Genomic DNA, 46,815 nt, shown 5'->3' with positions numbered 1-46,815 from the left:
CCAATGTTCATCATACGCCATTACCATAAGGTAATCTGTAATACTTCCCAATGATTTTCGATCCAAAAAAGCAGACCACATCTCACTTTGAGATTTGGGCGTCACATCAACGGACAATATCAAATCATGTTCCCGAGCCATTGGCTTAAGCTCCCGCAAAAATTGGGTAACATTAGGGCCGTCCTTCGTATGAACATTTTCAAAATCAATATTAATTCCGTCCAGATCATATTCTTGGGCAAATGAAATCATCTGATCTACAATCGACTTACGCCGTTCGAAGGTAGACAATGCTTCTGTTGTTAATTCGGGATTAAAGCTGTTGCTCAGCAGGCCCCATACCTCCATCCCCTTGCGATGCGCCCAACTGACATAAGCCGGATCAGCCTTGCTTTCTACAGTACCCTCCTGATCAATGATACTGAACCATGTGGGACTCACTACATTGACCCCGGGCATAGGATCAAATGTAGAAGGATTAGGCTTACGATTATAGACAGCCTCCCAAGCCAGATTAACGGGTCTACCTTCCCAATGCTTCTCCGAGGTGGACACAACGTCCTTAACTGAAGGCACCACAAGCTCTCCCCCTTCAGAAACATTGTCCATCTTAACGTATCCTGCATAGCCATTATCCAATTGGACAAAATACCAATCACCCTGTTTGGACCAAATACGTACCTTCGATTGCTGAGATATATCTGTCAAAATAAAAGATAGGCTGGAGGCTTCTTTACGCAAAGCGATTTTAGCATCCTGCCCCCCATCTTTCTTTTCTACACTTCCCAGTTTGACTTTATCCCCGGCTTTCATCAGGATGACTGCACCTGTCACCGAATCTTCGTGAACGGACACACCGTATACTTCACGAACAGCTTGTATAGGGATGTACAACTCACCGCTAATCACTTGAGGGGCAGCAGTCAGCGTATATACTTTACCATTCAGTTCTCCTTGTGACTTCGCAACGTTCATATGAAGCAAGCTTTGTCTTGTCGCCAAAATGATAGTTTGGTTCTCATCCTCATATCGAATTGCAGGATCAATTTGTTTTTGCACTAGCTTGAGTGGAATCAGCATATTCTTGCCAGAGCTCTGAGCCTCATACCCGGTCAACTTGCCCTGGATAAAAATAGGACGCACGCTGCCTTGCCAATCAGGTTTCTCATGCAAGGGATTACCATACTTTACGACAGTAATAGTGCAGATGATCGCTGCGAACAGTAGCAAACCTGCCACTGCTTTGAATCGTGAACGCTTACGGCGGCGTCTGGAATGATTTCTGGCCAATATTGAACCTCCATTATAGAAACTTTGGATTTCTGGATATCGTAATTCCAACAGAACACTTTTAAAAAGTGATTTAAACAAAAAAACGCGGTAAATCCCCGCTTATGGGGAATTCCTCACGTTTCCAACCTATTACAATATATGCATACCTCACAAAAAACTTCTATTCCTTGTTTCGCTATGTTTGTTTGTTATTGCAATCTTTGCATACTCCGTATAACTCCATACGATGTCCACGCACCTCAAAGCCTGTCTCCAACGCGGCATGGCCTTCCACATCAGCCAAATACGGATAACTGAAATCTTCAATCTTCCCGCATTTTTCACAAATGATATGATAGTGCTCCGAAACATTAGCATCGTAACGACTGGCGTTATCTCCATAGGTCAACTCATGTACCATACCCGCTTCTATAAACATCTTTAAGTTATTATAAACCGTAGCCACACTCATGCTTGGAAACTTGGATTCGAGTGCTCGATATATTTCATCTGCAGTCGGATGCCCCATAGATTCCATCAAATAGTTTAATATGGCATGGCGCTGGGGTGTTATGCGTACACCTGTCTTCTTCAGAAGTTCCAAAGCATGCTGGACGTGTGCTGCCATATATGTCCACCGCCTTATCCCTTACTTACGATTCTATCCATGTATAACCCATCTATTGACAACCCATTTTAGACATACTCACATTGTACGGTCTACCGAAGTTTCTTGTCAACGCGCCGTCGTATTGCCAGATGTCTCTGTGGAGGTATCTGTAATAGAAGCTTCCGAACCATCTGAAGAGCCTTCAGCTATGCCAGGCACAGTCGGTTTTCCGGACTCATTCAAACCAGGCAACATCGGCATCAGTATCCTTTTAATCATTAAATTACTGTTGCCCTCTACGTTGATCACATATTTGCCTGTCCCATTTTGACCTGAAATACTTTTACTGTCTATCTTAAATGGAAACTCGGATTGAAGATTGCCATAACTGCTGGAGCCCTCTAGCTGAAAATCTCCGTTCGATGGAAGATCTAAAACAATATCGCCAACGGCACTGTATATTTTCCAATCCCCGCCTACCTGCTTGCTATTCACCTTGATTGCACCATTAAGCGAATTTGCATTCAGCTTGGCTGTAGAGTCCAGCACATTGATGTCACCATTCTGCGTATCCGTCGTGATATCCCCTTTTGAGCGTGCAAGCTGAATATCGCCTACCACCGTGTACAGCGACACAGCCCCTTCAATACCCCCTGCCTGCATGTCGCCACGGTTGGTTCGCATATCCACGTCTCCGGTAATCCGGTGCAATTTGACCTGACCATTCAGGGTAGACCCTTTGACATTACCGATCGCATCATTGACTATGAGATTCCCATTGCCGCTCTCAAGCCGGATACTGTCGATGGCATCTACTCCGTTCAGGGTAATATTCCCGTTGGAGGTTCTGATCTGCATATTGAAGCGCCGATCCTCCGGTACTGTAATCAGCAAATTCATACGGGGTTGACGCTTGCTGGATGCCCCATATGGCTGAACCTCCGGACGGATCTGGATGGTTTTGCCGTCAGTGGAAGTCAGTGAGGAAGCTTGGGCAATCTTGTCCGCTTGGGCAGCAGGTGCTTGGTCCACCCACAGGGTCCCATGTACCTCTATATTGGACACAGGCCGTCTGATCAGCGTTATATCACCATTAACTGATTCAACCACCAAATCGGACGTCTGCATGGTTACAGGCACCAGCACACCGCCCATATCATACCGGTTCTCTTTAGCCTGGCTAAAATCCATGGAGGCTGATGTCAGATTGAGACTGACCCGGTTCCACAGGTACATATAATGATTTTGCTGAGTCACGATAAAAACCGAAGCGGCTACTACCAAAGCAGAGATAATCCCTTTCAGATCTGGCCTGAAACGCCGACCATTGTCAGACTTGCCTTCTATGCGGTAGTACACACCAAAAAAAATAAGGTACTCCAGTCCCCAAAGCACAAAAATGACAGGCCACCATACAAGAAGCTGCAGCATATATTCAGTATTTTGAAGCACATCTAAGATAAGCAGAACACCTACAGCCATCAACAGAAGCGATGAGGTGTAGCGCCCGACTCTTGTTTTGCGGTGCACGCCAGCCTCACCCTCTTTCCTTCAATTTTTTCCGCTTAAAGGACAGGACAATTTCCCGCAGAAAAATGAATAATCCAATCAGTATCAATAAAATAGCCAGCGTCAGGAAGCCGTAATCCTCAAAAAAAATACTCAGCCAGCGAGGCTTCATGCGGAACAAAATCATAAGTCCACCGCCTGCGACCAGCAGTACAGCAAAAGCCAAGCCTCTCTCCCATGCATAAAAAGGACTGCTTTGGTGACCTCTGGCATCCATTCGTGAATAACGATCCGGCTTGCGACGATAACGAACCATATAATCCGCTGATTGTAAGACGTCATACACATTGTAAAAATATAAGACAGGGATAAATAATCCAAGCAAGATAAGCAACGGGATGTTGATTCTTAGGCCGTCAGAGGAAACATACAGCATCGCAAAAATATCTAACAGGAGCAATACAATAAATGTAAGCCCCCTAATAAACAATCCCAAAAATAGATGCCCCAGTCCAGGTATTAATGTCGCCATGATAATGGCAATCACTTTGCGAAATTTAGCGTATTTTAGACGCTTCCCCTGTAAGGGATGTTCCCGCTGTTCAGGCTCTGGTAGACGCCGGGATTCTCCAGAAGGTAACGGTTGTTCCGAGTTCATGCCATCCTCCCCTTTGAATCATACGTGTTCCGTTGAGATGCATTGATGGTTAAATAGTACCCCAATCGGATTCAAGAGTAACTGGGAAAAAATGTAGCAACCCATCATTCCACGGAAACTGCCGCTACATCTTCCCACTGTCGAAGCTCAGCTGCAGTACGCACTGGATCAAAATCACGGCTGGTCAATACTTCCAAATAGACTTCCATACTTTGCCGATTAGGGTGCACTTCATGAAAAGGGACATGCTCATGTTCTTTAATCGTTATTTTGCGTATTTCTACTTTTTCTTGTTTTAAATAATTCGAAATTTGCTCCAGTAATCCATGAGAGGACAATCCGTACAAAGTAATCAGGTGACTTGTGCGTCCACGCATATATCGCAGTTCGACTTTGTTAAATACCCTTAAATTTAAAAACACAAGCACCGTCGCTACAATAGACGGAAAATAAAAACCCGCTCCAACACCTAGGCCAATAGCGGCCACGACCCAAATGGAAGCGGCTGTTGTTAAGCCGGTGATGGCTTTGCCAGTAAACAAGATTGTCCCTGCGCCCAAAAAGCCTACGCCAGTAATCACCGCTGCAGCCAAACGGGCTGGATCTACGCGCACATTGGTTTCTTTAATAAAATCGTCAAAACCATAAATGGAGAGCAGCATAATCAGTGTCGAACCCAGGCTGACCATAATATGGGTTCTCAAACCGGCAGCGTGATTGGAGCGTTCACGTTCAAAGCCAATGAATCCACCGAGAAGCATGGATAGTACAAGCCGTAAAATGATATGTGAATCATCGATAATCCACGGATTATTCACTCGAATCTCTCCTCCCGGTGATGTCGCGCTCCCCTCATCAGGTGCGCGGTTTGTAAGCTTGTGTGTATGTTCACTGCTGATTCAAAGGTGTCTCAACGTCACTTCACATTATGCAAATGGTAAGTGGTTAATTCCACGCCTGGGGCAACCTCAGCCGCTGACACGGGACGAAAGCCATGTTTTTGATAGAGTGCCACTGCGGGTGTATTTAAAGTTCCTGTGGAGACGATAAACAGCGGTATATGACGATGTTCATTCAAAACATGCTTCATTAAGGAGTCCGCAATCCCTTTACGAAAATGATCCGGATGAACCATCATACGCGTAAGAGTAAGCGAATCGGGCGACTCAGACTGCACAGCCAGCGCGCCCAGCAGCTCGTCGTCCTCTACCCAGCCATAAAAGGACTCACCACAGCTTTTCAGCGTATCCAATGTATCCATGAGGGGCGGAATCTCCTCAAACCCAATTCGCTCCGCTTCCAGCCTATAAGCAACGTGCTGAAGACGCCATATCTGGTTTACGATATCATCGTCTTTCAATGAACATAGGGTAACCATCTGTTTTCCCTCCTAAAGGAAACTCATAATATGCCATCACGCTTCTGAAGCTTGTTTTCCGTTTTCATTCAACAGTTTCACTCGTCTATGCAAAAAGGAGCCTGTCCCTAAAAGACAAGCCCCTGTCAAATCTATGCCATTAGCGGTTCAGCACTTCTGTCAGCAACTTATTGGCGAGACCAGGGTTTGCTTTGCCCTTGCTCTCCTTCATCACTTGACCGACCAGGAAGCCGATAGCCTTTTGCTTGCCGGCTTTGTAATCCTCAACCGATTGCGGGTTAGCCGCTACAACCTGTTCGACGATCGTCAGGACCGCGCCCTCATCGCTGATTTGCACTAGCCCTTTTTCTTCAACAATTTGCTGTGGAAGTTTGTCACTCTCCAGCATTTCCTTGAAGACCGTTTTAGCGATTTTGCTGTTGATCGTTCCCTTCTCCAGCAGTCCGATCATTTCACCCAAGCCCCGGCCCGTCAGCTTAACCTGCGACAGCTCTACACTGGCACTATTCAAATAGCCGAGCAAATCCCCCATAATCCAGTTGGATACCGCTTTGGCATCCTTGGTGTATTGAAGGCTATCCTCGAATAAATCAGCCAATGGCTTGGAGGACGTAATCACCTGCGCATCATACTCAGGTAACCCATATTCTGAAGTGTAGCGTGCTTTACGCTGGTCAGGCAGTTCAGGAATCGAAGCACGGATGCGCTCTTTCCATTCCTCATCAATATGCAGTGTAACGAGATCCGGGTCCGGGAAATAACGATAATCATGCGCCTGTTCCTTACCACGCATGGACAGGGTTTTACCTTGGGCTTCATCCCAACGACGTGTCTCCTGTACAATCGTTCCGCCTTCCTCCAGCGTCTGCTCCTGCCGGAACTGCTCATATTCCAGTCCGCGCTGTACGCCACGGAAGGAGTTCATGTTTTTCAGTTCCGCTTTGGTTCCCAGCTCTTTTTGTCCACGCGGACGAAGACTGATATTCGCGTCACAGCGAAGTGAGCCTTCCTCCATCTTCACGTCGGATACATCGCAATACTGCATGATGGCGCGTATTTTTTCCAGATAAGCCTTGGCTTCTTCCGGTGAAGATATGTCCGGCTCCGAAACGATTTCGACCAGTGGCGTGCCGACCCGGTTAAAATCAACCAGCGACGCATAGCCGCCATCCACATGGGTTAATTTACCCGCGTCTTCTTCCAGATGCAGCCTGGTGATGCCGATACGTTTGGTCTCACCGTTCACCTCAATATCAATCCAGCCATTTTCGCCGATGGGTTGATCATATTGCGAGATTTGGTAAGCCTTCGGTGAATCGGGGTAAAAATAGTTTTTGCGATCAAACTTGCTCACATCAGCAATGGTACAATTGAGCGCCATCGCTGCTTTCATCGCATAATCGACGGCCTGACGGTTCAATACCGGCAATACCCCTGGGTGTCCAAGACATACTGGACATGTATGGGAGTTGGGCGGCGCTCCGAAGGATGTCGAGCATCCGCAAAATATTTTAGACTTCGTATGCAATTCCACATGGACTTCAAGTCCGATGACCGTCTCATATTTGGATGTTGTTGTAGACATGAATGGGTTCCCTCCTTTTCGCTAAATTACATCTGTGGACGCTGCTTGTGAAATTCGGTATTTTGTTCAAATGCATGCGCTACACGCAGCACGGAAGACTCATCAAAGGCTTTCCCGATAATTTGCAGTCCGACTGGCAGTCCATCTGCAAGACCACAAGGAATGCTGATGGCCGGCACCCCGGCCAAGCTCACCGGAATCGTCAAAATATCGTTCAAATACATGGTCAATGGATCATCCACCTGCGAACCGATTTTGAAAGCAGTTGTCGGTGCGGTAGGTCCGATAATAACATCATATTGCTCAAATACACGGTCAAAATCCTGTTTAATCAGCGTGCGTACTTTTTGAGCTTTCAGGTAGTAAGCATCATAGTACCCGGAACTGAGCGCATAGGTCCCAAGCATAATCCGGCGTTTCACCTCAGGGCCAAAGCCCTGCGTACGGGACTGATGATACAGATCGAGCAGGTTGTCGGGATTATCAGAACGTACACCGTAGCGCACGCCGTCAAAACGGGCCAGATTGGAGGACGCTTCGGATGAAGCCAGCAGGTAATATGTAGCTACCGCATATTCGGTGTGAGGGAGAGACACTTCTTCCCATACCGCGCCCAGTCCTTCCAGCGTTTTCAGTGCATCCAGCACCTTTTCCTTAACCTGTGGATCGACGCCCTCACCAAGGTATTCCTTAGGCACAGCAATGCGAAGTCCTTTTACATCTCCGGTCAAAGCGTTCAAATAATCAGGAACATCAACCTTCGCAGAAGTGGAGTCCTTCTGATCATAGCCTGCAATCGCCTGCAGGACATACGCCGAATCCTGAACATTTTTGGTGATGGGTCCAATTTGGTCCAAAGAGGAGGCAAAGGCCACCAATCCAAAACGTGATACCAGACCGTAGGTTGGCTTCAGACCCACTACACCGCAATAAGAAGCGGGCTGGCGAATGGAACCGCCTGTATCAGAGCCAAGGGTGAAATAAGCCTCACCCGCTGCTACGGCCGCCGCTGAACCCCCACTGGAACCACCAGGTACACGTTCCAGATCCCATGGATTACGCGCCGGGAAAAAGCTGGAGTTCTCGTTAGAGCCACCCATAGCGAATTCATCCATGTTCATTTTACCAAGTGTTACGGTTTGGGCTGCTCGTAATTTGTGGACAACCGTGGCATCATACACAGGATTAAAATTTTTCAAAAACTGACTGCCACATGTTGTACGCAGCCCTTCCGTCACGATATTATCCTTAATACCGACAGGCAGGCCAAACAACAACCCACGTTCCTCTCCCGAAACCAGCTGATCATCCAGCTGCCGTGCGGATGCACGGGCCTGTTCCTCGTCAACGGTGATGTAAGCCCTGATCTTGTCTTCGTGCGCACCAATCGTCTCCAGAGCGTGTCCTACCAGATCACCCACAGAAATTTCCTTTTGATGCAGCTTGTTATGTATTTCCGGCAATGTGTTATTGAACAAGCTCAATTTGCATCCTCCTTTCAAATGTAAAATCTATTCCAAAACAGCAGGAACTTTAAACTGTCCGTCTTCTTCTTCAGGTGCATTGCGCATGACTTGCTCCTGTGTCAAACTGTCGCGAACTTCGTCGTCACGCATGACATTGCTGACGTGCAGCACATGAGTGGTCGGTTTTACCTGCTCCGTATCCAGCTCATTCAGTTTCTCCGCATAATGGAGAATGGCGTTCAATTGCCCTGTCATCGTTTCTTCTTCGGCCGCGGTCAGATTCAACCGGGACAGCCTGGCTACGTGACGGACATCTTCCGTGGAAATGTTCATATAATACCCTCCTCGTGTATATCAAAAAATGCTGCACCGAACTTTGAAATAACGTTTTTAATTATAGGATAGAACCTTTTACAATTCAATCTTTGACGCGGCACAGAAGCAAACTGTACGTCAATGAGATAAATATTGCTAAACGGATATAAAAAAAGCACCTCTCGGTGCCTTTCACGAAAACTATAGAAACGAGATCGTGCCGTTATATATTCCTTAAAAGAGTCAGCACTGGCCGACTCCTATATCCAAGCACGTAAATTGACTTGTTTGATAAAATCAGCCTGTGACAACAACTCTGCCGCGGTTTCTTCTTCCTCAGCCTCTACCGAATCAAGACCACCGTTCATCACATGCTTGAACAGTTTCTCATTATGAGTAGCAAGGGCGTAATCTATCAGCGCTTCACGCTCAATTCGCTCGGCTTCCAGCTTCAGAATACTTTCTTCCAGCTCGATGTCCCCGGAAGGTACAAAAAAGTTGCGATTCACCTTCGGGACGCGAATGACATAGTCAAAAGCATTGTCCGCATTACGATCGTAAGCAATGATAAAACCGTGTTCGCCCACAGGAAGATTCTGCTCAAAAGCATCCGCGACGATCATAATTCTAGCTCCTAAATGATGCATCGTTAGCCCCCCCGTTTGTCTGAACTTATCTGCTAAGTCTACTAAAAAATAAGTAGCTTGTCTATATCATCTACAGTTCTTAAAATTGTACTTAAAATTGACCGCCTCCACGCCCCAGCCTGTGCTCATTTAGTCTTACATGCCATTTTTGTGTATAGGTGCAGGCTCGTCTGGTTACCTTCTTCCATGTTACGACCTTCGGCTCAGAGCCTACCACGGATGCTTCATCCCCTGCTATATTAGAAAAACGGAGGCTTTCTCCACTCTCATGCTGCACCCCATATATATGTTTTCTTTTCATTCTTGCTCCCCCTTGTGATCTGACGGCCTCATGCCTCTTTATCCTCTTAATGGGCAAAAAAAAGAACGCAAACCGGGATTCATCCACAGCTTGCGTGCTTCGCGAGTTTAGTATGTAACTTCAATAAATTTATGTTAACAAAAATAAAAACCTTTGTCTATACATAATTTATAATTTGTTGTCGAAAAGGAGCAAAACCTGTCACAACTTTGGCTCTGCCCCAATTGAAACGTGCAGGCATTTTACCGAATATACGGATTATTGGCTTTTTCATAGCCGATGGATGTTTTCGGGCCGTGACCGGAATACACGGTAACGTCATCTCCAAGCAGGAACAATTTATTCTGGATCGAGTCATACAAGTCACGTTCCCGACCGCCAGGCAGGTCCGTACGACCGACGCCTTGACGAAATAGCACATCCCCGGAAAAAAGATCCTTGCCGCACAAAAAGCTCACGCTGCCAGGTGAATGCCCCGGCGTATGGAGCACCTTGAATGTATGCCCGATCAGGTTCAATTGCTGGCCTTCCGCCAAATCATATTCGGCAGGCTCCGTCGAGATCGGTGGCGACGCCTCCGGCCACATCAGGGAGCCATTCAGCTTGGGAGATGTCAGCCAGTCTTGCTCCAGGGCGTGCAGGTAAACCGGGCATCCTTTGGCATTGCGGATCGCCTCTACCCCACCGATATGGTCAAAATGGGCGTGAGTCAGCAAGATCGCCTCAATGGTCAGGTGTTCAATAGCTCTCAGCAAAGCGCCTGGATTCATCCCTGGATCAATAATAACGGCACGCTGCGGATCATCCCCTTGAAGCAAATAAGCATTCGTTTGGAGTGGGCCGAGATTAAAGCTGCGAATGGATAACGTCATGAGTTAAAATCCCGAGATCAGCTCGCGCAATTCCTGAATAATTACAGGATGAGACTCGGTTCCCTCCCCATATTTTTCGGCCATTTCTTTGCGAGCCACCGCAATTTTTTCTTGATAATCATCGGCTTCCCGATCCGGATTCTCACGTTTGAACTCGATCATGATTTGTTGGACATGCGCAGGACGCGGTCCCCAGTGACCAAGTACGTGGCCCCCTGTATCGGCAAAAATCACAATCGGCACTGCACGTCCGCCCATGGTCAGGAAGTCGTCCATCAGTTCCTGGTGATTTTCCAAAATCAATACTTCGGTTGGAATGCCGCTATTCTCCAGCGCACGGAATACAACCGGCACGTTGCGTACTACATCGCCACACCAGTCGGCAGCCAAAATAAGCACACGCAGATCATCCCGATGGTTCAAGCTTTCAAAATACTCCCGGTCCTCTTCGCTGTTCCACACAAACTGATCGTACCCGGAGCGGAAAGCTTCCTTGTTCTTTTCCATTCCCTCCATAAACTGCTCAGGGCTTAAGCCCTTTCCGAAATATTGCGATACGTTAGTACGGCTCATGTTATGCACTTCCTTTTTTGTTTTTGGATATAACCCATTTGATGACAAAATAAATGATCAGGAGCGCAAGCGCAACCAGCAAAATCGGTTTGATATAAGGTGCAGCCACTTCATCAATTTGCTCCCATTTGTCTCCCAGCAGCATACCTAAATAAATAAACAGAACAGACCAAGGTATAATCGCCAGCGTCGTCAAAATAATAAAGCGCCATACGTTCATTCGAGCTAGCCCGGCAGGGATTGAGATTGCGTGACGCACAACGGGGATAAAACGAGCTGTGAAAATGACCCCTGTGCCGTATTTGTTGAACCAAGCCTCGGCGTGGTCCACATGACTTTTTTTGATAAGTATGTATTTGCCGTACTTATCCAATACCGGTCTGCCGCCATAACGTCCAATCCAATAAATAAACAGCTGAGCCAGCACCCCGCCAATGGTACCAAACAAGACCGCACCAAAGAAATTAATATGGCCCGAGGACACCAAAAAACCACCATATGCGAGAACAATTTCACTTGGTATGACCTCAACCATCAATCCAAGCATAATACCAAAATATCCAAGACTGCGAATAATCTCAAACAAATAATTAATGATGCCAGATATATAGTCCATCTCTCTGCCCACTCCCTGCCTTTTTGCTCTATTTTCATTAGTTTATCACAGCGGCTAAACAAGTCGCCACTTTGCTCAAACAGGGAGTTAGTGACCCCTGGTCTTCTGTCCGCATAAGCTGTGGGAGAGAGGAGGGGGTACGATATGCCTCCCGGCAAATTACCCAAACATGACAATCCACAATCCCGTTTACCCACAGCCCGTGGTATCAGGCGCGCATGCAGCAAAGAGCTATACCGAGCACGCAAGCGCCTGCCCGTTCACATTGCTCCTGATCTGGTCAAGCAGGGCGAGGAGCTGTACTATCGCAAAGTCGTCGGACACCTCATCTGGATTGCTGAAAACCGTAGCAACCGCAAACTACTGTGCGACTGGTGGGACGAAGACGTCAGTGAGGAGCTCGCAGCATTATGGAAGGTGGATCGCGATGCTTTGTGCACTGCTTTTAGAAGTGCCTATGGCGGATAGAAGCAAAAAAAAGTGGAGCCACTCCATAGTGGCCCCACTTTTACGATATTCCTTAACGATGTGTCTGCGTCTTCCCTGCTCCTTCAGGAAGCAAATCTGCACACGCGCGTTCCAAATAAGGATCAGCATGAATAAAATCCCGAAATGCCGTGTATTCACGCCATAGAACAGACTTCTCTCCCGCTTGGCCTTTGACGGCACGAATCAGGATATTTTTAGGTGTATGCTCCATGTCGATAAATTCAAGCAGTTGTGTCCGATATCCCATCATATCCAGGAGCTTGGCCCGGATTCCATCCGTTGCCAGTGCAGAAAAACGCTCCTTCAGGATACCGTGAGAAAGCAATGGCTCCAGCACCGGATTTTCCAGCTGGCTAAACAGCTCATGTTGGCAGCATGGAACCGACAAAATGACGGACGCTCCCCAGCGCACAGCCTTTTCCAGCGCAGCGTCCGTGGCTGTATCACAGGCATGCAAGGTAACGACCATATCCACCTGCTCCAGCTCGTTATAGTCCGCAATATCACCGACCAGAAACTCCAATTGGCGATATTGCAGCTTTTGCGCCAGAAGGTTACAGGTTTCAATGACATCTGCCTTCAAGTCCAATCCGACGATCTGCAAAGGTCGTTTTTGCTGTACAGCCAAATAGTGATACAAGGCAAAGGTCAAATACGATTTGCCGCAGCCAAAATCCACAATCGTCAATGGGCGGCCTACGGGGAGGCTGGGCAATACATCCTGCACCATTTCGAGAAAACGATTGATTTGACGAAACTTATCGTACTTGCGAGCCAGTACCTTGCCATCCTCATTCATAATCCCCAGCTCAATCAGGAACGGGATTCGTTCCCCTTCCTCCAGCACGTATTGCTTTTTGCGATTATGAGACAGGTCGGCTTTACTTTTACTCGGTGATTTTGTCAAAATGGAAACTTTATATTTTTTACTAATCAGCACCTGATAGTCCGCATCCTTGGCGCATAAAAGCCCTTGACGGAACGTATCCTCAAACAAGGCGGTCATGCGCGCATTGGCTTCGTCAGGGGTTAGGTTTTCATGAATGACTTTGTTGCTGTAATGAAAAGCAAACTGGTAATGCAGCTTGTTTTTCAATTCCACAGGCTTGATGTGTACTTTAGTAAAGGAAGCATCCTCCCGTTTGCGAAGCTGACTTAGCGTCGCGGTTATAAGAGAGCCTCCTGTGGTCAATTGGTATATAAGTTCACGCAGTGAATCCAAAAGGTACATCTCACTTTCTTTCATGTAATTGGGTGATCTCGGCCAAACCCTCGGTGACTTCCTGGCGTGAAATTCCACCCCGCTCCAGCTCCGCATTGGTCTTATCCAGTAATTCGCTATAAAATGACTTTGCTTCCGACAGCAGCTCTGGCTGCTCCCATGCCAGTCCGAACCAAACATCGGCAGCTTCATCCAGCCTGTCCTCACGCTCATAATAAGCAGCCAACAGCCTGCTGGTTTCAGGGGGTAGCTCATATTCGCGCACCAGATTTACGATACACGCAATCCGTTCAGGCAGAGTCTGTAGTTCACGAGCTGCGCCGTTCGAATCGCTGTACAAATATAGATGAAGTGATTTCATCAAGATCCGTATTCCCTCGTCTGTTCTGTCGGTTTCCAGGTAAATCACGGCTTCTTCTTCCAAAATACGAGCCACCTGCTGCAGCTTATCCGCTTCAATTCCAGGGCCCAATCGGAAAAGCTCAATTATCTGCTCCGGTGGCAATCGTCTGAGCAAATCTGAACGAAGACGAAACTGCTTGTTGAGCAGGTCATCTAGTTGCTTCAGCGCTTCGATGTGTTTATTTTCACGCCTTAAACCGAGCACCGTTGCTACTGCGGATGTCAATTCTTCCATCATACTGAGCAAATAATCTTTTCTAAGCAAGCCGTTCCCTTCCTTTCATCCGGATGCCTAGACAACCAGAAACCCTGTTCCTTCTGATTGTAAGACATCCTTCTCCAAAAGCCAAATGCCGCCGCCATGCAGCAACCAATGATCCGGTAGTCAGCATGCTCACGTCTGGCATGTGACATTCCGACGCTACAGTGGGTACATTGCTTTATGGCCTATTATAGGACTGGCCAATCACGAATGTTTTAAAAATTTAATATTGCTTCTCTGTCAATATCATGTTAATTTTGTTTCGAAAGAAACAAAATTATAGCATCACATTCAATAATCTATTTAATCTATTATTGAATTTTATTTTCTTGAGAAACAATTACTTGATTATTATTTTATGAGAAAGGATGATTGAGCATGGCTAATCGATTCAGCTCGATATTACCGGAATATCAAGAATTTATACAGCGGCAGCACGTTTTCTTTGTAGGATCAGCACCGCTATCCAAGGAGGGGCATGTTAATCTTTCCCCCAAAGGTTATGATTCCTTGCGTATTCTGTCGGATCAAAGGGTAGCCTATCTCGACTTGGCGGGAAGCACCAACGAAACAAGCGCCCACATTGTAGAGAATGGACGGGTAACCATCATGTTTTGTGCATTTGAGGGCGCGCCCAGTGTATTAAAGCTCTACGGAACTGGTGCCGTCGTGCTGCCCGATACCCAGCAATGGAATGAGCTATACCCTCTCTTCGCCCCGCTTCCCGGAGCAAGACAAATCATTGTTGTGGACATTCACATGGTGCAGAATTCATGTGGTTTTGCGGTTCCCTTCATGACATACACGAGCGAACGGGAAAAGCTGAAGGAAGTCGCGATTCAGATGGGTGAAGAAGCCCTTAAAAAGTATAACTATGAGAAAAGTTTGGAGAGTATTGACGGATTGCCGACGGCGTTTGCCTTGAACAAAAGCAATATGAATTAGACACCTTACACACTATCCAACTGGTTACAACAAGCCTGACAGAAACTCAATAAACCGAGTATATAGTTGTCATTGTCATAACTAAAAGCCAATTTACAGCACAAAATAACCGGAAAGCATCTGATTGTCATATCAGGTGTTCCCGGTTTTTGAGTTCTTTCTTCTTCAGGCTTACTTCTACAAATTTTGTTCCAAAAATGACGAGATGGCATCCGCTAATAATTCCGGTGCTTCGAACAGGCTCATGTGACCCACTTTTGGTATAGTAACCTGAGTTACCCCGGTGCGATCCGTTGTAAATGTGCGGGCTGGAGGAACTGCATGATCCTGCTCACCTGCCACTAAAAGGACCGGCAAGGAAGATGCTGACAGTACATCCCGACGGTCGGAACGCTCACGCATAGCTAGTGAAGCTCCTACAGCCCCTTGCGGCGGCGTTTTATAGCCAATTTCTTTGGCTTTAAGTAACAGTCCGGGCATAGACTCTACATGATCTGGAGCAAACAGCCCAGGTACGAGCCCGTCTACAAAGCTCGTAATCCCCTCTGTTTGAATGGTGGATACAGCCTTGTTCCGCTTTTCTTTGCCTTCCTCCGTATCTGCATAAGCAGTCGAATGAATCAGCCCAAAGACTGTAAGACGCTCCGCATGTCTCTGTACTGCGGAAAGCGTCAAATATCCCCCTAGGGAATGACCGAACCAGGCAGCCTGCGGGATGTCCAACTGCTCTTGAAGTTTAAGCACATCATCTGCCATTTGATCAATGGTATAGGCTCCGAGTGGAGCATCGCTGCGCCCGTGTCCACGCAGGTCTGGAACAATACACCGATAGCTTTGGGATAGCAAGGGAACAACCTCATCCCAATAGGAAGAGCTTCCGCAAAATCCGTGCAGCAGAATGATCGGCTCTCCTTTCCCCTGTTCGGCATAGCAGATCGTCGTTCCTTCGCACAATACCTTTTTCATGTGAAACCCTTCCTTCTCTGTATATAGTCTATTGGAGCTGAATATATTAGTAAGTAGAACATGCTGATGTATATTATTAAGCAGAACATCAATATCTGAAACGGTAGCCATCTGGGAAATCTTGTGTGGCTGCTCTTAGCCCAAACTCACAAGCCGCAGCGTTAGCAATATGTGCTGCCATCGTCATGACGAGGTGGAGCGACGTCATTTGCAAGGTCCAATAGGGCTTGGGGCTACGCTCGTTCACAATAGCTGCGACGCTGTAATGTCCAACAGACGGCAGAGCCAATCCAACGGAGCGGGCCGGAGTCAACGGCTCGCGTGCAATAAGAAACATCCCTGTCGATCCCTGCTGTCCAAGACAAGCGTCTATGGCGATGACATGATGATCCTGGGGAATACGCTCCAGATACGAAACCAGATGATCCGCGTCACACGGCTCCGTCAATGTGCCAATGACGTGTGGAACCCCCTGCTCCTTAAGCATGGTGCCGACCAGCGGCCCCAGCGAGTCACCTGACGAGCGATCCGTACCGATACAAACAAAGGTCAGCTTATCTATAGTATGCTGATCATGAATTTCCCGAAAGAACGGTGCGAGTCCTTCACGATCTGTTTTTTCTACATTACGATCTAAGGGGGAGCGACCGGATGCGGAAGCTCGATTATACAAAGACACCTTTGTCCATCCTCCTTGATTCCGTTGTTTATCGGCATTCTGGCTTTCAGTACATTCTACAACAAAAACATGATACAATACAGGCAACTTCCCCTGTTATGAAAGGATGGAACATTAACAATGGATTTGTCTGTACCGTCTCATGCCAACATTGAGTATATGATTGAAGGTATTAAAACCAAGCTTCGTATGGCGAGTGGAGCTGCTATGCAAGCTTCCGCTTTCTCGCTGGAGCAATATGAGGACATCCATGATGTCTATGATATGGTGATAAGCAAACCCAACCTGAGTATCTCAGAGGTTGAGGCCATCGTCTCTGAGCTGGGCAGATTGCGCAAGCCCTCCTGACCACCAGCCCGTACGACAGGTCGCTTAACCAGCTTATGACCTATCATTCGGGACAACACTGCTCATGATCGTGCGCTGTGCTCGTAAATAAGGCTTGTATCTCCGGTCGCATCAACAGATGCGCAGGCGGAATACGAGCCTTATTTTTTTATAGGCTGCATATACATTGACTCAAGGCAAATCAGCCTGCGACTTAGTCAAGTTTTTGCTTTCAAACTTATATTCGTTAAATTTATAGTACAACATGATCGGTATATGGCAGGGTTCATTTGGCTGATATTTACCGTTCCCGTGCTCTACTGGCGAGCGTGTCTGCAATCTTCTCCCCCTTCTTCCACTCCCCGCCTGTAAGTGAACCCGGATCGCTTTTTGTTTCACTCAAGATCACAGCGTTTATATACGAAGTAAGCAAGACAAAGCAGCACACGAAGCTTTCGCATCATCCAAAGCAGCAGCATGGTTTTTTATATATTTTTTTATTATATAAGAGGAGTGATATGACATGAATAACATCGACAATCAAAATACGGCAGGCAATACTTCAAGCTTTGCAAAGGGTTTATTGATCGGAGGTTTAATTGGTGCTGCGGCAGCCCTGCTGTTCGCACCGAAGCCGGGACGTGAGTTGCGCAGCGAACTGTCTGATAAAATGACGATTGTATCCGATAAAACAAAAGACGTCGCCTCTGTAGTCAGCAGCAAAGCAACGGACTTGGCCAAAACGGTTTCTACCAAAACAGCAGATGTGGCTAAAACGGTATCCGGCAGCAAAGACATCATCTTATCCAGCGTAGCCAGAGCTTCTGCCGACGTTGCTGATGAAGCAGCCAAGGCAGATCAAGAGATTATGGATGCAACAGCCCAGGCAGTCAAGGAGTCGGAGAAGGAATTGAATGCAACATCCTAGCGTCAATGAGCATCCTTTTGAGCTGAGGCATGAGATTAAGCGGCTTAACAAACGGCTAGATCAAATCGCAGATACGCTGGAAAGAGCAGAATTTCGTGATATTCTAGAGAACTATTCCAGTACTAAACGAAGAATTATGAGTAACCTGACGGCAGGAATTGCACGGGGACTTGGCCTCACGTTGGGGACAGTGGTCATACTCGCCTTGCTCGCGTGGTTGCTTAGCTTCCTGGTACAGCTAAACCTTCCGGTCATCGGAGATTTTATTGCCGAATTGCTGGAATATATTAAAATGAGCCAAGGCTAAAACGATTCAATCGTAACCCGTAGCAAGTTAGTCTAACGCCAGAAACCAAAACAGCGGTAGCCCAAGGACGAGAAAATAAAATCCTAGACTACCGCTGTTCTATTGAACTAACGTATCCGTTATTTGACCAAGATATCTACGACACAAAACGACCCGTCTCAAATATCCTGTTCAATACTCCCCTAAGCTGCCACTTGAATACCGCAATCAGCTCTTGAACCACCTGGAATTTCAAAGCTCTATGCTTGTCTCCAAAAATTCAAGATACTTTGGGTCATCTTCCATAAAAATCTCAATACCCGCACCCATATAAGCACGGGTTAGCTCGTCTGTCGCCTTTTCGAGGTTTTCCTGTTCATAATATAGCTGCCCTAGCCGAAGATGAATATAGGGGTTGCCCAACCCTTTCGGACACTGAACAGCATTAAAAAAGCACTTGAATGCCCTATCGTAATTATTCATTCGAAAATGAACATCCCCGATAGCCACGTATAACCATGTAGCGGCCTCCCATTCTCGATGGTTTTCCGGCAATAAGCGGAGGGCAGCAACATATTTATGCTTGCCCGCCTCAAGATCGCCTGCCTTCACTAAATCTTCGCCTTGTTTAGATAGAGTGATGATTTCAGAATAGGTGGAATCTGAAAGTTGCACCGTGATCTCTCCTGTCCGTCATAAAATCTCATTCGTGAATTTAACACAACCCACTTTTCTAGACGCTAATTATGCAAACTAAGTATATTGTAACTGCTAAGCAGCCGCTACAATTTGTTACGCTTGTTCATTTTAAAAAAAGGACACGCTTCCCTATTTGGAATAACGTGCCCTTACGATGTGACGTCAAATATTTGAAACCGTAAACTCTGCTGTGTTCTCATAAAATAGAGGAATTAGACATAATCTGCTTCAGCTTTTCTGTTGCCCGCTTCTGGATACGGGAAACACTCATCTGCGATACGCCCAGCGTCTGCGCAATCGCACGTTGAGATTGTCCATCCTGAAATGCGAGGAGGAGCACCTTCTGTTCCTGCTCTTTCAGTTGGCTTAAAGCCTGCTGCAAATCCATCCGTTTTTCAACCGTATCATAATCGTTGGCCTCCGAGCTAATAAGCTCACCTAACGTTGCTGCACTTTCTTCCTGGGATAAAGGCGAATCTAGCGAAACATAATGGTAGCATTCACGACCAGCAAGCACTTCGATCGTTTCTTCCACAGTCAGATCCAAATATTCCGCAATCTCGCTCACATTCGGCGAACGTTCCAGTTTAACAGTCAGCTCGTCAATGGCATGCTGAACAAGCGCTCCCTTTTCCTTAATGCGGCGGGGAACCTGAATGTACCATGATTTGTCGCGCAAATAATTTTTCATATGTCCGAGCATACTTTTCATTGCATACGGTTCAAAGGGAATACCCAGACTGATATCGTATTGCTGAAGCAGACGGATCAAGGCCATCTGACCGGTCTGATATAAATCCTCGTATAAGTCCGGGCGGTTACGGGAGATCTTCCCGGCAGCCATCTTAACCATCGGTTCATACTTGCGGATCAACACGGTAGCAATCTCGTTATCTTTCGTTTGCTGGTACTCCCAGATTAGACCAACGGCTTCATCCATCGACTCCGGGGGAGTTACCTTTTCATTCATACTTTCTCCTCACTTCTGGTCAGATGCTTGATCAGCACCACTTCGGTGCCTTTTCCTGCCTCATTCAAGATATGGACATCATCCATAAGCGCCTGCATGAGATAAAAGCCTAAGCCGCCCACCTGTGCATCATTCAACTCCTTGTCATGCAGGGATGAGATACGGGACGGGTCCTCCACCCGTTCAAAGCTCTCCCCTTCATCTTTGACACGGATAGACAACGAAGCTTCGTCAAATTCGAATGTCACTTCCACGACTCCCCCCTTGTGACCATATGCATAAAGGACAGAGTTATTACAGGCTTCCGATACAGCCACTTTCATGTCTTCAATCTCCTCATAAGAGAATCCCATTTTCGCGGCAATACCGTATAAATTTAATCTTACAATATCAACAAAGTCAGCAGTGGCAGGCAAATTAAGAACTACTTTTTGAATTTGAGCATTCATTTCTTTTTCTTTCCTTTCCTATTGGGAATTCTCCTGGGGGACAAAGAATTTGGCAATACCGGTCAGATCGAACAGCTTTTGAATTTGAGGCGGAACCTCCTGAACGGTAAACCGGGACTCCATCCCGTGTCTTGCTTTTAAAATGGATAACAAAATACCAATGCCCGTGCTGTCAATGTATTTAAGGTCTCTCAAATTAATAATCAAATCCTGGCCGGATTCCTCTACCAGAGGCTCCATCACCAGGCGAAAGTCAGGTGCCACCGAAAGATCCAATTCTCCACTCAGATAAACGATATTTACACCATCTCTCGTTTCTGTAATTGCATTGAACTTCTCATTTTTATTTGTATTCATAGGCCTACACTCCCAAAAAAAGATTTCCCTACATACTAACCCATTATACGGGCCCTTGAATCAAGCTATAACCTTCGGCACCTTCCAAATGCCACCTGCTAAGCTTCATTGTAAAATGAAACGTTACACCCTGCTCCCCACTCGTATCCACACGAATATCCCCGCCCATCATATGAACCAGCGTTTTGCATATAGCGAGTCCCAATCCAGTCCCTCCATATTTACGCGTCATGGAAGAATCAAGCTGGGAAAAGGGCTGAAACAGCCTTCCAACTTTAGCCGATTCAATACCAATACCGGTATCCTTCACAAAAAACTCAACGGTAAGCCCCTTGTCGCTACGCTCTTTGACAGAAGCGAAGACATATACCCCGCCTTGGTCTGTAAATTTAACGGCATTGGATACCAGATTAATCAGCACCTGACGCAATCTTCCCATATCGCCATATAGCACGGAAGGCATCTGTTCATCGAGAAAATAAACCAGCTCCAAATTTTTCCGGTTCACTTCTACCGTAAACAAGCTGAATACTTCCTTGATACAGGAAACCAGCTCGAATGGATGTTCCTCTACTTCCATTTTGCCTGACTCCAGCTTGGTAAAATCCAGAATATCATTGATGACCGCTACAAGCGCGTCTGCACTGCGGCGAATGATATAAGCATATTCCTGTTGATTGCTTTGCAGCTCCGTCTCCATCAGCAAATCAATCATGCCAATGACGCCATTCATAGGTGTGCGGATCTCATGGCTCATCATCGCCAAAAACTCCATTTTGGCATTGGCCGCAATCTCCGCTGCCTCCTTGGCAGCAATCAGTTCGCTATTCATCTTCTCCAGCTCCTGAGTCTTCTGGTGAAGCAGCATCGACTGCATCTTCAAGCGCTTGTTCATCAGATACATTTGCACAAAGCCTTCAATTTTGGACTTGAGGATTTGGGGGATGAATGGTTTCACCATATAATCAATACCACCCGCTGAATAGCCTGCAAACAAATGCTCAGCTTCCTTGCTGTTAGCTGAAATGAAGATCATCGGAATATCCTTTGTCTTCTCTCTGGCCTTAATCAGCTTTGCAGTCTCAATTCCATCCATACCCGGCATTTGCACATCAAGGACTACGAGTGCGAATTCATCTTTTAACAGACATCGCAGTGCTTCTTCTCCGGAAGTAGCTTTTACCAGGTTATAATGTTCACTCTCCAGCACCGCCTCAAGAGCGAGCAGGTTCTCAGGTCTGTCATCTACCAGCAATATATGAATCGGTTCATGAAGCCCCATGGAAGCTCTCTCCCTCTTTCAACGAAATCCAGATCAGGCACTTGTCATCATCGCGGTCCTGAGGCGCCTCTTTACGAAAAAAGGCATCCAGCATTGCTTCTTCATTCCATTGCTCATGCTTGCGCAGACAAGCAGTCAAATACTCGATTTGCTCCTCATATTCGCCCTCTACAGCCTCCAGCAAGCCATCCGTATATAAAGCGATATGTCCCGTCCCTTCATACTGAACCGTGTGCATTTCCGCATCAATTTTGTCGAACAGCCCTACCGGACTACAGGCCCGGTCAAACTTGGTGATGCTGCCGTCCTGACTGAACAGCAAGCCGGGTGGGTGTCCTGCGTTCACATAGTCAATCCGCCGAGAGCGAGTATCAATCACCATATAAATCGCCGTAAAATAGTACTGTACCAGCTGTTTGCCGAGATCCAGCTGATTAAAACGGCGATTCAGCTCCTGTATGACCTTCTCAGGCTCCACATACGTGGTCACGGTATCCTTAAGCACTGATGCAATGAACATGCAGAACAGCGAAGATGAAATGCCATGCCCCATCATATCCAGCAAGATGACAGCATACCTTCCTTCTCCTAGCGGATACCATGAATATAAATCTCCCGCCAATTCAAAGGAAGGCTGATATAGCGCATTTACTTCCAGCATCGGGTCTTGAATAGCAGGAGTCAGCACCGCCTGCTGTACCATCGCAGCCAGCTTCAGCTCATCCTGAATCCGTTGATCCCGATCCTTATGCCAGTCCTTCTCCTGCTTAAGACGCAAGGCAGATCGAATTCTCGCTATTAGCTCCACCTTGTTAATCGGCTTCGTAACATAATCGACGGCCCCTACATCCAGTGCTTCGGCCAGCTTTTTGGAATCCCCTACAGCAGTTACCATGATGATCGGAATATCTTTTAAATGCTCATACTCCTGCACAATACTGCAAGCTTCAATGCCGTCCATTTCAGGCATCATCATATCCAGCAGCACCAGATCAATATCAGAAGGACGGGGTCGAATACTAGTGCTGCGATCACCAATCCCTAGACGCTCCAACATTTCTGCGGCTGAACTAGCTGAAATTACATCTCTATAATTTTCCTTTTTTAATATTTCACGAACAATAATGATATTGGTTGGATTATCGTCAACAATTAGAATTCTCATTGGCCTCTCCTTATCTATAACCCATGTATTATACTATACCTCCTAAGCGGTAATACCCTTGGTGATGGGAATAGCATTCCCCAAGGAGGAGTACCCGCAAGAAGGCATTCCAAAAATATAGATAAGGAATGAGGTTGAACCCCCATTCCTTATCTATATTTTTGGACGACCCGTAAAGCACTCGTGCTGCGCTCAAATAACCAGCACCATGCCCTGATCCTGCTCTTTTTCATAAAAATCATTATGATGGGTCTGATTGACTTCTCTGACTATTACACGCTATACATCGATTTGAAACTTCCACGTTATGTCATGAGCTAAAAAATCAATTCACCACTCGGTTTCGTCAAAAAACTCAACATATTTGGGCTTATCTGACGTCTCATCGGTGAACACTTTAATCGCTCGCTGCCCACGTACATATACCTCTCCGTCTTCTGCTGTAAATTGTGAACCACCGAGCGCCTGATCCAGCGTTTGCCGTTTCAGCGGCAGCCACTCATCATTGACCTGGATTCGGCCAGCAGCAGGGTCTACATGTACATAAGAAACGACGTCCCCACGCATGCCTACTATAACATCAGGATATTGATATTCTGTAGAAAGCTGCAGCAGATCCTTCTTTATTCGAAGCGGCTTACCCAGTTTTTTCAATACATCCGCACGAGTATCTTCTAGAGATACGCCATTTAACGTATGAAAATCAGCCGGTACGGCATGATGATCAGGGAACGTCTGCACAGCCCTCACCATATGCCCCGCTGCTTGCGGGGAAACGGTTTGGTGAACCGTATCCTGTCCGGAAAAGGGAGTGAGCAAACCAGCAACCAGCAATAAAATCTTCATCATAAATCTCACCCTTTCAATAAATTTCCTGTAGTTTACGGTTCAACCCCTATGCTACTGGCGCATTTTCTGCCACAGGCTGGCTGCAATATCCACATAGCTTAGCCAGTTTTTAGCCGGCTTCCCCGCAGGCTCCTCGTAGGTTGCATTGTAGCTTTGAACCGTCCGTTCGGTTGCAGTTAAAGGTCTGTCCGGTTTCACTGACTTGTTCGCAGTTTCTGCATTGGATGTCTTATCCGCCGTGTTATGCGGCTTTTGAAAGCGGGTCATTAACGCGCTAGACGCCTGTTTGGCAGCCAGCGTCACTTCGCTGAGCACCTCGCCCAGGTTTTTAACAGATTCCATCACAGGCTCCACTTGCTTTAATTTATGATCAACGTCTGCGGTGATGTCATTCGCATGTCGAACCGTTTGTTTTACTTCATAGCTCAGTTCATCGACTGTTTTTTGTACATCCTGCAAGGTTTGAGTCACCTTATCCAGAGAGCCTTGTGCTGCTTTAAGTGTTTTAATAAGAAAAATAACGAGAACTGCAAAGGCGATAGCAATAATAAAAATGCTAATCTGTGTTAACATGGCATAACCTCTCTTTCATCCTTCACGAGGATGTGTATGATTATTGCATAGTTACCCTTTACGTTCAGACGCGAAACAACGTCGAAGCTTGCTTCTTCTCCGCCCCAGGCGCTATGTTTCACAGAATCTCGCAACTGAGCCTAACTGGCACGAGTATGCCACATTATATACAAAACAAGGAGGATGCAGAACATGCTGAAAAGGATGTTTCCAACCTGATTACAGGGCTGTGGAACATCCTTTTTTGATGCAGCTTTTTTACAGTTTGCGACGCTTTATTGGATCACGCTGCCCCCAAACAGGAACCGGTCCTGCCAAGGTTTGCTGAAATCCGTAACTTTCACGCCGCCACCCGCTACAGAAAACGTATGAAGAAGCTTGTTGTCTCCCAAATATACAGCAACGTGTGTGATCGTTTGGGAGGAATTATCCAGAGACGCGTACGTCCCGGAAGATGCATTATAATTTGTGAAAAAGAGCAAATCGCCACGTTTGAGCGTAGTCATGTCGGTATTCGGCTGACTGTTTTGTTTGATCCACTCACCCTGTGAACGCGAATCTGCCGGAAGCTGGATACCTACAGCCTGACGGAAAATTTGGCGGGTAAAGGCCGAGCAATCAAAAGTAGCCGTACTGTTACGATCGGAACCATATTCATAAGGTGTCCCGAGATAAGTCATACCTGTGTTAATAACTTGTTCGATTGCAGCCGCTGCATCACCGGAAGGCAAGCTAACCGCTGGCGCAGGAGATGCTGCCGCAGGTAGAGCAGTAGTATCCGAGGCAGATACCGCCGAAGCAGCTACAGGCTGCTCCACAACAACGCCCTCACCAATACGAATATATTGTGGAGACGAACTGACATAGCCTGCCGTACCATCAGCAGTGGTAACCTTGAACCAATAGGCGTTGCTAGAATCGGTAATTGTAACGACATCCCCTGTATTCATATAGCCTAAAATCTCGGAAGAAGTGGATGCCTCCGCCCGCAAACGAACGGACGTTTGAATCGTAGCTTTCGTTTGACCGGCAGAACTATTCACTGAGGCTGATGCCTCTTTCGTTGAAACGTTGTTTTTAACGGGTTCAGTGATTTCTGGTTTACGGCTGGCAGTCGGGGTGACAGTAGCAGCGGCGCTGGTAGTGCCAACTTTTATGTACTTGTCAGAGCTGCTCGTGTATCCGGTAACTCCACCAGAAGTCTTGACCTTGTACCAATAGCTGTTCGTTTTCTCCAATACCGTTACGGCCTCTCCCTGCTTCATAAAGCTGACTACATCCCCCGTCGTCGAAGGATTCGATCTGAGCTTTACTGCCGATTGAATGACCGCCTTCTGACCTGTGGATGCTGTCGATGCCGCTGCGTCAACCTGACCCGGCGACACATGAATTGCTGCCAATAGCGCGGCTGACGTCATGAGCGTTCCCATCACACGTCTTCTCAATGTTGCACCTCCTGGCTGTTTTTACGAATTTGAAGAGCATGTCCAATTCCGACCAATATAGCCGGACATGCCTTCATTATAGTAAAAGCAGCAGGAAGAGAGATATAATCCAAACGTCACAAAAGAGAACGTATCAACTCTTTGCATATAGGTCTAAAGTCTCTTTTATGGCTAACTATTAAATAATTAAACTATAATTTGGGTTCTACATGGACGTGGACATGCATTGTATTATGAACCTCTTGCAAGCGTTCCTCAATTCGGTCGCTGATCCGATGTCCTTCAATCAGGCTGAGTTGCGGATTCACCTCAATGACCACATCCACCAGCGCATGATTACCGTGTACCCGTGCCTTAACGTCTCGAATTCTCTCTACTCCAGGTATATGGGCAATCGTACTCCGTAAGTCAGACAGCTCCTGCTCGTCAAATCCATCCGTCAAACTATGTGTGGAATCTTTAAAGATATCCCATGCCGTCTTGCATATCATAAATCCTACCGCGATCGCCGCAACGGTATCCAGCCATGGCAATCCGAGCTGTGCGCCGATAATACCTACCGCTGCTCCGACACTGACAAGCGCATCTGACAGATTATCCTTAGCCGCTGCCAGCAACGCCTTATTGTTAATCTGCCGGGCCAGTCTGCTATTGTACAGATACACTCCCAGCATAATAACTGCACAAATCACGGCTACACCTGCGGAGGTGATATCCGGCGTTTGCTTTCCACCCTTAAAAATGCTCCCGATTCCATCAATAAGCACCTGGAAACCGACGACAGCCATAATAAAGGACGCTAGCAGCGCTGCGATCGTTTCGGCCCGAAAATGTCCGTAGGCATGATCAGAGTCCGGCGGCTTCTGGGATATTCTCAGGCCAATGAGCACGGCAACGGACACCACAATATCGGTGACATTGTTAAAGCCATCGGCCAGCAACGCGCTGGAAGCAAAAATATATCCACTAATCAGCTTGAATCCGGACAGCAAAAGGTAAGCGCCAATGCTCACCCACGCCCCTCGTTCACCTTTTCGTATTTCCTCATAAACATTCACCACAACGGAGGACACTCCTTTAAAAGCAACTGTTATTTCAGCATAGCAGACGATATTTGTGTGGGTCTACAGAAACAGTCTTTCCTCTCCGCATCGCTGTAGGAACAACGAAAAAGTATTGCCAAGTCCCATTCCTGTGGGGGTTGCAAAACATTTTTGCCTGCATGCAAAAAACAGGCTTTCTGCTCCCGGTTCACCCTGCCCTCGTGATATTATTGTTGCCCTTGTCCCTTCTTTTAAAAACGTTTAAAATGAGGACACAGCCGCGTTGTTCTTCAATCAGCAGGATTGACATGAATCCGGCGGCAACAGGAGGAATTTATTCATGAGCGATGCCAATGAACCACGTAAAATTAATCTTGCAGATGCCATTCGCGAAAAGCTGGCACAAAAAAAACAGCAGTCCGGCGCTTCACAGCAGGGCGGCTTTCAAGGCGGTTCCACCAAAACACTGAAAAGCCAAAATACGAAGAAGCCGAACAACCAACGCCGTCGTACAGGTGGATCATAAGCCACCCAGCCCATAGGCTATTACGGTAACGGAGGCCTGACGAGGTCAATCTTGCCTCGTTGCCGGAACCGATTTTTTAAGCTATAGGCAATCGAACCAACGAAAAAGAGGAGCTTCCCCAGCCATATCCATGGCCCAAGGAGCTCCTCTTTCGTTTGACTATTCGCTGAAATTAGCTGGATTAGCTGTTCGGGTATTAGCCGATTTCTACCGGATACATACGCTCACGCAATTTCGCAATTTCTTCGCTTTCCAAGTATTCATCATAGCTCATCGTACGGTCAATTACCCCGTTTGGTGTAATTTCGACGATACGGTTCGCGATGGTTTGAATGAACTGATGGTCATGGGAAGTGAACAAAATGGTACCGTCAAAGTCGATCAGACCATTGTTCAGCGCTGTGATGGATTCCAGATCCAAGTGGTTGGTCGGTTCTTCCAGCAGCAGCACATTGGCACCGTTCAACATCATTTTCGCCAGCATACAGCGAACCTTTTCGCCCCCGGACAGCACGCTTGCTTTCTTAAGTGCTTCTTCACCTGAGAAAAGCATACGTCCCAAGAAGCCGCGCAGGAACGTTTCGTCCTGATCCTTTGAATATTGACGCAGCCATTCCACCAGATTCAGGTCCACACCTTCAAAATAAGTGGAGTTATCTTTCGGGAAATACGCCTGGCTGGTTGTGATCCCCCATGAAAATTCGCCGTTGTCCGCTTCCAGTTCGTTCATCAGGATCTGGAAGAGCGTCGTTTTAGGCAGGCCGTTCGGGCCAACGAATGCAATTTTATCACCTTTGTTCACAACCAGACTGAACTCGTTCAGCACTTGCTCGCCTTCAACGGTTTTACTGAGGCTGTCTACAGTCAGCAGTTGCTTGCCCGCTTCACGCTCAGGCTTGAAGTTGATGAACGGATATTTACGGTTCGACGGACGGATGTCATCGAGCGTAATTTTATCCAGTTGCTTTTTACGCGAGGTTGCCTGCTTGGACTTGGAGGCATTCGCAGAGAAGCGCTGGATAAAGGCTTGCAGTTCCTTGATCTTCTCTTCCTTCTTCTTGTTGGCATCGCGAGCCAGTGTAAGCGCAAGCTGGCTGGACTCATACCAGAAGTCGTAGTTACCAACATACATCTGAATTTTACCAAAATCAATATCCGCAATATGCGTACATACCTTATTCAGGAAGTGACGATCATGGGATACGACAATGACGGTGCCTTCATAATCCATCAGGAAGTTCTCAAGCCACTGAATGGATTCGAGATCCAAATGGTTCGTAGGCTCATCGAGCAGCAAATTGTTCGGACGACCAAACAACGCTTGTGCCAAGAGAACACGTACCTTGTCGTTGCCGCTCATCTCAGCCATCTTTTTGTCATGCAGGTCACGCGGAATACCAAGGCCGATCAGCAATGCGGCCGCATCCGGCTCGGCATCCCAACCGTTCAGCTCTGCAAATTCGCCTTCCAGCTCACCGGCGCGCAGGCCGTCCGCTTCGGAAAACTCTGCTTTAGCGTACAGCGCATCCTTTTCCTTCATGATCTCATACAGGCGCGTATGGCCCATAATAACAGTTTCCAGAACAGGGAATTCATCGTATTCATAATGGTTCTGCTTGAGCACTGCCATCCGTTCGCCCGGTGTCATGTGGACCTCGCCTGAATTGGCTTCGATTTCACCGGAAAGAATCTTCAAAAAAGTGGATTTGCCCGCGCCATTCGCCCCAATCAGGCCGTAGCAGTTCCCGGGAGTAAATTTGATATTTACGTCTTCAAAAAGTGGGCGTTTACCATAACGAAGCGTTACGCCGCTTGTACTGATCATATAAGCATACCATCCTTATCATTAGTAAAGTGCTAAACACAAAATTACCGACGGCAATAGTATAACACACAAAAGATCGGATTCGAACCGTAGTATAAGCAGAACCGTCCCTGAACCTCGCCCAATATTTTATAACTAAAATAAAAAAATGCTTCTATCTCCACGATTGTCACCTGACAAACACATGGACCAGAACCATTTTCTTGTTTTCAAATTCGATGAGTAGCCACCAGGACAAACGCGTTATTCGGTTTCAACATTCATATTCCATGTACTTGTAAATGTCAGGAAACACCGACACCAAGCGGAATGAGATACATTCCCGCCTCCTCGTCCTGTCTTACGATTACCTCTACACCATAGACGGCTTGAATCAATTCGGATGTTACAACCTCTGCGGGCCGGCCGTTTGCTATGATACGTCCTTCCTTCATAGCGATCATCACGTCGCTATACCGAATAGCCTGATTAATATCATGCAGCACCATCACGATAGTCAGTCCGTGCTCCTGATTGAGCTGCCGGATCAACTCCAAAATCTCAAGCTGGTAATACATATCCAGATAGGTGGTTGGCTCATCCAAAAATAAAATCGGCGTCCGCTGCGCCAAGGCCATCGCAATCCACACTCGCTGTCGCTCCCCACCTGAAAGCTGATCCAGCGTGCTTGTTCTGCGTTCCGACAGGTTGGTACAGGCCATCGCCCATTCGACTGCTTGCTCGTCCTCGTCGCGGCTGGCTGTGAACATGGTTTTATGCGGCATTCTTCCGAAGCTGACGAGTTTTTCTACCGTCAAGTCCGAGGGCGCCTCATTCTGCTGATGTACCACCGCCAATTGACGGGCCAGTTCCTTGGGCTTGTAGCGGGTTATTTCCTTCCCGTCCAAAATCACCTGCCCCAAGCGGGGAACCGCATTGTTGGACATCACACTGAGCAGCGTCGATTTGCCGCAGCCATTGGGGCCGATAATCGTAGTAATCCGTCCCGGCTCAATCACAGCATGGATGGCATGCAGACAATCCGTTTTGCGGTCATATGAAAAGGTAATATCCTTAATGTCCATAAGTGCGATCTGCCTTTCTGATTAAAAAGATCAGGAACGGTCCGCCAATGACGGCCATAATAATAGAAGCTGGAATTTCATTGGGAGCAAGCACCGTCCGCCCAAGCGTATCTGCGAGCAGCAGCAGCAAGCCGCCACACAAGGCGGAGAACGGAATGAGCCACTTGTGATCCGAACCCACCAAATAACGGGCACAATGCGGAACGAGCAGGCCGATAAAGGCGATAACTCCTGCGATGGCTGTAGCCGTTGCTGCCAGCAGCACGGCAATGACGGAAATCAAAAGTCGTGCGCGCGTCACATTGAATCCGAGGTTTTTAGCCGTTTTATCCTGGAGAGACAAGAAATTGCACCAGGAGAACACGAGCATGGCCAGAATCAAACCAATTCCGCCATAGGTTGTGATAATCTCGACATCAACCCATTTTTTCATGGACAGGGTCGAGGTTGTGACCTGATTAATGCTGGTGATGGCATAGCTCCCCCGATAGTTAAATGACTGCCCCAAACCGGAAAAAATGGCATTTACTGCGACCCCAATCAGGATTAGACGAATTGGATGCAGGCCGGATTTCCAGGAAAATCCGTAGACCATTAAGCAGGCCAGCGCACCACCGATAAAAGAGAAGAACGGCATCCAGAAATAAAGCATCGGAAAGATTGTCACCGCAATCAACGAGATTAAAGCTGCTCCTGAAGAAATGCCGATCACTCCCGCATCAGCCAGCGGGTTTTTCATGACCGCTTGCAGCAGAACACCCGCCACTGCAAGCGCTGCTCCGGCCATCACGGCCACGATAATTCTGGGTAGTCTCAGATCCTTCACCACATTTACCTGCTCATCCGTCCCTGTCCATAATCCGGCCACTAATTGGCTCAAGTTGACCTTGAGACTGCCGGTCATTGCCGAATACAGAATGACGCCGATGAGCAAGACCATCACAATGATAATACTCCACACTTTCCTTGACATGTCATCAGCTTCCTTTAGTTCGAAGGGTACATCATCTTCACCAGCTCATCCAGTGCTGAGCTAGCGGCCAGATTACCTGTTGTGCCAAATAACGTCTCCGGCAGATCGTAGACGTGTCCATTTTTTACAGCGTTAAAATGCTTCCAGATGTCGTTGGTTTTGAATTCTTCGTCAAACATTTTGACGACCTCATCCGGCATTCCGTGCGCGGCGCGCAATATTATATCTGGATTGGACTGCTGCAAGGCTTCTGTATTGTGAGCAATATATTCCACCTTCTGATCTTGGACTACATTCGTCCCGCCTGCAATTTTGACCAGATCGCCAATATAGGAATGCTCGGTAGCCACCAGATAACTTCCCGGTACCCCCAGCAAAATCAGGACCTTAGGAGATTTCTTTCCTTGGATTTGCTGTTTAACCTTGGCTACTTTGGCATCCAAAGTTCCATTGATCTCTTTCGCCTTTGCAGCTTTGTCAAATCGGTCTCCCAGCTTTTGAATTTCCTTTTGCATATTCGCAAGGCTTTCAAAATTCAAGAATTCAGCATTGATATTCAGGTCCTTAAACTTCGGCTCCAAATCATATTGAAGTGTCGTGACCGACAATATATCTGTTGGCTTCAGCGACATCACTTTTTCCATGTCAGGACTCATCGGATTTCCCACATCAGGCACATCCTTGTATCGGTCAGGCAGCATCTTTGTACTTGTCGGCTTGCCTGCCAAATCCAGCCCCAGTGCATCTGTAATTTCCGTAATGGCTACCGTAGTCGCAACAATTCGTGGTGTTTGAACTTTATCGTCTGATGACTTTCCTGCGGCCTCAGACGTTGCTGGCGATTTCGAACCAGCACTACTGTTCTGTTCGGCCTCTGCTCCTCCCGAGCATCCGGCGAGCAATAAGATTACAATGCTGACCAACATGTAAAAATAGAATGATTTCCCTTGTGTAAAAGCTGTATAGCGTTTCATGAAAATCAAATCACCTCAATTCAAAATATAGAGCAGCATGAGCCCCAGCTTTTTTCAGGTATGTAAATGCTGACAAGTCTTGATGCCAGGCACCAAGACTTGCTCACATACAAATTATGCTGTTTAGTCGGGCTACATTGATGTCATAACCTGAGTTTACTTCGCTTTCAGACTTGCTTCATCAAATTGGAACTGAACTGTGTACCAGTGATCATATGGCACACCGCCCAGAACCAAACCAGGCACAGCAACGTGGGTGTAGGCACTAATTTTCTGAGACAAGTCCCCTACCTCGAATTGAACCACACGTGTATCACCGGATGTCGAGATCACTTCTACATCTTTCAGGGTGCCGTTCTGCTCCACTTGGAGAGCTGGCATCCAAGAGCTATTATTCAAAGTAATTTGAATATAGCGCTTGCCTCCCTTTTCAATCAGTAAGGCTGGCTTGTCGAGGTATCCTTCCATAACGGAAGCTTCATTCGTCTTGTCTTTAAATATGTTGTAGTTGATCGTGTATTGCTTCTCGGAAGCTGCGGGCTGAGCTGGCTGCTCAACTACGGGTTTTTGTTCAGCCACAGGCGTGGTCGTTTGTGCTGCTTTGTCCGTAGAGGCTGGCGCTGGTTCAGCGGCGGTTGAAGTTGTAGCTGCACTTACTCCCTCACCTTTAAGCGATGCACGGTCAAATTGAAGCTGTCCGCCGAATTTCTCATTAAAAATGTATTTCTCAGGCAGATATACCTGGGTATACACACTCAGCTTTTTGTCCAAATCAGGTACTTCAAAAGCGATCGTGTGCGTATCCCCTTTTGTGCTGGAATCAATAACCGCCGGATTTGCATAACGGCCTTCAAAATCGGTTTGGAATTGCTTCAGAGCCTGTCTGTCCGTAATAGTCAGATGAGCCACAATCTTGCCGTTCTTCACGGCCAGCTTCGCCAGAGGCTCTACAAAAGGAGCTACAATGGAGTCCTTCTCCGTACCGTTCGCCAGAAGACGGAAATCCGCTGTATACTCTCCGTCAGGCAGGTTGTTTTTCCCTTCTTCCTCTTCAACCGACTTCTTGTCGTTGTAATAAGATACATTACTGGTATCGAATTTGAATTCAAAGTCGTATACCTTTTCTACACGATCCTCGGCCTTGAAGACCATCGGAGCGGCACTTGCCACTTTAGGGGCCTCATAAACAACCAGTTGGCCTTTTACATTGTTCTTAAAGTCATTTACGCTAAAACGAATGTGCTTCGTATTGCTAGCTGCATCTTCTTCGGTCACTTCCGCGTCTTGATAGCTTCCGCTCGCGTTATCCCAAATACGCAACGCCTTCACTTCATTACTGTTTTGCAGCTTCAGACCTACAAACCGTTTGTCGCCTTCCACGACCAATTGCGCCGGTTCGTCAGTGATGAAGCGTTGAGCTGGTGAATCCACTGCTGTCGAGCCATCTGACAAAACGATACTGAATTTCAAAGCATATTTGCCATTGGCAAGCTTGTCAAAATCCAGCTTCACTGCAGGAGCTGTTGCTCCCGAAGAGGACGGTTCTACAAAGCTGCGAATGGTAGCAGGCTCAAATTGAAACTGTACATCATATACGTGGTCGTACAGGACGCCACCCAAATCTAATCCAGGTACAACGACATGTGTATTCACTGTCACTTTATCTGACAGATTAGGCACTTCAAATTGCACTGTTCTTGTATCTGCGGAGGTCGATTGATCAACCACTTGAGCTTCTGAACCGTTTACTTTGAACGTTTTAATCCAGCTGCTCTTGTCCATTTTGATCTGAATCACATTTTTTCCAGACTGTCTTAACAGCGTGGCTGGTTTCTGCATATAGCCATCCATTATGGATATTTCATTGGTTCCGTTTTTGAGCACAGAGAAATCAATGCTGTATCTGCCGTTTTCAGCCACAGGAGTTGTACCGCCATCTGATCCTTTTACCGTGATGCTGCTGCGGTCAAATTGAAGGCGGATCTTATGATCCATTTCGTAAACCGATCCGTTAAAACTGGTACTTACATGGACCTGTGCATTCAGAATAGCATCCAAATCCGCTACTTTGAATTTTACGACACGTGTATCGGCTGTTTTGTCTTCACTTACAATATCCGCATCCGTCAATGTTCCGTTTTGTTCCGTTTTGAATTCTGTCACCGTTGCGCTGTCCTTGACGGTAAAGGAAACTTCATACTTGCCTTTAGATACCGTCAATGTAGCCGGAGACAACAAATATTGTGCCATCGCCGATGGTTGATCTTTGGTTGCATGCAACGCATTGAACTTGATTGAATACGTTCCATCGGCTAAGCCCTTCCCAGGAGTACTTGGATCAACCGGGGATGGAGTTTTTGCAATGCTGCTCTTGTCGAATTGAAGACGAAGCTTATGATCCATCTCATAAACCCCACCCGGGTAGGTCGTGCTTACATGTACTTGTGCATTTAAAATAGCATCCAAATCCGCTACCTTAAATTTCACCACACGAGTATTGGCTGTCTTGTCCTCACTTACAATATCAGCATCGGCTAGCGTTCCGTTTTGTTCTGTTTTGAACTCCGTCACCGTACTGCTGTCTTTGATCGTAAAGGAAACTTCTTTTTGCCCTTTGGATACCGTCAAGGTTGCCGGAGACAACAGATATTGTGCTATGGCCGATGGCTGATCTTTGGTTGCGTGCAGGGTGTTAAAGTTAATCGAATACGTTCCATCTGCGATAGTCGGTGGTGCAGTTACAGAGCCCAACTGGAGATCAACATTATAGGTTTCCACGTAGTTTAGCTCAGGCCAGTTGATGCTTACCCATGCATTCAGCTTAGCAGGTACTTCTTTCACTTCAAATTCGATCACTCGTGTATTCGCAGTTTGATCTTCACTTACTGTGGCTACATTGGATAATACTCCGTTTTGCTCTACCTTAAATCCATCAATCTGCTTGCTATTTTTCAAGGTAAAACGAACATACTTCTTCCCATCACGTTCAATCAAAACGCCTGGTTTCTCCGTATAGCCATCCATTACAGACTTTTCATTCGTGCCATCCTTCAAAAAGGTGAAGTCCAAATTGGAGCCTGTTTCTGGAGAGGTACCATTTTCAGTAATGCTGCTCTTGTCGAATTGAAGACGAAGCTTATGATCCATCTCATAAACTCCACCCGGATAGGTCGTGCTTACATGTACTTGTGCATTTAAAATAGCATCCAAATCCGCTACTTTAAATTTTACCACACGGGTATTGGCTGTCTTGTCCTCACTTACAATATCAGCATCGGCTAGCGCTCCGTTTTGTTCTGTTTTAAACTCCGTTACCGTACTGCTGTCTTTGATGGTAAAGGAAACTTCTTTTTGCCCTTTGGATACCGTCAAGGTTGCCGGAGACAACAGATATTGTGCCATAGCTGATGGTTGATCTTTAGTTGCGTGCAGCGCACTAAAATTAATCGAATACGTTCCATCCGCCAAATCTGCTGGCGCGGGTACAGAAGCGAGCTGTATATCTACATTATAAGTATTCACGTAGTTTAGCTCAGGCCAGTTGATGCTTACCCATGCGTTCAGCTTGGCAGGCAGTTCTTTGACTTCGAACTCAATCACTCGTGTATTCGCAGTTTGATCTTCACTTACAATAGAGGTATCAGTTAAGACTCCATTTTGTTCTACCTTGAAGCCATCAATCTGCTTACTGTTTTTCAATGTGAATTGGACATACTTTTTACCACCACGTTCGATTAGAGAGCCTGGTTTTACCGTATATCCATCCATCACCGACACTTCATCCGTGTTATCCTTCAAAATGGCGAAGCTCAAATCTCCTGGTTTAGTCGGAGTCCCTGGCTCTGGAACAGGTGGAGTAACCACGTCTTCTTTCACTTTTATAGTCGAAGGATCAAACTCAATAACGTTACCATTGACCGGATCAATGTAGTCGTCCGGTTGACCCTTTTGATAATCAATTTCAACTTTTTTATCCCATTGATATACATCAAAGGTTACCGTCTGAGTAAAGCTGCTTTCTGAAACCTGAACCTTGTCTGCAATGTGAACAGGAATTGAATTTCCATCCACTTTGACATTAAAATAACCGAAGGCATATGAGCTATTCAAGCTTTTTAAAGAAACGTGATAAGTTGCTTCTCCGACCGTTGTTCCCTGTTCAACTGTAAAGGTAGCCGGATTTTCAAATTCTCCGCTCTCACTTGAGGGCTGGTTGTCTCTTTTCAATGCGTAATTAATCGTATAAATATTTGTATCTGGAGCAATGCTTGCTGTTTGGGATTCAGCAACAAACGCTTGTGGCTCTGGATTTGCAGGTACAGTCCATTCTACCGGGACCTCTTCCACTGGCTCTGTCGAATATACATCTTCGGTAACAGCTGTATCAGAAGATGCAGCTTCTGCAGCCTGACTCGTTTCGTCAAATGCATATGCCGCTGGAGCAAATGGAAGCACAAGTGAGAACAACATCACCAATGCTGCAAACAGCATTACATATTTTTTAAATTGCCTTTTCAAGTGCATTAATCCCCCTACTAAAAATATACTGATTTGAAGCTTTGAGACTCCAAATCAGTATAAATAATATGTTTAAGTGTATGAATCAGAACTTGTCTTATTTCTTGACAGTACTTTCTTTGAATCCAAATTGAACGACATAATCGTGATCATAAGGAACTCCGCCTGTGTATTCTGCAGGCACACTTACATGCAACTTAACATTCAATTTTTGCGACAAATCACTTACTGGAAACTCCACCACTCTTGTGTCTCCAGATGTGCTGATTACAGTTGCGTTGACATATTGTCCGTTTTGTTGTGTCTTAAATTCAGTGACCCAAGCGCTTTTAGTAATTGTTACTCTTGCCTTGTATTGACCATTAGTAACGATCAACGTAGCTGGTTTGGCGACATAACCGTTCGAGTCCATGTAAGAAGTTTCATTGGTGCCATCTTTGTACACGGTATAATCAATAGTGTACTTGCCATTAGCCAAAGCCGCATTCGCTTGATTAGCGGAAAATGGAGCTAGTACCACAAAAACAAGCGCAGCCATCAATACAATAAGCATTACTTTTTTCAAAGACAATTTCTCCATACGATTCATAATCATGTTCATATCCAAATCTCCTTTTCTTTATTTTAGTTTTTGAAAAACCTGGACTTCATTTTTCCTTAAATGCCTGCAAATTGCAGATGTACATCGTGCTTGCCTGTATAGCCGACCATATTCATATCTACACACATTCCTCCATGGTTTATGATTGAATTTATGTTGATTTTATGAACGATAAGGTATGTGCTTGAATTTATTTTTTGGAAGATTTGGTTGATTTCGCAGACTGAACGGCGGCCACTTTTTTGACGCTTTTGGAATCAAACGCAAAGCGGATTGTATAATCATGATCGTAATTATACGCAGGAACAGTAACATGAATTTTAGAAATCAGCGGGCTGTTCACACTTGCAATTGGAAATTGTACAGTTCGGGTATCGGTTTTGGCATCCTTTTGGATGACCTTGGTATCCATGATTTTGCCTTTGTAATCTACTTTAAACCCGGTTGTCCATTCGCTATGATTCAGCTTGATTTGCATGGTCATTTGACCTTTTTTCACATACAATTTAGCTGGCTTTTCAAAATAATCATTAGCCATGGATACCGAATCATTTTCTGCCTTGAGAATATTGTATTTGAGCGTGTATGTACCATCCGCCAATGTTGGAGAAGCCGCAGCGGCTCCTACAGATGACGGAGTTGGCCAAAAGCCCAGCACACTCACCAGCAGAAACACAGCAATAATTGCAGAAAACCCCTTCTTCATTTTGACAGCAGTCCCTCCCCACGAGAATATAACTAATTGATTATCATTCTCAATTGATATTTGAAAAAAATAGCTCTTCTTGAGCTTTTCTCCCCACCTCTCTATTCCATAAATTCGCAAAACCAAGTGAACCCATCATCAATATATCTCACACTTTTCGGAAATGTCAATATGTATTTGCGTGTATATAATCCCTTGATATATGCTATTTTTTAAGAAAAATTTGGGGCATCTTCTCCTATAACATGAACAAATCTCACCTCATTTTCAATTCGAAATTTATTTAAAATTTTGATTTTTTCGATTGACAATCCCCATTGATATTCATTATCATTTTCTTACGCTTAAATGAAAATGATTATCATTATTGTTCAACTCAAAATGCAGGAGGAATGACATGAAATCTTATGTGTTGTGGTCATCCGCAGCGCTTTTATTGGCAGTCACCGGATGCAGTAATGGCGCTCCGACCGCAGGTCATCAACCAACCAGTGCATCTGTATCTGCCACTTCAAGCTGGCCAAGCAATGCGGCGATTCAGGTTACTGACTTTTCCGAGCGAACGTTGTCGTTCCATGGTGTACCTCAACATATCGTGGCGTTAAGCAACGGCGATCTGGATATTATATACGCATTGGGCGGGACGGTTGTCGGCAGACCCAACTCGAATGGACCCTCCGTCGTCCCAGCCGCTGAGAATGTTCAGCAGGTAGGCTCCACTCATGAGGTCGATCTGGAGAAAATTACGATGCTCAAACCGGATGTTGTATTGGGCAATTACCCTATGAATGAAAAGGACATTCCGGCCATTGAAGGAGTCGGTTCACAGCTGCTGCTGACTGGAGCCAATTCCGTTCAGGATATTCGATCGCAAATTACGCTATTCGGACAATTACTGCAAAAGCAGGCTCAGGCCGAGAAGCTGAATCAGCACATTGACCAACAGATAGCCAAGCTGCAAAAGGCAACAGCCTCCAGCGTCAAACCGAAGGTGCTGCTGGTCTACGGAGCTCCGGCCACGTATATGGCGGCATTGTCGAATTCACTGGGCGGAAACATTCTGGAGCTTGCAGGCGGCTCCAACATTGCCGCTGATTTTCCGGGCCTGCAAAATTTTCCGCAATATGCACAGCTAAACACAGAGCGCATCATACAGGCTGACCCTGATTACATCTTCATCATGACCCATGGCAATGCAGACGATGCCAAAGCGGCATTTTTGAAGGAAATGCAGGAAAATGCAGCCTGGAACGGAATTCGGGCGGTCAAAAACAATCAGGTCGAGGTGCTGCCTTCAGATCTGTTCGGAACGAATCCGGGCTCACGGGTGACAAAGGCGCTGGATTTGATGCATGACAAGCTGTATCCGGCGAAATAGGCGATGAACAAAGCACAACGTGCCAGAAGACGCACAATCGCCTGGATCACCCTTCCGATTTTACTGCTGGCCGTGTCTGTGTACGGTCTGGCCTACGGTTCGGTGTCGATCGCGCTCCAAGAAATCAATCGGGTTTTGTTATATAACCATGACTCTACATATCGCACGATCCTGATGGATCTACGGCTACCCAGAGTACTCGTGGGTTTGCTTGTAGGAGCCTGTCTCGCAGCATCCGGGGCCCTTCTTCAGGGAGTCATGAAAAATCCACTGGCCGACCCTGGTGTTATTGGTGTATCGGCCGGGGGTGGACTCGCTGCCGTCATCACGATGGTCATGCTTCCACAGCTTAGCTACCTTCTTCCGGTAACGGCTTTTTTAGGTGCCTTTCTGAGCGCGCTCGTCATTTACCTGCTGGCATGGGACCGCGGGGCCTCCCCGGTCAAAATTGTGCTGGCCGGTGTGGCGATCAACGCACTGCTCGGTGCCCTCACCAACGGCGTAATGGTCATGTATAGCGACCGCGTCCAGGCCGTTCTCCCTTGGCTATCCGGCGGATTAAACGGACGAAGCTGGCATCACCTGGAGTTCATGGCACCTTACGCCATCATTGGTTTAATCGCTTCTCTATTTGCGATCAAGCCTGCCAATTTGCTGCTGCTGGGCGACGATTCAGCACAGCTGCTCGGCCAACGGGTAGAGCTTCAACGTCTGCTGATTATCCTGCTCTCCGCCCTGCTCGCCGGTACGGCGGTCAGTGTGGCCGGGCTGATCGGTTTCGTAGGACTGGTTGTTCCCCATGTCATACGGCTGCTGATTGGGGAGGATTATCGTTTCCTCCTCCCCCTTTCCATGCTGGGCGGCGGGACGCTGGTTGTCCTGGCGGATACGGTGGCACGCTCCTGGTTTGATCCGATTGAGCTGCCTGTAGGTATTTTGCTGGCCGCCATCGGGGCGCCGTTCTTCTTAATCCTGCTCAAGAAACGGGGGAATTTCAGATGACAGCCATTCAGGGTGAGCATCTCTCCTTACAACGCGGATATTTCCAGCTGGACGATGTCAGCATCAACTTGCCCGCCGGGCAGCTCACCGCAATTGTCGGCCCCAACGGCTCAGGCAAATCTACGCTTCTCCGCATTATAACCCGGCTGCTCAAGCAGGATCAGGGGCAAGTTTCCGTACTGGGCAAGCAAGTAGAGAACTACAAACGGCGCGATTTTGCCCAGACCCTTACGATGCTGCCGCAAATGAAGGATATGCTGCCATTATTAACGGTTCGTGAGCTGGTCGCTTACGGAAGGTCTCCTCATGCCAAAGGCTTGAGAATACGCCATACGGGGCAGGACCAGCTTATCGTAGATCAGGTCATGGAAATCACGGGCATCAAGCCCTATGCGGATCGGATGTTCCATACTCTATCAGGAGGTGAACAACAAAAAGCGCGAATTGCAATGGCTTTGGCCCAACAAACAGGTATTCTTTTGCTTGATGAACCGACCACTTTTCTGGATATCGCCCACCAATTTGAAGTTATGGATATGCTGCGGCGTATCAATCACGAGTCCGGCTTGACGATTGTTATGGTACTGCATGATTTGCAGCAAGCTGCGGCCTATTGTCATCATATGATTGCGCTTAAAAGAGGACGAATTGCCGTTGCTGGCGAACCCCGTCAGATTTTGACGTCTGCTTTTCTTCGCGACATTTATGAAATGAACGCTACGATCAAATTCGAGGCTGGCTATCCGGTCATTATACCGACCATACCACATCATTTAGGAGGAATTTAAATATGGTTATCGTTACCAATACGTCTAAAATCACGCCGGGCAATGCCCATCTGCTCATCGAACGCTTCAACAAAGAAGGAAAGGTAGAGAAAATGGAAGGCTTCCTCGGTCTGGAAGTGCTGTTGACTGAAAATACAGAGGATTATGAGGAAGTAACGATCAGCACACGCTGGAAGGAAAAAGAGAACTTCCAAGGCTGGACCAAAAGCGAAGCGTTCCGCGAATCCCATAGCCACCGCCAAATTCCGGACTATATTATTGAAAATAAAATCACGTTTTATGAAGTTAAAATTGTTCGTCATCCTATCGCCAACAACGATTCCTCTTTGGCTAGCGATAACCAAGCCGTTTAATTCTGAAACACAGCCTCACAACAAAAAAAGCGGCTCCGCAGACAACATCCTTTGTCCGCAGAGTCGCTTTTTTCAATGAGTATTTTGCCTAACTCCTCAGATGGTTGTCGAGCACCGGCGCCTAATTTTCAGCGTCTCTCCGTGCCCCAACACATGGATACGTTCCTTCGCGATACCCAAACGCTCACGCTCGGCTTCGAGACGATCTAGCGCCTCTCTCGGCGTATCATCCGCCAGCTTAAAGGCTCCATAATGCATCGGGATCATCTGATCTGCGCCGCAATCCACAAAGCCCTGCAAAGCCTCCTCCGGTGTCACGTGCTGCGAGGTCATGAACCATTCCGGTTCATACGCGCCAATCGGCATAAAGGTCAGGTCAATGGCAAAACGCTCGCCAATCTCCTTAAAACCACGAAAATACCCGGTGTCTCCCACAAAATACAACGTTGGCACATCCGCCGAATCTGAGTCTGCATGAGAAACCGGGTCGGCCACGGACGTGGCAGAGCCGATCACCTGCTGCTCACTTTGCAGTACGTACCCACCCCAATGTGAGGTGTTGGTATCAAACGGCGTACGCCGTGTCCAGTGCTGTGCCGGAACAAATGTAATCCGCACCCCGCCTACCGTAAAATGCTCCCACCATTGCAGCTCATGGCAATTGCGAAAGCCTTTGCGGATCATTTTCGACTTTAGTCCCGAAGGTACGAGCATAAGCGTGTCTGCACGATATAATTTGCGCAGTGATTGTATATGTAAGTGATCATAATGCGAATGGGACAGCAGAATGATGTCCAGCGGCGGCACATCCTGAATGCGAATGCCGGGTGGAGCCAGCCTTTTGTCCAAGGCCATACGCTCGGCCCATACCGGATCGGTGATGATATTCAGCCCAAGGTATTGGATGAAAAAGGTGGAATGGCCTACCCAGGTTGCTGTCGTCATGTCCCGATTACTGTGCAAAAACTCCAGCTCCGGGGGATGGTTCGGAACAACAAACGTATAATCCTTTGTTTTGCTGCGTCGTTCCTGCCGCCATTGTCTGAATTGCTTGATGGTTTTATCCGTATTGACATGATCCATATTGTTAAAACGAACTTTGGGCATGATGTAGTTTCCTCCCTGACGAACCCGTTCTCCCAAGTGATCCAAAGGGTTGCATTCATCTATATATTTTATACGTGAGTATGAAAACCAAATGATACTACATGCTGATCTATGTAAAGTATAATTCAATCCCCAATCCAATGGAAATCTGTAAAGGAAATACCACAGCATACATCAAGGTACATCAGAAAACATCAAGGGACCCTCCTCATGATCAGGAAGGCCCGTTTCCAATGCCGCTGTTAGTCCTGCGGATTTTTAAAGCGTGCCGAATATATAAACAAAAACACAATCGCCACGACAATAATGATAGGCGACTCGTACATAATCGTAAAATGCTCGAAAGCAGCCACTATAGCTCACCCTTTCTTCCCCGCTTGTCCTCGCACATATTTTGCATCGAACAGGAACAGTCTCAAGATCAGAATCAGCGAAGGGATCAGCACCAGCAGACCCGCACTAAACGCCGTAATCAATGCATACGCCATCGCAGAGTTCGTAAAGCTGGCATGCACATTAATGTAGGGATACAAAACATACGGAAGATGCGAGCGACCATAACCATACCAGGCAAATGCAAATTGCAGCATCACCAGGATGAATGAGGTACCCAAATAGCGCCGTTGCCATACCAGATAAACAGCTCCCACAAAACATACGAAGGAGGCAACAAACATCCAGGCCATACTCAGCATATTGGCAAAATGGTCCGGATTTTGTTTGTTAATCTGAAAAAATGCAAACAGACTCGCCATAATTGTAGGAGCACTCCAGAACAGTGCGTATCCCCGTACAATTTCGAAAGCGACCTTGTCTCCCGCCCTTTTGGCATAGAAGGACAAAAACATCGCCGATATATACAGCACACTCACCAGCGCCAGAATAATAACTGCCCACGTATAGGGGGTGCTTAATAGCTGGCCCCATTGCAGATGAACACCTGTGCTGTTTTCCACAATAATGCCGCCTTCCGAAATGGCGAGAACCGTGGACAATGCCGCTGGAATCAGCAGCCCTGTCGCACCGTACAACGCCATGTAGACGATATTATTGGTACCGGAATGCCCATACGTATTGTACGCATAATACACTCCCCGAATCGCGAGAAGCACAATCGCAATACTGCCGGGAACGAGTAACGCCGTCCCATAGTAATAAGCCGCATCCGGGAAAAACCCGTTCAATCCCACCACGAAAAAGATGAGAAATACATTCGTTACCTCCCACACCGGGGATAGATAGCGTTGAATGATATTGTGGATTTTGTTCTGGTGACCTGTCAACACACTGTAAAAGCTGAAAAAGCCTGCACCAAAATCAATAGAAGCCACAATCAAATAACCGAACAGGAAGGTCCACAAAATGGCGATACCGACAATTTCATAGCTCACTTGCTTTCAGCCCCTTCCATGCCCAACTGCTTCATCTCTTCTACCGCATCCTTATTACGGAATAGCTTGCTGAGTACCTTAATGGCCGAGAAGCACAACACCAGATACAAAATAACAAACATCACCAGCATCCATCCGACACTGGTAGAGGTGGTTGCTGCCTCGGATACCTTCATGTATCCGCGTAAAATCCACGGCTGCCTGCCGACCTCCGCGAACATCCAACCCAGTTCAATGGCGATCATAGCCAGTGGTCCGACCAAAATAAGCGCCAGCAGCAGCCATCTGGGGTATGGTTTGCGACCTGGCAAACGCCCCCGGATCAGATATAGCAGCGGGATGACCAAAATCAGCACTCCGGTGGTGATTTTAAGGTCAAACATATAGTGGATAGACAGCGGCGGACGCTCATCTACGGGATAATCATTTAATCCCTTGACCTCCGTACTGGGCAAATTCCCGGCCAACACACTCAGCGCATAAGGCACTTTCAGGGCATACTTGATATCACCGTTTTCATCCATGTAGCCGCCATATACAAAGGGAGCGTGCGTCATCGTATCAAAATGCCATTCAGCGGCAGCCAGCTTCTCCGGCTGATATTTGGCTAAAAATTTACCAGACGCGTCTCCGATCATTACTGTACTAATGGCAAACACAATGGTGCAGGTAGCCGTCAGCTTCAGCGCTTTTTTGAAATACGGGTGATTACGCCCCCGCAGCATGCTGTAAGCAGCCAGTCCCATCAGCACCCCGGCGCTTAATGTATATGACGAAGCCAGTACATGTGAAACCTTGGTCGGCGTGGCCGGATTTAGCATGGCCTGAATGGGATGAATATCTGTCATGACTCCATTTTTGAGTGTAAAGCCTTGAGGCTGGTTCATGAACGAGTTCACAGTCGTAATAAAAACCGCTGATGCCGATGAGGCAATCGCTACCGGGATCAGCAGCATCAGGTGAAAATATTTGCTTTTAAACCGATCCCAGGTATACAGGTAGATACCCAAAAATATAGCTTCGATAAAGAAAGCAAACGTCTCCAAAAATAAAGGCAACGCAATCGCTTGTCCAGCCACCCGCATAAAGGTAGGCCAGAGCAGGCTGAGCTGCAGACCAATCGCGGTGCCTGTAACGACACCCACGGCAACAGTGATGACAAACCCCCGCGCCCACCGTCGGGCCAACAAAGTATAATGCGGATCACCGGTTCGCAGCCCGCGCCATTCTGCAAGTGCAATCATTAAGGGTACGCCAACGCCGATGGATGCAAATACAATATGAACAAACAGGGTAATTCCGGTCAGCATCCGGCTTAGCAATACAGAGTCCAGTGAAGACAAATGGGTTTCACTCCTTCATTTCACATTTTAAAAATAGGGAAACTATCGTAAATCGCTCTTGATTACCAGCTAGTGAGTCAAGCGAACTATGCTTTTAATTACGGCGTACAGCATAATAGCCGCAATCACAATACATACAATCATGAGCGTTCTTTCCTGCTTGCGGAACATCCGAACGCCTCCTCCACTTATCTTTTGGCGTATTTTGGTAACCTATTCTCAGTTTGGTTCACTCCGCCGATTTTTAACCCTGCTTTGGTGCTGAATACAGTCGTTTTTCTGTTTAGATATTGTCTTATGCCTTCAAATTCGCTATATTAAAAATAGTTAGATAACCTAATTATATGAAAAGAGTGAACTTATGCCGCCAAAACAACATCAGCGGGACGCCGTTCAGCACCCCCTTCCCCGCCTTGGGCCAGAGCCTTATCTGGAGTTAATGGATCAAACAGCTCTTGCCGAAACGGACCGGCAGCTTGCCCGCATCGGTCTGTTTTTGCTATGGACGGGTGATAACGTGCTTGATGCGATTGATCTGGATTTGTCTGCTTACGGTCTGACAGAGAGCAAGCTGGATTTGCTTTTACTATTAACCCTGCATCAATCACAAGATCAGATGAGCCCCTCGATGATTGCCGACCGTCTCGGAATTCGACGCGCATCCGTGACATCAATCCTGGACTGGACAGAGCAAAGAGGATGGATTATCAGGGAACATACTCCCACAGATCGACGCAAGATTCATGTACGTATTACAGACGAAGGCTCCCTTCTTGTACAGCAGGTACTCCCTGTATTTTGGTCCTCCTGTGCTTCTCTGGCGAGCATTTTGGAGCCTGAGGAGCAGGTTGTTTTTTCGCGGATTATAGAGAAGCTCCACCATCATATGGAGCGCAGATTGGGGGTGGGTAGATAATTTTTTTGAGCATATAATTAGGTTATCTAATATTACAAATTGATTACATTAACAAGTTGCTAATTTTATCATGAAGGAGTGTTCCATAAATGAGTAAATTACGAACAAATCATACCGCTATACAGAAGGAAAACGCAGTTCTGCCTTATGGATGGATGATAGTCACCCTATGCTGGTCAGCGGTTGTAGTCATGTCCAGCCTATATGTAA

Annotated in this window: 50 protein-coding genes and 1 pseudogene (2 of these 51 running past the window's edge); 12 read left to right on the top strand and 39 right to left on the bottom strand. The window is 46.8% G+C overall.

The genetic code is table 11. The features are described from left to right. From B4V02_RS04320 to uptA, 14 genes are all read right to left on the bottom strand, one after another. Window positions 1–1,290, bottom strand: the 5' portion of a protein-coding gene (locus tag B4V02_RS04320; protein WP_094153880.1) for a glycosyl hydrolase family 18 protein. Its footprint begins 429 nt before the window's first position; 1,290 of the gene's 1,719 nt are visible here — the first part of the coding sequence; its start codon is at window positions 1,288–1,290; its stop codon lies off the left edge, out of view. Between the two features lie 178 nt (window positions 1,291–1,468). Then, window positions 1,469–1,900, bottom strand: a complete 432-nt coding sequence (gene perR / locus B4V02_RS04315; RefSeq protein ID WP_007432093.1) for a peroxide-responsive transcriptional repressor PerR — start codon at window positions 1,898–1,900, stop codon at window positions 1,469–1,471. A 108-nt stretch (window positions 1,901–2,008) separates the two neighbouring features. Then, complete coding sequence (locus tag B4V02_RS04310; RefSeq protein ID WP_094153879.1) at window positions 2,009–3,412, bottom strand: DUF4097 family beta strand repeat-containing protein; 1,404 nt, start codon at window positions 3,410–3,412, stop codon at window positions 2,009–2,011. Window positions 3,413–3,419: 7 nt separating this feature from the next. Continuing rightward, a complete protein-coding gene (locus tag B4V02_RS04305; protein ID WP_094153878.1) occupies window positions 3,420–4,049 on the bottom strand; it encodes a hypothetical protein in 630 nt (209 codons plus the stop codon). A 104-nt stretch (window positions 4,050–4,153) separates the two neighbouring features. After that, window positions 4,154–4,867 (bottom strand): MgtC/SapB family protein, encoded by a 714-nt coding sequence (locus B4V02_RS04300; protein WP_094153877.1) that lies wholly within the window; start codon window positions 4,865–4,867, stop codon window positions 4,154–4,156. A gap of 98 nt (window positions 4,868–4,965) precedes the next feature. Next, window positions 4,966–5,427, bottom strand: coding sequence for a GNAT family N-acetyltransferase (locus B4V02_RS04295; RefSeq protein ID WP_094153876.1), 462 nt, complete (start codon window positions 5,425–5,427; stop codon window positions 4,966–4,968). 139 nt (window positions 5,428–5,566) lie between these two features. After that, complete coding sequence (gene gatB / locus B4V02_RS04290; protein ID WP_094153875.1) at window positions 5,567–7,012, bottom strand: Asp-tRNA(Asn)/Glu-tRNA(Gln) amidotransferase subunit GatB; 1,446 nt, start codon at window positions 7,010–7,012, stop codon at window positions 5,567–5,569. A gap of 26 nt (window positions 7,013–7,038) precedes the next feature. Beyond that, window positions 7,039–8,496, bottom strand: a complete 1,458-nt coding sequence (gene gatA, locus B4V02_RS04285; RefSeq protein ID WP_094153874.1) for an Asp-tRNA(Asn)/Glu-tRNA(Gln) amidotransferase subunit GatA — start codon at window positions 8,494–8,496, stop codon at window positions 7,039–7,041. Between the two features lie 27 nt (window positions 8,497–8,523). Beyond that, a complete protein-coding gene (gatC, locus tag B4V02_RS04280; protein WP_007432100.1) occupies window positions 8,524–8,811 on the bottom strand; it encodes an Asp-tRNA(Asn)/Glu-tRNA(Gln) amidotransferase subunit GatC in 288 nt (95 codons plus the stop codon). A 242-nt stretch (window positions 8,812–9,053) separates the two neighbouring features. Then, entirely contained in the window at window positions 9,054–9,440 is a 387-nt protein-coding gene (locus tag B4V02_RS04275; RefSeq protein WP_043891290.1) for a hypothetical protein, read from the bottom strand. Window positions 9,441–9,531: 91 nt separating this feature from the next. Further along, a complete protein-coding gene (locus B4V02_RS04270; RefSeq protein WP_094153873.1) occupies window positions 9,532–9,741 on the bottom strand; it encodes a hypothetical protein in 210 nt (69 codons plus the stop codon). Window positions 9,742–9,983: 242 nt separating this feature from the next. After that, on the bottom strand, window positions 9,984–10,613 hold the full coding sequence (locus B4V02_RS04265) for an MBL fold metallo-hydrolase (protein WP_094153872.1): 630 nt from the start codon (window positions 10,611–10,613) through the stop codon (window positions 9,984–9,986). Between the two features lie 3 nt (window positions 10,614–10,616). Further along, window positions 10,617–11,186: a thioredoxin family protein gene (locus B4V02_RS04260; RefSeq protein WP_094153871.1), complete on the bottom strand. Its 570-nt coding sequence runs from the start codon at window positions 11,184–11,186 to the stop codon at window positions 10,617–10,619. A gap of 1 nt (window position 11,187) precedes the next feature. Further along, window positions 11,188–11,802: an undecaprenyl phosphate transporter UptA gene (gene uptA / locus B4V02_RS04255; RefSeq protein ID WP_007432105.1), complete on the bottom strand. Its 615-nt coding sequence runs from the start codon at window positions 11,800–11,802 to the stop codon at window positions 11,188–11,190. A 144-nt stretch (window positions 11,803–11,946) separates the two neighbouring features. On the opposite strand from uptA, the gene B4V02_RS04250 reads away from it, so the two are divergent. Then, window positions 11,947–12,270 carry a hypothetical protein gene (locus tag B4V02_RS04250; RefSeq protein WP_007432106.1) on the top strand — a complete coding sequence of 108 codons (324 nt, stop codon included), beginning with the start codon at window positions 11,947–11,949 and terminating at the stop codon, window positions 12,268–12,270. Between the two features lie 52 nt (window positions 12,271–12,322). On the opposite strand, the gene B4V02_RS04245 is transcribed toward B4V02_RS04250, so the two are convergent. Further along, window positions 12,323–13,537, bottom strand: coding sequence for a class I SAM-dependent methyltransferase (locus tag B4V02_RS04245; RefSeq protein ID WP_094153870.1), 1,215 nt, complete (start codon window positions 13,535–13,537; stop codon window positions 12,323–12,325). Beyond that, window positions 13,524–14,180 (bottom strand): DUF6483 family protein, encoded by a 657-nt coding sequence (locus tag B4V02_RS04240; RefSeq protein ID WP_094153869.1) that lies wholly within the window; start codon window positions 14,178–14,180, stop codon window positions 13,524–13,526. The genes B4V02_RS04245 and B4V02_RS04240 overlap by 14 nt, the downstream gene beginning before the upstream one ends. Before the next feature lie 375 nt (window positions 14,181–14,555). Between B4V02_RS04240 and B4V02_RS04235 the strand changes: the two genes are divergently transcribed. Next, window positions 14,556–15,122 (top strand): pyridoxamine 5'-phosphate oxidase family protein, encoded by a 567-nt coding sequence (locus tag B4V02_RS04235; RefSeq protein WP_094153868.1) that lies wholly within the window; start codon window positions 14,556–14,558, stop codon window positions 15,120–15,122. 177 nt (window positions 15,123–15,299) lie between these two features. Here the strand turns inward: B4V02_RS04235 and B4V02_RS04230 are convergent, their stop codons facing one another. Beyond that, a complete protein-coding gene (locus B4V02_RS04230) occupies window positions 15,300–16,088 on the bottom strand; it encodes an alpha/beta fold hydrolase (RefSeq protein WP_094153867.1) in 789 nt (262 codons plus the stop codon). Window positions 16,089–16,176: 88 nt separating this feature from the next. Beyond that, on the bottom strand, window positions 16,177–16,767 hold the full coding sequence (gene yyaC / locus B4V02_RS04225) for a spore protease YyaC (protein ID WP_007432111.1): 591 nt from the start codon (window positions 16,765–16,767) through the stop codon (window positions 16,177–16,179). 120 nt (window positions 16,768–16,887) lie between these two features. On the opposite strand from yyaC, the gene B4V02_RS04220 reads away from it, so the two are divergent. The 3 genes from B4V02_RS04220 to B4V02_RS04210 all read left to right on the top strand — a co-directional run bounded on the left by B4V02_RS04220 (window position 16,888) and on the right by B4V02_RS04210 (window position 18,329). Beyond that, window positions 16,888–17,115 carry a DUF1128 domain-containing protein gene (locus B4V02_RS04220; RefSeq protein WP_007432112.1) on the top strand — a complete coding sequence of 76 codons (228 nt, stop codon included), beginning with the start codon at window positions 16,888–16,890 and terminating at the stop codon, window positions 17,113–17,115. 502 nt (window positions 17,116–17,617) lie between these two features. Beyond that, window positions 17,618–18,022, top strand: coding sequence for a YtxH domain-containing protein (locus B4V02_RS04215; RefSeq protein ID WP_010344697.1), 405 nt, complete (start codon window positions 17,618–17,620; stop codon window positions 18,020–18,022). Continuing rightward, window positions 18,009–18,329 carry a DUF5665 domain-containing protein gene (locus B4V02_RS04210; RefSeq protein ID WP_094153866.1) on the top strand — a complete coding sequence of 107 codons (321 nt, stop codon included), beginning with the start codon at window positions 18,009–18,011 and terminating at the stop codon, window positions 18,327–18,329. Before B4V02_RS04215 ends, B4V02_RS04210 begins: the two co-directional genes overlap by 14 nt. A gap of 231 nt (window positions 18,330–18,560) precedes the next feature. Here B4V02_RS04210 and B4V02_RS04205 read toward each other — a convergent pair whose 3' ends face one another. From B4V02_RS04205 to B4V02_RS04160, 10 genes and pseudogenes are all read right to left on the bottom strand, one after another. Further along, complete coding sequence (locus tag B4V02_RS04205; protein ID WP_094153865.1) at window positions 18,561–18,983, bottom strand: tetratricopeptide repeat protein; 423 nt, start codon at window positions 18,981–18,983, stop codon at window positions 18,561–18,563. A gap of 220 nt (window positions 18,984–19,203) precedes the next feature. Next, a complete protein-coding gene (locus B4V02_RS04200; protein WP_007432117.1) occupies window positions 19,204–19,977 on the bottom strand; it encodes a sigma-70 family RNA polymerase sigma factor in 774 nt (257 codons plus the stop codon). Beyond that, window positions 19,974–20,426: an anti-sigma B factor RsbW gene (gene rsbW, locus B4V02_RS04195; RefSeq protein WP_094153864.1), complete on the bottom strand. Its 453-nt coding sequence runs from the start codon at window positions 20,424–20,426 to the stop codon at window positions 19,974–19,976. Before rsbW ends, B4V02_RS04200 begins: the two co-directional genes overlap by 4 nt. A gap of 18 nt (window positions 20,427–20,444) precedes the next feature. Then, a complete protein-coding gene (locus B4V02_RS04190; RefSeq protein ID WP_094153863.1) occupies window positions 20,445–20,783 on the bottom strand; it encodes an STAS domain-containing protein in 339 nt (112 codons plus the stop codon). Window positions 20,784–20,883: 100 nt separating this feature from the next. After that, a pseudogene (locus B4V02_RS04185) lies at window positions 20,884–22,065 on the bottom strand (response regulator); the annotation flags it as partial. Further along, entirely contained in the window at window positions 22,052–23,230 is a 1,179-nt protein-coding gene (locus B4V02_RS04180; RefSeq protein WP_094153861.1) for a PP2C family protein-serine/threonine phosphatase, read from the bottom strand. The pseudogene B4V02_RS04185 and the gene B4V02_RS04180, both read right to left, overlap by 14 nt. Window positions 23,231–23,560: 330 nt before the next feature. Next, complete coding sequence (locus tag B4V02_RS04175; protein ID WP_094153860.1) at window positions 23,561–24,079, bottom strand: hypothetical protein; 519 nt, start codon at window positions 24,077–24,079, stop codon at window positions 23,561–23,563. Between the two features lie 51 nt (window positions 24,080–24,130). After that, the gene (locus tag B4V02_RS04170) at window positions 24,131–24,652 is read right to left on the bottom strand and encodes a DUF948 domain-containing protein (protein WP_094153859.1); all 522 of its coding nucleotides are present in this window, start codon (window positions 24,650–24,652) and stop codon (window positions 24,131–24,133) included. A 275-nt stretch (window positions 24,653–24,927) separates the two neighbouring features. After that, window positions 24,928–26,097, bottom strand: a complete 1,170-nt coding sequence (locus B4V02_RS04165) for a C40 family peptidase (protein WP_094153858.1) — start codon at window positions 26,095–26,097, stop codon at window positions 24,928–24,930. A 191-nt stretch (window positions 26,098–26,288) separates the two neighbouring features. Beyond that, complete coding sequence (locus tag B4V02_RS04160) at window positions 26,289–27,158, bottom strand: cation diffusion facilitator family transporter (RefSeq protein ID WP_094153857.1); 870 nt, start codon at window positions 27,156–27,158, stop codon at window positions 26,289–26,291. A gap of 322 nt (window positions 27,159–27,480) precedes the next feature. On the opposite strand from B4V02_RS04160, the gene B4V02_RS04155 reads away from it, so the two are divergent. Beyond that, window positions 27,481–27,666 carry a hypothetical protein gene (locus tag B4V02_RS04155; protein ID WP_007432127.1) on the top strand — a complete coding sequence of 62 codons (186 nt, stop codon included), beginning with the start codon at window positions 27,481–27,483 and terminating at the stop codon, window positions 27,664–27,666. A 196-nt stretch (window positions 27,667–27,862) separates the two neighbouring features. Here B4V02_RS04155 and B4V02_RS04150 read toward each other — a convergent pair whose 3' ends face one another. The 7 genes from B4V02_RS04150 to isdC form a co-directional block, all read right to left on the bottom strand. Next, complete coding sequence (locus B4V02_RS04150) at window positions 27,863–29,491, bottom strand: ABC-F family ATP-binding cassette domain-containing protein (RefSeq protein ID WP_094153856.1); 1,629 nt, start codon at window positions 29,489–29,491, stop codon at window positions 27,863–27,865. Between the two features lie 284 nt (window positions 29,492–29,775). Continuing rightward, window positions 29,776–30,555 (bottom strand): ABC transporter ATP-binding protein, encoded by a 780-nt coding sequence (locus B4V02_RS04145; RefSeq protein WP_094153855.1) that lies wholly within the window; start codon window positions 30,553–30,555, stop codon window positions 29,776–29,778. Continuing rightward, on the bottom strand, window positions 30,545–31,528 hold the full coding sequence (locus B4V02_RS04140) for a FecCD family ABC transporter permease (protein ID WP_094153854.1): 984 nt from the start codon (window positions 31,526–31,528) through the stop codon (window positions 30,545–30,547). The genes B4V02_RS04145 and B4V02_RS04140 overlap by 11 nt, the downstream gene beginning before the upstream one ends. 14 nt (window positions 31,529–31,542) lie before the next feature. After that, entirely contained in the window at window positions 31,543–32,502 is a 960-nt protein-coding gene (gene isdE / locus B4V02_RS04135; RefSeq protein WP_094153853.1) for a heme ABC transporter substrate-binding protein IsdE, read from the bottom strand. 156 nt (window positions 32,503–32,658) lie between these two features. After that, on the bottom strand, window positions 32,659–37,020 hold the full coding sequence (locus B4V02_RS04130; RefSeq protein WP_094153852.1) for an NEAT domain-containing protein: 4,362 nt from the start codon (window positions 37,018–37,020) through the stop codon (window positions 32,659–32,661). A 97-nt stretch (window positions 37,021–37,117) separates the two neighbouring features. Continuing rightward, window positions 37,118–37,621, bottom strand: coding sequence for an NEAT domain-containing protein (locus B4V02_RS04125; RefSeq protein ID WP_094153851.1), 504 nt, complete (start codon window positions 37,619–37,621; stop codon window positions 37,118–37,120). A gap of 190 nt (window positions 37,622–37,811) precedes the next feature. Then, on the bottom strand, window positions 37,812–38,327 hold the full coding sequence (isdC, locus tag B4V02_RS04120; protein WP_094153850.1) for a heme uptake protein IsdC: 516 nt from the start codon (window positions 38,325–38,327) through the stop codon (window positions 37,812–37,814). Between the two features lie 397 nt (window positions 38,328–38,724). On the opposite strand from isdC, the gene B4V02_RS04115 reads away from it, so the two are divergent. Genes B4V02_RS04115 through isdG form a run of 4 tightly spaced genes read left to right on the top strand, consistent with a single transcriptional unit; the run spans window position 38,725 to window position 41,848 of the window. Continuing rightward, window positions 38,725–39,705 carry an ABC transporter substrate-binding protein gene (locus tag B4V02_RS04115; RefSeq protein ID WP_094153849.1) on the top strand — a complete coding sequence of 327 codons (981 nt, stop codon included), beginning with the start codon at window positions 38,725–38,727 and terminating at the stop codon, window positions 39,703–39,705. A 3-nt stretch (window positions 39,706–39,708) separates the two neighbouring features. Next, window positions 39,709–40,707: a FecCD family ABC transporter permease gene (locus B4V02_RS04110; protein WP_094153848.1), complete on the top strand. Its 999-nt coding sequence runs from the start codon at window positions 39,709–39,711 to the stop codon at window positions 40,705–40,707. Beyond that, entirely contained in the window at window positions 40,704–41,495 is a 792-nt protein-coding gene (locus B4V02_RS04105) for an ABC transporter ATP-binding protein (protein WP_094153847.1), read from the top strand. Before B4V02_RS04110 ends, B4V02_RS04105 begins: the two co-directional genes overlap by 4 nt. Before the next feature lie 2 nt (window positions 41,496–41,497). Next, a complete protein-coding gene (gene isdG / locus B4V02_RS04100) occupies window positions 41,498–41,848 on the top strand; it encodes a heme oxygenase (protein WP_094153846.1) in 351 nt (116 codons plus the stop codon). A 96-nt stretch (window positions 41,849–41,944) separates the two neighbouring features. On the opposite strand, the gene B4V02_RS04095 is transcribed toward isdG, so the two are convergent. From B4V02_RS04095 to B4V02_RS04085, 4 genes are all read right to left on the bottom strand, one after another. Further along, complete coding sequence (locus B4V02_RS04095; protein ID WP_094153845.1) at window positions 41,945–42,955, bottom strand: MBL fold metallo-hydrolase; 1,011 nt, start codon at window positions 42,953–42,955, stop codon at window positions 41,945–41,947. Window positions 42,956–43,197: 242 nt separating this feature from the next. Next, entirely contained in the window at window positions 43,198–43,308 is a 111-nt protein-coding gene (cydS, locus tag B4V02_RS27180; protein ID WP_007432143.1) for a cytochrome bd oxidase small subunit CydS family protein, read from the bottom strand. Between the two features lie 6 nt (window positions 43,309–43,314). Beyond that, a complete protein-coding gene (locus B4V02_RS04090; protein WP_094153844.1) occupies window positions 43,315–44,346 on the bottom strand; it encodes a cytochrome d ubiquinol oxidase subunit II in 1,032 nt (343 codons plus the stop codon). Then, complete coding sequence (locus B4V02_RS04085) at window positions 44,343–45,689, bottom strand: cytochrome ubiquinol oxidase subunit I (protein WP_094153843.1); 1,347 nt, start codon at window positions 45,687–45,689, stop codon at window positions 44,343–44,345. Before B4V02_RS04085 ends, B4V02_RS04090 begins: the two co-directional genes overlap by 4 nt. Window positions 45,690–46,050: 361 nt before the next feature. Between B4V02_RS04085 and B4V02_RS04080 the strand changes: the two genes are divergently transcribed. Continuing rightward, entirely contained in the window at window positions 46,051–46,605 is a 555-nt protein-coding gene (locus B4V02_RS04080) for a MarR family winged helix-turn-helix transcriptional regulator (RefSeq protein WP_094153842.1), read from the top strand. 89 nt (window positions 46,606–46,694) lie between these two features. Then, window positions 46,695–46,815, top strand: the start of a protein-coding gene (locus tag B4V02_RS04075) for an MFS transporter (protein ID WP_094153841.1). 1,112 nt of this gene lie beyond the right edge of the window; the window shows 121 of its 1,233 coding nt (coding positions 1–121); it begins with the start codon at window positions 46,695–46,697; its stop codon lies off the right edge, out of view.

Source organism: Paenibacillus kribbensis (assembly GCF_002240415.1).
Taxonomy (GTDB): Bacteria; Bacillota; Bacilli; order Paenibacillales; family Paenibacillaceae; genus Paenibacillus; species Paenibacillus kribbensis.
This window is presented reverse-complemented; position numbering and strand designations above follow the sequence as displayed.

Bases quoted from the DNA above. Each gene is read 5' to 3' on its own strand.
- B4V02_RS04150 (WP_094153856.1), bottom strand. From the start codon at position 29,491: ATGATCAGTACAAGCGGCGTAACGCTTCGTTATGGTAAACGCCCACTT.
- B4V02_RS04250 (WP_007432106.1), top strand. From the start codon at position 11,947: ATGCCTCCCGGCAAATTACCCAAACATGACAATCCACAATCCCGTTTA.
- B4V02_RS04230 (WP_094153867.1), bottom strand. From the start codon at position 16,088: ATGAAAAAGGTATTGTGCGAAGGAACGACGATCTGCTATGCCGAACAG.
- gatC (WP_007432100.1), bottom strand. From the start codon at position 8,811: ATGAACATTTCCACGGAAGATGTCCGTCACGTAGCCAGGCTGTCCCGG.
- B4V02_RS04125 (WP_094153851.1), bottom strand. From the start codon at position 37,621: ATGAACATGATTATGAATCGTATGGAGAAATTGTCTTTGAAAAAAGTA.
- B4V02_RS04200 (WP_007432117.1), bottom strand. From the start codon at position 19,977: ATGAATGAAAAGGTAACTCCCCCGGAGTCGATGGATGAAGCCGTTGGT.
- B4V02_RS04220 (WP_007432112.1), top strand. From the start codon at position 16,888: ATGGATTTGTCTGTACCGTCTCATGCCAACATTGAGTATATGATTGAA.
- perR (WP_007432093.1), bottom strand. From the start codon at position 1,900: ATGGCAGCACACGTCCAGCATGCTTTGGAACTTCTGAAGAAGACAGGT.
- B4V02_RS04265 (WP_094153872.1), bottom strand. From the start codon at position 10,613: ATGACGTTATCCATTCGCAGCTTTAATCTCGGCCCACTCCAAACGAAT.
- B4V02_RS04215 (WP_010344697.1), top strand. From the start codon at position 17,618: ATGAATAACATCGACAATCAAAATACGGCAGGCAATACTTCAAGCTTT.
- B4V02_RS04110 (WP_094153848.1), top strand. From the start codon at position 39,709: ATGAACAAAGCACAACGTGCCAGAAGACGCACAATCGCCTGGATCACC.
- uptA (WP_007432105.1), bottom strand. From the start codon at position 11,802: ATGGACTATATATCTGGCATCATTAATTATTTGTTTGAGATTATTCGC.
- B4V02_RS04140 (WP_094153854.1), bottom strand. From the start codon at position 31,528: ATGTCAAGGAAAGTGTGGAGTATTATCATTGTGATGGTCTTGCTCATC.
- B4V02_RS04155 (WP_007432127.1), top strand. From the start codon at position 27,481: ATGAGCGATGCCAATGAACCACGTAAAATTAATCTTGCAGATGCCATT.
- B4V02_RS04180 (WP_094153861.1), bottom strand. From the start codon at position 23,230: ATGAGAATTCTAATTGTTGACGATAATCCAACCAATATCATTATTGTT.
- isdE (WP_094153853.1), bottom strand. From the start codon at position 32,502: ATGAAACGCTATACAGCTTTTACACAAGGGAAATCATTCTATTTTTAC.
- B4V02_RS04145 (WP_094153855.1), bottom strand. From the start codon at position 30,555: ATGGACATTAAGGATATTACCTTTTCATATGACCGCAAAACGGATTGT.
- gatB (WP_094153875.1), bottom strand. From the start codon at position 7,012: ATGTCTACAACAACATCCAAATATGAGACGGTCATCGGACTTGAAGTC.
- B4V02_RS04235 (WP_094153868.1), top strand. From the start codon at position 14,556: ATGGCTAATCGATTCAGCTCGATATTACCGGAATATCAAGAATTTATA.
- B4V02_RS04190 (WP_094153863.1), bottom strand. From the start codon at position 20,783: ATGAATACAAATAAAAATGAGAAGTTCAATGCAATTACAGAAACGAGA.
- B4V02_RS04080 (WP_094153842.1), top strand. From the start codon at position 46,051: ATGCCGCCAAAACAACATCAGCGGGACGCCGTTCAGCACCCCCTTCCC.
- B4V02_RS04095 (WP_094153845.1), bottom strand. From the start codon at position 42,955: ATGCCCAAAGTTCGTTTTAACAATATGGATCATGTCAATACGGATAAA.
- B4V02_RS04245 (WP_094153870.1), bottom strand. From the start codon at position 13,537: ATGAAAGAAAGTGAGATGTACCTTTTGGATTCACTGCGTGAACTTATA.
- isdG (WP_094153846.1), top strand. From the start codon at position 41,498: ATGGTTATCGTTACCAATACGTCTAAAATCACGCCGGGCAATGCCCAT.
- B4V02_RS04170 (WP_094153859.1), bottom strand. From the start codon at position 24,652: ATGTTAACACAGATTAGCATTTTTATTATTGCTATCGCCTTTGCAGTT.
- B4V02_RS04295 (WP_094153876.1), bottom strand. From the start codon at position 5,427: ATGGTTACCCTATGTTCATTGAAAGACGATGATATCGTAAACCAGATA.
- B4V02_RS04115 (WP_094153849.1), top strand. From the start codon at position 38,725: ATGAAATCTTATGTGTTGTGGTCATCCGCAGCGCTTTTATTGGCAGTC.
- B4V02_RS04270 (WP_094153873.1), bottom strand. From the start codon at position 9,741: ATGAAAAGAAAACATATATATGGGGTGCAGCATGAGAGTGGAGAAAGC.
- B4V02_RS04175 (WP_094153860.1), bottom strand. From the start codon at position 24,079: ATGATGAAGATTTTATTGCTGGTTGCTGGTTTGCTCACTCCCTTTTCC.
- isdC (WP_094153850.1), bottom strand. From the start codon at position 38,327: ATGAAGAAGGGGTTTTCTGCAATTATTGCTGTGTTTCTGCTGGTGAGT.
- B4V02_RS04275 (WP_043891290.1), bottom strand. From the start codon at position 9,440: ATGCATCATTTAGGAGCTAGAATTATGATCGTCGCGGATGCTTTTGAG.
- rsbW (WP_094153864.1), bottom strand. From the start codon at position 20,426: ATGAATGCTCAAATTCAAAAAGTAGTTCTTAATTTGCCTGCCACTGCT.
- B4V02_RS04305 (WP_094153878.1), bottom strand. From the start codon at position 4,049: ATGAACTCGGAACAACCGTTACCTTCTGGAGAATCCCGGCGTCTACCA.
- B4V02_RS04210 (WP_094153866.1), top strand. From the start codon at position 18,009: ATGCAACATCCTAGCGTCAATGAGCATCCTTTTGAGCTGAGGCATGAG.
- B4V02_RS04260 (WP_094153871.1), bottom strand. From the start codon at position 11,186: ATGAGCCGTACTAACGTATCGCAATATTTCGGAAAGGGCTTAAGCCCT.
- B4V02_RS04105 (WP_094153847.1), top strand. From the start codon at position 40,704: ATGACAGCCATTCAGGGTGAGCATCTCTCCTTACAACGCGGATATTTC.